Annotated in this window: 58 protein-coding genes, 1 tRNA gene and 6 pseudogenes (2 of these 65 running past the window's edge); 27 read left to right on the top strand and 38 right to left on the bottom strand. The window is 66.9% G+C overall.

Annotation, left to right across the window (positions count from 1 at the left end):
* The 5 genes from GDI_RS20405 to GDI_RS18680 all read right to left on the bottom strand — a co-directional run.
* Positions 1–406 carry the beginning of a co-chaperone GroES gene (locus GDI_RS20405; RefSeq protein WP_231854157.1) on the bottom strand. The gene continues 2,285 nt to the left of window position 1, outside the view, so only the first 406 of its 2,691 coding nucleotides appear in the window; it begins with the start codon at positions 404–406; the stop codon falls past the left edge of the window.
* A complete protein-coding gene (locus GDI_RS17360; protein WP_012554409.1) occupies positions 403–648 on the bottom strand; it encodes a hypothetical protein in 246 nt (81 codons plus the stop codon). Before GDI_RS17360 ends, GDI_RS20405 begins: the two co-directional genes overlap by 4 nt.
* 1 nt (position 649) lies before the next feature.
* Entirely contained in the window at positions 650–2,143 is a 1,494-nt protein-coding gene (locus GDI_RS17355; protein WP_012228361.1) for a hypothetical protein, read from the bottom strand.
* A gap of 25 nt (positions 2,144–2,168) precedes the next feature.
* The gene (locus GDI_RS17350; protein WP_012554408.1) at positions 2,169–2,393 is read right to left on the bottom strand and encodes a hypothetical protein; all 225 of its coding nucleotides are present in this window, start codon (positions 2,391–2,393) and stop codon (positions 2,169–2,171) included.
* Positions 2,394–2,473: 80 nt separating this feature from the next.
* A complete protein-coding gene (locus tag GDI_RS18680; protein WP_012554407.1) occupies positions 2,474–3,028 on the bottom strand; it encodes a terminase small subunit in 555 nt (184 codons plus the stop codon).
* A 375-nt stretch (positions 3,029–3,403) separates the two neighbouring features.
* Between GDI_RS18680 and GDI_RS17340 the strand changes: the two genes are divergently transcribed.
* The gene (locus tag GDI_RS17340) at positions 3,404–4,537 is read left to right on the top strand and encodes a hypothetical protein (RefSeq protein WP_157871080.1); all 1,134 of its coding nucleotides are present in this window, start codon (positions 3,404–3,406) and stop codon (positions 4,535–4,537) included.
* 163 nt (positions 4,538–4,700) lie between these two features.
* Here the strand turns inward: GDI_RS17340 and GDI_RS17335 are convergent, their stop codons facing one another.
* The 6 genes from GDI_RS17335 to GDI_RS17310 all read right to left on the bottom strand — a co-directional run bounded on the left by GDI_RS17335 (position 4,701) and on the right by GDI_RS17310 (position 12,045).
* Entirely contained in the window at positions 4,701–6,761 is a 2,061-nt protein-coding gene (locus GDI_RS17335; protein ID WP_157871079.1) for a putative bifunctional diguanylate cyclase/phosphodiesterase, read from the bottom strand.
* Between the two features lie 39 nt (positions 6,762–6,800).
* Positions 6,801–7,802, bottom strand: coding sequence for an IS481-like element ISGdi9 family transposase (locus tag GDI_RS17330; RefSeq protein WP_012228356.1), 1,002 nt, complete (start codon positions 7,800–7,802; stop codon positions 6,801–6,803).
* Between the two features lie 15 nt (positions 7,803–7,817).
* Positions 7,818–8,675 carry an MHYT domain-containing protein gene (locus GDI_RS17325; protein WP_041249578.1) on the bottom strand — a complete coding sequence of 286 codons (858 nt, stop codon included), beginning with the start codon at positions 8,673–8,675 and terminating at the stop codon, positions 7,818–7,820.
* Positions 8,676–8,967: 292 nt separating this feature from the next.
* On the bottom strand, positions 8,968–11,484 hold the full coding sequence (locus tag GDI_RS17320; protein ID WP_012554404.1) for a topoisomerase: 2,517 nt from the start codon (positions 11,482–11,484) through the stop codon (positions 8,968–8,970).
* 4 nt (positions 11,485–11,488) lie between these two features.
* Complete coding sequence (locus tag GDI_RS17315; protein ID WP_012228352.1) at positions 11,489–11,764, bottom strand: hypothetical protein; 276 nt, start codon at positions 11,762–11,764, stop codon at positions 11,489–11,491.
* The gene (locus GDI_RS17310; RefSeq protein ID WP_012554403.1) at positions 11,761–12,045 is read right to left on the bottom strand and encodes a hypothetical protein; all 285 of its coding nucleotides are present in this window, start codon (positions 12,043–12,045) and stop codon (positions 11,761–11,763) included. The genes GDI_RS17315 and GDI_RS17310 overlap by 4 nt, the downstream gene beginning before the upstream one ends.
* Before the next feature lie 86 nt (positions 12,046–12,131).
* Between GDI_RS17310 and GDI_RS17305 the strand changes: the two genes are divergently transcribed.
* From GDI_RS17305 to GDI_RS17285, 6 genes are all read left to right on the top strand, one after another.
* Positions 12,132–12,860: a S24 family peptidase gene (locus tag GDI_RS17305; RefSeq protein ID WP_231854155.1), complete on the top strand. Its 729-nt coding sequence runs from the start codon at positions 12,132–12,134 to the stop codon at positions 12,858–12,860.
* Positions 12,861–12,951: 91 nt separating this feature from the next.
* Entirely contained in the window at positions 12,952–13,116 is a 165-nt protein-coding gene (locus tag GDI_RS20110; protein ID WP_012228349.1) for a hypothetical protein, read from the top strand.
* Between the two features lie 36 nt (positions 13,117–13,152).
* On the top strand, positions 13,153–13,575 hold the full coding sequence (arfB, locus tag GDI_RS17300) for an alternative ribosome rescue aminoacyl-tRNA hydrolase ArfB (RefSeq protein WP_012228348.1): 423 nt from the start codon (positions 13,153–13,155) through the stop codon (positions 13,573–13,575).
* Between the two features lie 117 nt (positions 13,576–13,692).
* Positions 13,693–15,051, top strand: coding sequence for a DUF1800 domain-containing protein (locus tag GDI_RS17295; RefSeq protein ID WP_012228347.1), 1,359 nt, complete (start codon positions 13,693–13,695; stop codon positions 15,049–15,051).
* A gap of 1 nt (position 15,052) precedes the next feature.
* Positions 15,053–16,282, top strand: a complete 1,230-nt coding sequence (locus GDI_RS17290; RefSeq protein ID WP_012228346.1) for a DUF1501 domain-containing protein — start codon at positions 15,053–15,055, stop codon at positions 16,280–16,282.
* 214 nt (positions 16,283–16,496) lie between these two features.
* Positions 16,497–17,156, top strand: coding sequence for an HAD family hydrolase (locus GDI_RS17285; protein ID WP_041249905.1), 660 nt, complete (start codon positions 16,497–16,499; stop codon positions 17,154–17,156).
* Positions 17,157–17,183: 27 nt separating this feature from the next.
* On the opposite strand, the gene GDI_RS17280 is transcribed toward GDI_RS17285, so the two are convergent.
* The 5 genes from GDI_RS17280 to GDI_RS17260 all read right to left on the bottom strand — a co-directional run bounded on the left by GDI_RS17280 (position 17,184) and on the right by GDI_RS17260 (position 20,101).
* Positions 17,184–17,384 carry a hypothetical protein gene (locus tag GDI_RS17280; RefSeq protein ID WP_012228344.1) on the bottom strand — a complete coding sequence of 67 codons (201 nt, stop codon included), beginning with the start codon at positions 17,382–17,384 and terminating at the stop codon, positions 17,184–17,186.
* A 25-nt stretch (positions 17,385–17,409) separates the two neighbouring features.
* Positions 17,410–17,967: a cytochrome b gene (locus GDI_RS17275; RefSeq protein WP_012228343.1), complete on the bottom strand. Its 558-nt coding sequence runs from the start codon at positions 17,965–17,967 to the stop codon at positions 17,410–17,412.
* Between the two features lie 68 nt (positions 17,968–18,035).
* Positions 18,036–19,340 carry an arsenic transporter gene (locus GDI_RS17270; RefSeq protein WP_012228342.1) on the bottom strand — a complete coding sequence of 435 codons (1,305 nt, stop codon included), beginning with the start codon at positions 19,338–19,340 and terminating at the stop codon, positions 18,036–18,038.
* On the bottom strand, positions 19,340–19,705 hold the full coding sequence (arsC, locus tag GDI_RS17265; protein ID WP_012228341.1) for an arsenate reductase (glutaredoxin): 366 nt from the start codon (positions 19,703–19,705) through the stop codon (positions 19,340–19,342). The genes GDI_RS17270 and arsC overlap by 1 nt, the downstream gene beginning before the upstream one ends.
* Before the next feature lie 3 nt (positions 19,706–19,708).
* The gene (locus GDI_RS17260) at positions 19,709–20,101 is read right to left on the bottom strand and encodes an ArsR/SmtB family transcription factor (protein ID WP_012228340.1); all 393 of its coding nucleotides are present in this window, start codon (positions 20,099–20,101) and stop codon (positions 19,709–19,711) included.
* A gap of 109 nt (positions 20,102–20,210) precedes the next feature.
* On the opposite strand from GDI_RS17260, the gene GDI_RS17255 reads away from it, so the two are divergent.
* Positions 20,211–20,747, top strand: a complete 537-nt coding sequence (locus GDI_RS17255; RefSeq protein WP_012228339.1) for a cupin domain-containing protein — start codon at positions 20,211–20,213, stop codon at positions 20,745–20,747.
* A 12-nt stretch (positions 20,748–20,759) separates the two neighbouring features.
* Here the strand turns inward: GDI_RS17255 and GDI_RS17250 are convergent, their stop codons facing one another.
* Genes GDI_RS17250 through GDI_RS17235 form a run of 4 tightly spaced genes read right to left on the bottom strand, consistent with a single transcriptional unit; the run spans position 20,760 to position 24,858 of the window.
* Positions 20,760–20,930, bottom strand: coding sequence for a hypothetical protein (locus tag GDI_RS17250; RefSeq protein ID WP_231854153.1), 171 nt, complete (start codon positions 20,928–20,930; stop codon positions 20,760–20,762).
* Positions 20,931–20,962: 32 nt separating this feature from the next.
* A complete protein-coding gene (locus tag GDI_RS17245; protein WP_041249903.1) occupies positions 20,963–22,168 on the bottom strand; it encodes a Dyp-type peroxidase in 1,206 nt (401 codons plus the stop codon).
* A 14-nt stretch (positions 22,169–22,182) separates the two neighbouring features.
* Entirely contained in the window at positions 22,183–23,340 is a 1,158-nt protein-coding gene (locus GDI_RS17240; protein ID WP_012554395.1) for an NHL repeat-containing protein, read from the bottom strand.
* 9 nt (positions 23,341–23,349) lie between these two features.
* Positions 23,350–24,858, bottom strand: coding sequence for a carbohydrate porin (locus tag GDI_RS17235; RefSeq protein ID WP_012228335.1), 1,509 nt, complete (start codon positions 24,856–24,858; stop codon positions 23,350–23,352).
* Between the two features lie 180 nt (positions 24,859–25,038).
* Between GDI_RS17235 and GDI_RS17230 the strand changes: the two genes are divergently transcribed.
* The gene (locus GDI_RS17230; protein ID WP_012228334.1) at positions 25,039–25,560 is read left to right on the top strand and encodes a GNAT family N-acetyltransferase; all 522 of its coding nucleotides are present in this window, start codon (positions 25,039–25,041) and stop codon (positions 25,558–25,560) included.
* A gap of 258 nt (positions 25,561–25,818) precedes the next feature.
* Here the strand turns inward: GDI_RS17230 and GDI_RS20105 are convergent, their stop codons facing one another.
* The 3 genes from GDI_RS20105 to GDI_RS17220 all read right to left on the bottom strand — a co-directional run bounded on the left by GDI_RS20105 (position 25,819) and on the right by GDI_RS17220 (position 28,110).
* Entirely contained in the window at positions 25,819–25,956 is a 138-nt protein-coding gene (locus GDI_RS20105) for a hypothetical protein (RefSeq protein ID WP_012228333.1), read from the bottom strand.
* A gap of 114 nt (positions 25,957–26,070) precedes the next feature.
* Complete coding sequence (locus GDI_RS17225; RefSeq protein WP_012228332.1) at positions 26,071–27,465, bottom strand: sensor domain-containing diguanylate cyclase; 1,395 nt, start codon at positions 27,463–27,465, stop codon at positions 26,071–26,073.
* 42 nt (positions 27,466–27,507) lie between these two features.
* Entirely contained in the window at positions 27,508–28,110 is a 603-nt protein-coding gene (locus GDI_RS17220) for a GNAT family N-acetyltransferase (RefSeq protein WP_012228331.1), read from the bottom strand.
* A 568-nt stretch (positions 28,111–28,678) separates the two neighbouring features.
* On the opposite strand from GDI_RS17220, the gene GDI_RS17215 reads away from it, so the two are divergent.
* A complete protein-coding gene (locus tag GDI_RS17215) occupies positions 28,679–29,203 on the top strand; it encodes a hypothetical protein (protein ID WP_012228329.1) in 525 nt (174 codons plus the stop codon).
* A gap of 4 nt (positions 29,204–29,207) precedes the next feature.
* Here GDI_RS17215 and GDI_RS17210 read toward each other — a convergent pair whose 3' ends face one another.
* The 3 genes from GDI_RS17210 to GDI_RS17200 form a co-directional block, all read right to left on the bottom strand.
* Positions 29,208–29,915: a CBS domain-containing protein gene (locus GDI_RS17210; protein ID WP_012554390.1), complete on the bottom strand. Its 708-nt coding sequence runs from the start codon at positions 29,913–29,915 to the stop codon at positions 29,208–29,210.
* Positions 29,916–30,026: 111 nt separating this feature from the next.
* Positions 30,027–31,754 carry a SulP family inorganic anion transporter gene (locus GDI_RS17205; RefSeq protein ID WP_231854152.1) on the bottom strand — a complete coding sequence of 576 codons (1,728 nt, stop codon included), beginning with the start codon at positions 31,752–31,754 and terminating at the stop codon, positions 30,027–30,029.
* A 32-nt stretch (positions 31,755–31,786) separates the two neighbouring features.
* Entirely contained in the window at positions 31,787–33,268 is a 1,482-nt protein-coding gene (locus tag GDI_RS17200) for a DUF2252 domain-containing protein (RefSeq protein ID WP_012228325.1), read from the bottom strand.
* 361 nt (positions 33,269–33,629) lie between these two features.
* Here GDI_RS17200 and GDI_RS17195 point away from each other — a divergent pair, with 361 nt between their 5' ends.
* The 3 genes from GDI_RS17195 (at position 33,630) to GDI_RS17185 (ending at position 38,148) form a co-directional block, all read left to right on the top strand.
* Entirely contained in the window at positions 33,630–35,978 is a 2,349-nt protein-coding gene (locus tag GDI_RS17195) for a TonB-dependent receptor (protein WP_041249577.1), read from the top strand.
* An 80-nt stretch (positions 35,979–36,058) separates the two neighbouring features.
* On the top strand, positions 36,059–37,258 hold the full coding sequence (locus tag GDI_RS17190; RefSeq protein WP_012228323.1) for an amidohydrolase family protein: 1,200 nt from the start codon (positions 36,059–36,061) through the stop codon (positions 37,256–37,258).
* A gap of 14 nt (positions 37,259–37,272) precedes the next feature.
* Positions 37,273–38,148 (top strand): LysR substrate-binding domain-containing protein, encoded by an 876-nt coding sequence (locus tag GDI_RS17185; protein ID WP_012228322.1) that lies wholly within the window; start codon positions 37,273–37,275, stop codon positions 38,146–38,148.
* Between the two features lie 12 nt (positions 38,149–38,160).
* Here the strand turns inward: GDI_RS17185 and GDI_RS19370 are convergent.
* Both GDI_RS19370 and GDI_RS19365 read right to left on the bottom strand, forming a co-directional pair.
* Positions 38,161–39,106 (bottom strand): IS630-like element ISGdi6 family transposase gene (locus tag GDI_RS19370; protein ID WP_157871078.1). Its coding sequence is split into 2 segments (ribosomal slippage): positions 38,161–38,766 and positions 38,768–39,106, totalling 945 coding nucleotides; the frame shifts between segments, so codons are not numbered across the junction.
* Between the two features lie 148 nt (positions 39,107–39,254).
* A pseudogene (locus GDI_RS19365) lies at positions 39,255–39,911 on the bottom strand (IS1182-like element ISGdi13 family transposase); the annotation flags it as partial.
* A gap of 44 nt (positions 39,912–39,955) precedes the next feature.
* On the opposite strand from GDI_RS19365, the pseudogene GDI_RS19890 reads away from it, so the two are divergent.
* The 5 genes and pseudogenes from GDI_RS19890 to GDI_RS17150 all read left to right on the top strand — a co-directional run.
* Positions 39,956–40,129: pseudogene (locus GDI_RS19890) on the top strand (transposase); the annotation flags it as partial.
* Positions 40,130–40,253: 124 nt separating this feature from the next.
* On the top strand, positions 40,254–41,675 hold the full coding sequence (locus GDI_RS17160) for a class-II fumarase/aspartase family protein (RefSeq protein WP_012228320.1): 1,422 nt from the start codon (positions 40,254–40,256) through the stop codon (positions 41,673–41,675).
* A gap of 26 nt (positions 41,676–41,701) precedes the next feature.
* Positions 41,702–41,891, top strand: a pseudogene (locus tag GDI_RS20695) (IS701 family transposase); the annotation flags it as partial.
* A gap of 186 nt (positions 41,892–42,077) precedes the next feature.
* Positions 42,078–42,263, top strand: a pseudogene (locus tag GDI_RS19360) (IS6 family transposase); the annotation flags it as partial.
* 58 nt (positions 42,264–42,321) lie between these two features.
* A pseudogene (locus GDI_RS17150) lies at positions 42,322–43,307 on the top strand (IS481-like element ISGdi9 family transposase); the annotation flags it as partial.
* Here the strand turns inward: GDI_RS17150 and GDI_RS20400 are convergent.
* The 3 genes from GDI_RS20400 to msrB all read right to left on the bottom strand — a co-directional run bounded on the left by GDI_RS20400 (position 43,270) and on the right by msrB (position 44,823).
* Positions 43,270–43,446 (bottom strand): hypothetical protein, encoded by a 177-nt coding sequence (locus GDI_RS20400; RefSeq protein ID WP_231854151.1) that lies wholly within the window; start codon positions 43,444–43,446, stop codon positions 43,270–43,272. The pseudogene GDI_RS17150 and the gene GDI_RS20400 sit on opposite strands and share 38 nt — an antisense overlap.
* Positions 43,447–43,475: 29 nt before the next feature.
* A complete protein-coding gene (gene msrA / locus GDI_RS17145; protein ID WP_012228319.1) occupies positions 43,476–44,180 on the bottom strand; it encodes a peptide-methionine (S)-S-oxide reductase MsrA in 705 nt (234 codons plus the stop codon).
* Between the two features lie 178 nt (positions 44,181–44,358).
* A complete protein-coding gene (gene msrB / locus GDI_RS17140) occupies positions 44,359–44,823 on the bottom strand; it encodes a peptide-methionine (R)-S-oxide reductase MsrB (protein ID WP_012228318.1) in 465 nt (154 codons plus the stop codon).
* 152 nt (positions 44,824–44,975) lie between these two features.
* On the opposite strand from msrB, the gene GDI_RS17135 reads away from it, so the two are divergent.
* The 5 genes from GDI_RS17135 (at position 44,976) to GDI_RS17115 (ending at position 49,481) form a co-directional block, all read left to right on the top strand.
* Positions 44,976–45,599 (top strand): cytochrome b/b6 domain-containing protein, encoded by a 624-nt coding sequence (locus GDI_RS17135; RefSeq protein WP_012228317.1) that lies wholly within the window; start codon positions 44,976–44,978, stop codon positions 45,597–45,599.
* Entirely contained in the window at positions 45,596–46,345 is a 750-nt protein-coding gene (locus tag GDI_RS17130; RefSeq protein WP_012228316.1) for a molybdopterin-dependent oxidoreductase, read from the top strand. The genes GDI_RS17135 and GDI_RS17130 overlap by 4 nt, the downstream gene beginning before the upstream one ends.
* 106 nt (positions 46,346–46,451) lie before the next feature.
* The gene (locus GDI_RS17125; RefSeq protein ID WP_012228315.1) at positions 46,452–46,748 is read left to right on the top strand and encodes a pentapeptide MXKDX repeat protein; all 297 of its coding nucleotides are present in this window, start codon (positions 46,452–46,454) and stop codon (positions 46,746–46,748) included.
* 253 nt (positions 46,749–47,001) lie between these two features.
* Complete coding sequence (locus tag GDI_RS17120; RefSeq protein ID WP_012228314.1) at positions 47,002–47,883, top strand: alpha/beta hydrolase family protein; 882 nt, start codon at positions 47,002–47,004, stop codon at positions 47,881–47,883.
* Complete coding sequence (locus GDI_RS17115; RefSeq protein ID WP_157871077.1) at positions 47,880–49,481, top strand: amidase; 1,602 nt, start codon at positions 47,880–47,882, stop codon at positions 49,479–49,481. Before GDI_RS17120 ends, GDI_RS17115 begins: the two co-directional genes overlap by 4 nt.
* Before the next feature lie 18 nt (positions 49,482–49,499).
* Here the strand turns inward: GDI_RS17115 and GDI_RS17110 are convergent, their stop codons facing one another.
* The 3 genes from GDI_RS17110 to GDI_RS17100 all read right to left on the bottom strand — a co-directional run bounded on the left by GDI_RS17110 (position 49,500) and on the right by GDI_RS17100 (position 51,368).
* The gene (locus GDI_RS17110; RefSeq protein ID WP_012228312.1) at positions 49,500–49,943 is read right to left on the bottom strand and encodes a GFA family protein; all 444 of its coding nucleotides are present in this window, start codon (positions 49,941–49,943) and stop codon (positions 49,500–49,502) included.
* A 24-nt stretch (positions 49,944–49,967) separates the two neighbouring features.
* A complete protein-coding gene (locus tag GDI_RS17105; protein ID WP_012228311.1) occupies positions 49,968–50,411 on the bottom strand; it encodes an Ig-like domain-containing protein in 444 nt (147 codons plus the stop codon).
* 81 nt (positions 50,412–50,492) lie between these two features.
* Entirely contained in the window at positions 50,493–51,368 is an 876-nt protein-coding gene (locus tag GDI_RS17100) for a TrmH family RNA methyltransferase (RefSeq protein ID WP_231854150.1), read from the bottom strand.
* A gap of 126 nt (positions 51,369–51,494) precedes the next feature.
* On the opposite strand from GDI_RS17100, the gene GDI_RS17095 reads away from it, so the two are divergent.
* A tRNA-Tyr gene (locus GDI_RS17095) sits at positions 51,495–51,580 on the top strand.
* A gap of 123 nt (positions 51,581–51,703) precedes the next feature.
* Here the strand turns inward: GDI_RS17095 and GDI_RS17090 are convergent.
* Entirely contained in the window at positions 51,704–52,270 is a 567-nt protein-coding gene (locus tag GDI_RS17090) for a recombinase family protein (protein WP_012228309.1), read from the bottom strand.
* A gap of 189 nt (positions 52,271–52,459) precedes the next feature.
* On the opposite strand from GDI_RS17090, the gene GDI_RS17085 reads away from it, so the two are divergent.
* From GDI_RS17085 to GDI_RS20550, 3 genes and pseudogenes are all read left to right on the top strand, one after another.
* The gene (locus tag GDI_RS17085; RefSeq protein ID WP_012228308.1) at positions 52,460–52,711 is read left to right on the top strand and encodes a type II toxin-antitoxin system RelE family toxin; all 252 of its coding nucleotides are present in this window, start codon (positions 52,460–52,462) and stop codon (positions 52,709–52,711) included.
* Positions 52,708–53,076: a helix-turn-helix domain-containing protein gene (locus GDI_RS17080; protein WP_012228307.1), complete on the top strand. Its 369-nt coding sequence runs from the start codon at positions 52,708–52,710 to the stop codon at positions 53,074–53,076. The genes GDI_RS17085 and GDI_RS17080 overlap by 4 nt, the downstream gene beginning before the upstream one ends.
* A 27-nt stretch (positions 53,077–53,103) precedes the next feature.
* Positions 53,104–53,211 (top strand): annotated as a pseudogene (locus tag GDI_RS20550) (toxin-antitoxin system HicB family antitoxin); the annotation flags it as partial.
* A 19-nt stretch (positions 53,212–53,230) separates the two neighbouring features.
* On the opposite strand, the gene GDI_RS19880 reads toward GDI_RS20550, so the two are convergent.
* The 3 genes from GDI_RS19880 to GDI_RS17065 all read right to left on the bottom strand — a co-directional run.
* Complete coding sequence (locus tag GDI_RS19880; protein WP_050935090.1) at positions 53,231–53,485, bottom strand: hypothetical protein; 255 nt, start codon at positions 53,483–53,485, stop codon at positions 53,231–53,233.
* 67 nt (positions 53,486–53,552) lie between these two features.
* Positions 53,553–53,840, bottom strand: coding sequence for a hypothetical protein (locus GDI_RS17070; protein ID WP_041249575.1), 288 nt, complete (start codon positions 53,838–53,840; stop codon positions 53,553–53,555).
* Positions 53,837–54,667, bottom strand: partial view of a hypothetical protein gene (locus GDI_RS17065; protein WP_012228296.1) — the 3' portion only. 387 nt of this gene lie beyond the right edge of the window; the window shows 831 of its 1,218 coding nt (coding positions 388–1,218); the start codon falls outside the window, past its right edge — the gene reads right to left on this strand; the stop codon is at positions 53,837–53,839. Before GDI_RS17065 ends, GDI_RS17070 begins: the two co-directional genes overlap by 4 nt.

Below are 54,667 nucleotides of genomic sequence, written 5' to 3'. Positions count from 1 at the left end.
CGGCCGCCACCGCCAGAGGGGGCGCCGGCACCCCGGAATCATCGCCCACCACCGTGCCGCGCACCACGTCGCGATCGCGCACGATGCCCGGATAGGCCCGGGCCGCGAACTGCACGGCCGCGATGGTCAGCAGCGGATAGATGACGTTCGACGCCCCCGGCCACGGATAGGTCTTGGGCTCGCTCACCTGCTGCGCCACGTCCAGCCAGCGGCGGTACTGCTCCTTCCACTCGGCCCGGCTGGCATCGTCGGCGCGCCAGTCCCGCGCCACCCGGTCCGCCACCCGCCCGCGCACGGCATCGTCCAGTTCCTCCGCGATGTTCGGACTGTCGATCCAGCGGCGCAGCCGCTCCACCAGCGCCGCGTCGGGGCCGCTATCGGGGCCCTCTGCCTCGGCCGCGCTCATGGCGCCACCCCGCCGGGCGCGAATTCGCCGCACACATGCTCGGGCACCACCGGGGGAAAGGTGGCGAAGGGCTGCGGCGCCAGTTGCCCCACGCGCGGCGCGGCCTGCGGCACCAGCACCACCGTCACCTGCGGCGGATAGCGCCGGCAGACGACGTCATGCCCCTCGACGCCATGATGGCGGCAGAGGCGGCACGTCCGCCGCGTCGCGGCGACATGCGCGGGAATCACCAGTCCTGGCATTTCAATACCCCGTAATGTTCGATCGCGTCCGGTCGTCGTCCGAATGCATCTGGAACCCGTCCATTTCGCCGCCGGCGCCGTCGTCGATCCCCGCCCCGGCCCCACGCAGCTCGGCGCCGAACAGGCGCGTCGCCGCGTATTGCAGCGCATCCATCACATGCGACCACCGGTTCTTTTCCGGCCGGTCGGCATAGCGTTCGCCGCTGACCTGCATGCGCCGGTACTGGTATCCGCCCATCAGCGCCCGGCGCAGCGTGGCGCAGCGCGGATGCAGCACGAATCCCGGCTCCGCCCCGTCCAGCAGCGTGCGCAGCGGCCGGCGCACGCTCTCCAGCCGGATCGCCAGCGTCTGCATCCCCGGCTCGATGGCGATCCCCCTGGCGTGCAGGATCTCGAAACAGGTCCGCTCGTCGGTCTGCGCCCGCTGCATCCCCGCCGGATCGCCGACATCGACGAAGCGGGTCTTCGGAAAATGCTGCGCCGAATGCCGCGCCACCACGTCCGCGAAGCGTTCGATCCCCATGGCGCTGGACACCAGCTCGTCCACCACGATCCACTGGCCGGACGGCAGCATCTGGCTGAACACGCAGGCCGGGGTCAGCCCGAAATCCCACCCGCGATAGACCGGCAGCGCCGGCACCGTGCGGCAGTCGCGGCAATGGAACCCGTCGCTATATTCCCCGAAGACCGGCCGCCCCTCCATGACGAATCCGTAATCGCCGTCGATATAGACCTTGATCCACTCGTCGCTTTTCCCGACCGCCAGCCGCTGGTAATAGGCCGGCGGCAGGTTGTCCAAATTCTCGGCCGCCTCCGCCCGCCCGCCGGGCTGCCTGAAGATCCGCGCGAAGCGGTCCACCGTCATCCCGGGCACGATCGCCGCCATGGCGTCCACCGCCGCCGAGTGGTCCTTTTCCTCGAAGAACCGGTACCAGTCCGATTCCGCATCCGGCGGGTTGGTGTCCATCAGCACGCCCGACCAGGTGGCGCCCCCGTCCCGCCGGGCGGGATAGCGGCCCACGCGCCCCTGCACGGCCTCGACGATCGCCCACGGCACCTCACGCGCCTCGTTCACCCAGGCACCCGTCAGTTCCAGCGACAGCAGGTTGCCCACCTGGTCCGGCCGGTCCAGCGCACGGAACAGCAGTTCGATCTCCGCCGGCTTCTCGTCCCCCTCCGCCACCATCCGGTTGATGACATAGGAATGGTCCGTCGGCTTCCACCGGCCGAACCGCGCGGGCGGAAACCATTGGTGGACGGTGCGGATCGTCGTATCCTCCAATTGGCGGTACGAATTGCGGATCACCGCCCAGCGCGACCGCCGCACCCCGTCGGGGCCCGGCGCCTGCCGCAGCCCCCGCACCACGATGTCCCAGACGCAGCCCGAACTCTTCCCCGACCCGAACGGCCCCATCAGCCCCCGGATGAAGGCGTCGGATTCCATGAACCGCCGGATCGTCGGCACGGACTCGCGGTTGTAATGCAGCGCGGCCATGCCGCCCCCCCCGGGAAAGACCGGCCTAGCGATGCGGCCCGTGATCGGGCTTGGCCGACGCCGGCATGCGCCCGCCGCGCGGCCGCCCCGTGGCGGGCGCCGCACGCTCATCGTCCTTCAGGACCCGCGCGGGCGCAGTGCGGTCGGGATGCGCCGCGCCGCCATTCACCTCGGCCAGCGGCGCCACGCCGAATTCGTCGTCCTCGCCCGGCACGCGCCCGGTTTCCGCCATCACTTTGTGCTGTCGCATGCGTACACACTCCCCCCACGCCCGGACGGGCCCACGCCCGACCGGAACAGTTTCAGAAAACCCGTTTTGTGATCGGCCTGTTAGCGGACCAGAACCGTATACAGCGCCGGCGGATCGACCGGCTGTCCGTCGCGGCCCAGATGCTGGCGCACGTCCTTCAGCAGGCCTAGGTGCCGCGCCAGCAGATCCAGGCTGGGCGTGCGCGGCACCAGGCGCACGACGAAATGTCCCGCCTTGTCCCACGACCAGCCGGCAATGGCGCCGCGCACCGCATCCGGCAGGGTCGCGATGTCCTCCGGCCCCTCCAGCCGATGCCCCGCGATCGCGCCCACGTCATAGAACGCCATGCGCATCAGTTCGGAAATCACCTGATCCTGCGTGACTTTCGTCCGCTCGCGCCGCGCCGCCTTCCCCCGGTCCACCGCCGCCCTCACCTGCGGCATCGCCAGCATCCGCGCCGCGTGCTGCTGCGCGCCGACGGGCCCATAGCCGGTACGCAGCGCCGCCTGCTTCCCGTTCAGGTCGACCAGATATTCCGTAACGAACCGTTCCTGCCTCGGCGTCAGCTTCGGCATGGCCGCGGCATCGTCCCCCGCGTCGCCGGCATGCGCATCGTCCCCCGTATCCGGCACCATCCCCTCCCCCGAACCTCCGTGTCCTGGGGGACCATATCGCGCGGCCCGGCCACGCGGATATCCTTATTCCAGCCGCAAGGGCACGCGGGTGGGGATGGTGTGTTTTTTATTCCTGGCCGCACAAATCGGCAGGAACGAGACCCGGCACGATCAGGTCGTTCGCACGGCGTGCAAGTCAATCCCGCCATTCAATGCGATATCGAAAATATGCATGCCGTAACCGGATCGATCCATTCCGGTCATTCCGATTATTTTAATAAAAAATAAACATATCGGGACCAAGTCTTCGCCCCGGAACGCTGTCACGGCACGCTCCGCACCTGTCTTTTATTCACCCCGTTCAGCGGGTGGATGCGTCTGAATCAGAGTGGAAACATGGATACGAAAAACTGGAATATCGTCCTGACGAACATCATTCGCCGGACCAACCTGTATGCGTGGGGAAACTGGTCCCTGAATCCCGGTGTCCAGCCGGGGGCCGTCGGAACCATCGATCCGGACACCGGGATCTTCAGCCAGGTCACCACGCTGTCGGACCTCAAGATTACCGACCTGCCGGCCTCCGAGAACTGGGCGGTCAACGATTCGTCCGTACGGCGCCAGCAGACGGACGTCGATTTTGCGGGTGGCTACCAGGACCCGACAACCAGCATGAAAGTCAATACCGGGCTGAAGGTCAGTTGGGAATTCGCCAAGGAGGGCAGCATTTCCTCCAACGCCACGCTCGTCTCGCGCCGTTCGGTCGATGATTTCGGGATCGTCCTGCGCGATCGATTTGCCAAGCTACTGGATATCGCGAAATCGATCAATTACGCGACGCCCGACGGAAAGGGAATCCAGCAGGGCTTCGGTGTCGTGACGCACACCCACGAGGCGATCGGCGGCGCGAATATCGCCTCGTTGAACCAGTCCAGCACCTTTTCACTGACGGGATCGGTCGATGGCATCCGGGCCATGACCGGCGGTGGAACGGTCCAGGGCAACCTGAAAGGGTCCTACAAGGAGTTTCAGGAAACCAAGGCTTTCGAAAGCCATTTATGGCCGGCCCAGGACAACACCGCCGCGAAAACACTGATCCCGCTGTCTTTCCAGTTCGCCTCGTTCGACGGCCGGACCATCATGCCGACATGGATCAAGCCCATTCATTCCTTCTCGGTCAATTTCGACAACCAGCATGGCGGTACGTATATTGGTCGATGCAAGGTGAAATATAACAGCGCCTCGGAAGGACCCGGCGAAAAATCCACCACGGTTCCCGGGGGCCAGCAGCACACCATTTCCGGTATTCCGCTTGATGCCACGAATCTCGAGATCAAGGTCGATTTCGCAGCGGGTTCCGATTTCGTCTTCAAGGTGCCATCGCCGATCCTCGAATGGAAGACGGGCACGTGCACCGTTGACATGTCGGGTGTCTGGCCGTGGGGGTCCCATGCCAGGATTCGCCGGATCGAAACGGTCTCGATCGCCCAATACATGGACAGGCTGACAGCGGAAAGCTCTCCCGCGTAGTCCGCTGCCTCCGCCCCGGCGGGCTATGGACGAACAGGGATGGGACCGGATGGCCCCATCCCGCCACCCGGAAGGTCAGACATCCATGCCGATCATGCGCGCCGGCACGCTGTCCTGACGCTAGTCACGTGAAGATACCAGAAAAGCAAAAGACTGGAGAAATTCATGTGATTTTCTCAAATGACAAATCGCTCCAGCCGTCCTCGTCCAGCGGCCGGTACGGCTCGGCGTCGATTTCCATCGGCTTCGGCCGGCCCAGCAGATATCCCTGGGCCTCGATGCAGCCCTCGGCATGCAGGATGTCGAGCTGGACCTGCGTCTCCACGCCCTCGGCCAGGACCGGAATGGTCAGGCTGCGGCCCAGCGCCAGGATCGCGCGCAGGATCGCCTTCGATTCCGGCGACCGCTCGATCTCGGTCATGAAGCTGCGGTCCATCTTGATCTTGTCGAAGGGGAAGGTCCGCAGCGTTTCCAGCGACGAATAGCCCACGCCGAAATCGTCGATCGAAATCGACACCCCCAGCGCCTTGATCCGCTGCAGCGTGCGCAGCGACTGCTGCTTGTCCACGATGATCGCGGTCTCGGTAATCTCCAGTTCCAGCCGCGACGGGGCCAGGCCGGTTTCCTCCAGGATCGCGCGCACCATGTCGGCCAGCCCGTCCTCGCCCAGCTGCACGGCCGACAGGTTGACCGCGATCCGGTAGGGGCGGGACCAGCGGGCGGCCTCGCGGCAGGCCTGGCGCAGCACCCACTCGCCGATCGGCAGGATGGCGCCGCATTCCTCGGCCAGGGGAATGAAATCCATCGGCGCCACCCAGCCGCGTTCCGGGTGGTGCCAGCGCAGCAGCACCTCGAAGCCGGTGATCTCGCCGGTGGCCACGCGTTTCTGCACCTGGAAATGCAGATGGAACTGATGGTGGTCCACCGCCTCCCACAACGCCGCGACCAGGCTGCGGCGGTCGCGCGCCGCCTCGTCCATCTCCGCCTCGTAGAAGCACACATGCTCGCGCAACGCCCCCTTGGCGCGATACATCGCCAGGTCCGCGTCGCCCATCAGCGCCTCGACCGTTTCCGCGTCGCGGGGGTACAGCGATACGCCGATGCTGGCATTGGGCCGCAGTTCGAACCCGTCCACCCCGATGGGCTGCGACAGGCACTCCTCCAGCCGGCCGATGAAGGCGTTCAGTTCGGCCATGTCGTCGAACCGCTTGGCCGCGGCGAATTCGTCGCCGCCCAGCCGGGCGACCAGTTCGTCGTCCTCCAGGACGTCACGGATGCGCGCGGCCAGGGTCACCAGCACCTGGTCGCCCACCGCATGGCCGTGCTGGTCGTTGATCTCCTTGAACTTGTCCAGGTCGATGCCGATCACCGCCACCCGCTGCGTGCCGCTGGCCGCCAGCGTCAGGGCGCGGTCCAGCGCCTCGGTGAACCAGGCGCGGTTGGCCAGCCCGGTCAGCGAATCATGATGCGCCAGATAGGTGATGCGCGCTTCCGCCCTCAGCCGTTCGGTAATGTCCTCGTAGGTCGCCACCCATCCGCCGTCGGCCATGATTCTGTACTGCACCTGCACCGCCATGTCGGGCCGGGGATGCAGGACCGAGGTCCCGCCCCGCCGCCTGCGGACCAGGGCCATCTGGCGCTCGAACGTGCCGTCGACCCGCCGCCGCACGGCCTCGGCCGACAGGCCCCGGCGGGTATAGACCAGCGTCAGCAGCGCCCGGTAGGTCATGCCCGGCTTCGCCGCGCCCTCGGGCAGGCCGAAGATCTCGGCATAGCGCCCGTTGGCCAGGATCAGCCGCGCATCGGCACCGAACAGGCACAGCCCGTGCGACATGTTCTGCAGCGCGATGTCCAGATTGCGCGTCATCTGCGCGATCCGGTCGGCATCGGTCTTGCGCTTGGTGTCGTCGCGCACGCTCACGGCAAAGCCGACCTGGGCCCCGGCCTCGTCCCGGACCGGGTTGATCGTGACCGACGCCCAGAACGGGCTTCCGTCCTTGCGATAGCGCCATCCCTCGCGCGCCACCGTGCCCTCGCGCGCCTCGGCCAGCAGCCGCTGCGGCACGCCGTCGCGCCGCTCGGCCTCGGAATACAGGCGGCCGCCCACCCGCCCCAGCACCTCGCGCGCGGAATATCCCGTCAGCCGCTGCGCGCCGACGTTCCAGGTGGTGACCCGCCCCGCGTCGTCCAGCATGTACACCGCATAATCCCGCGCCTCGTCCACCAGCAGGCGAAAGCCCAGCTCGTTCCGCCAGGCCGCCAGTCAGGCGCGATAGGTGTTTTGTCCCGGGATTTGGTGGTGCGGATTATGTATGAACCGTGATGGTTCTTTTTCCCACTGCTGACAAATGAATTCATATGGAGTGAGGCCGCGCAGGGTCTTGAGCCTGCGGGCGAAATTGTAGGCGGTAACGAAGTCGGCGAGGTGTTGACGCAACTGGTCATGTGTTTCGTAGTAGAAGCGCTTGACGGTGGCGTCCTTGATCGTGCGGTTCATCCTCTCGACCTGGCCATTCGTCCAGGGATGTCGCGGCTTTGTCAGTCGATGCTCGATATCGAGATCAGCACAGGCCAGTTCAAAAGAGTGGCACCGGAACAGGACACCATCCGCCCGCATGGCCTTGATGTCTTCGGGTGTCCATCCATTGCCGGCCGGATCGGTAAAATGCGTGCCGTTATCGGTCAGCACGGTATGGATGCGGTAGGGAACCGCAGCGGCCAGAGCACGCAGGAAGTCACCGGCAACGCGACGTGTCGCTTTCTCGTGCAATTGGACAAAAGCGAATTTCGAGGTCCGGTCGATCGCCACCAGAAGATAAAGGCGCCCCATTTCAGTGCGGACTTCAGCAATGTCGATGTGAAAATAGCCGATCGGATAACTCTTGAACTTCGACCGTTTTGGTTTGTCGCCTTCGGTCTCGGGCAGGCGGCTGATCCCATGGCGCTGAAAACAACGGTGCAGGGAAGATCGCGTCAGATGCGGGATCGTCGCCTGAAGCGCATAAAGGCAATCATCAAGAGGCAGCAGGGTATGGCGACGGAAGGCCACAACGATCGCTTCTTCTTCGGTCGACAGGATGGTTGAGGATGCGACCTTCGGACCGGTGCGTCGATCCGACGTATCGGTCCGCCCCTTCCATTTGGCGACCGTCTTCGGGTTGATCCCGTAGCGTTTCGCCAGAACCCTCAGGCTCTCTTGACTATGTTGTATCGCTCGACGGACTGCCGCTGTCGTCGTGGCGCTTCCGTGGTGAACCTGGCCCATAGCGCATCCTTCCACTCATGTGAAAATAATGCACCACCAAATCCCGGGACCAAACAGATAGGTAATGATCGAGGCCGCCAGCCCGATCGGCAGCAGCGCGCACGCCATCACGCCGATAATCACGACCATCAGCATCGGGGACAGCAGGTGACGCGCCAGGTCCGGCGGGCTCGACGCCGCCACCACGTCCGTATCGGCCATGGCGATGAAATGCAGGCTCATGATCGCCAGCGTCATCAGCCACGCGGGCACCAGGCAGCGGAACGGCGCGCTGCTGCCCCACCGGGCGGTCAGGAACGCCGCGATGGAAAATCCACCGCCGACCAGCAGCGCCAGGGCGGACATCGGCTCGTTCCATGTCAGCCCGTGCATGCGCGCCGCCTGCAGGCCCATCACATGCATGGCCGCCACGCCCAGGATGAACAGGATACCCGCGCCGACGCCCACCAGGATTTCCCGCATGCGAGTCCGCCGCGTCCGGGCCGCCCGATCCGCCCCGGCATCCGCATCGCCATCCGCGTCCCCGCCGGCCAACGCCCCGGCGGCGACGGGCGCCACGCAGCCGGCCAGCAGAACGGCGGCGCCGCTCGCCAGCATGGACACGCCCAGCGACAGCACCACGGGGCGCAGCCGATAGGCCGCCACCACGTCGGACCCAAACGCCAGCATGCCGAGGAAATGCGTCGCCCAGACGCCAAATCCCCCGGCAACGCCCGCCGCCGCCGCCCAGATCACCCGGCCACGTCCCGCCGTGCGCCGCAGCCGGCGCAGCAGCATCATCGCCACATAGCTGCTCGATACACACAGCATCACCGCCGCTGCGACACCGATCACACCATGCTTCAGAATGACCCAGGCCAGGATCCGTGACATAAAAAACAACATCCACACAATAATTCGGCCACGATCGGCGGCATGTCCGTCCGATAGCCGATCTTGCGCCCCACGGACACCCGCCATAACCGGGACGCCGCGTTCCAACCGGTGCAAAGGCGGCACGATCCGGGGCCTCTCCTTCTCCCCCTCATCCTCCTCCTTCCGGCCCGGTGGCTGGGGTGGGACCGGTGGGTCTCATCCCCCCGGTACGGGCCGACTGGCCGCGCCACTTCCCCCGTACCGGCCGCCGCCGCCCCACCGTCCCCACCTTTCCCCACCCCGGATCTCTTCAGGATACGACCCGTTCCACCGCCCACTTCTTCACCCCGCCATGGGCCATCCCGCATTCCGCGATGCGCAGGCCCTCGATCACCCGCCCCCGGCGGGCCAGGAACCAGCGGGCCAACCGACGGGAATTGATCCGGCCGGCCGGGGTGCCGGCAATCCGCACCAGCGCGTCGCGCAGCTCCGGGTGGCGCAGCCCGGTGCGGTAGCCGGCGGCGTCCGTGCTTTCCAGCGCCGACAGCTCCTCGATCTCGCGCACCGTGCGGCCGCAATGCCGGCCGGTGCCGGCGGCCTGGGCCAGCAGGCCCAGGATCTCGCGCAGTTCGCCGCGCTCGGGGTCGTCCTCGCGCGCGGCCTGCATGCTCAGGCACGGATCGGCCCGGCCCAGCCAGACCAGGGCGGCCCGCACCGTGCGGCTCCATCCCTCGAACGACGCCAGCGGCGGCAGGTCCAGCGCCGCCCCGCTGCCCATCCAGGCCCGCAGGATCGTCAGGCAGGCCGCGACATACCCACCCCGGTCGGCCATGATGTCGGCGACCGGATCGCGGGCGAAGCGCCGCAGTTCCGGCTGTTCGATCCCCGCATCCAGGGTCGCGACCAGCGTGCGCCGCGTCATGTCGCCGCGCACGCGCAGCGCGTTGCCGGTGGCGAAGATCACCGCCCGGTTCTCGATCTCGACGCTGGACGACGTCCCCAGCTCGCGCAGCCGCACGATCGGGCGTTCCGTCGCCTGGCACAGCAGGTCGCCGCCCAGTTCCTCGTTCACATTGTCCAGCGACAGGATCGGATACCCCGCCAGCAGCAACCCGGTCAGGCGCTTTTCCATCTCCGCCACGTCCTCGCCCGCGCTGGTCACGGGGCAGACGCGCCCGGTCGCGATCACGCTGGCCAGGTCCACCAGGAAGCTCTTGCCCGACCCGGGCGCGTTGGCGCGGAAGGCGAACAGCGGGCTGACCGGCATCATCCCCCGCACCACGGCGGTCAGGATGCCGGCCAGCGCCACCGACCGGTCGGCCTCGGCCACGAACGGAAATTCCGCCAGCAGCGCCTCCAGCCGCGCCAGAGCCCGCATGGCGGCCTCGCGCGTGGGCTCGGGCAGGCACAGTTCCAGCGTCGGGTCGTCCACATGGTACAGCCGCGTCGCCGGGTCGTATCCCGGCGCCATCAGCACCGACCCGTCGGGGCGCAGCGTGGGGGTGGTGATCACCCCGGCAATGACGGGAAACGGCCATGTACCGGCCCGGCTCAAAATCACCTGCGCCGCCGCCGCCGGCGGGTCGATCGCCTTCCACGCCTGGCTGCGCCGGTCGAAACGGCGCCATTCCACCGCCTGGCACAGCAGGTCGGTCAGGGCATGCACCCCCACCTCGACCAGGCACGCCGCCTGGGTCAGCCGCCCGTCGGCCGCCGCGACCTCGCGCCGGCCGGGCCGGGCCAGGCTGGTGCCGCGCTGGTAGATGGGGGCGTTCGCGGCCATCAGCGCGCGCTCGCCCGCGCTGGCCACCAGGTCGATCTCGCCGCCCCGTACCGCGATGGGCTCCAGCGCCGCGACGCGGCGTTCCATCGGCCGCCCGGCCTCGCCGCCCGCGCGCTTGACGCTGGTGCCGCACAGCACCGGCCCCACCCGCTCGCGCAGCCAGTTCCGCGGCTCGACCACGCACAGGTCGGCGGCGTCCTCGCCCGGCTCCATGTCGCTGACGTCGATGACGCGCACGGTCGCGGCGATGGGCGCCAGAAGGGCGGCGATCTCCGCCGCCGCCTTCTCGCCCGGCGCGTCATGGTCGGGCCAGATGATGACGTGCCGCCCGGCCAGGGGGCCCCAGTCGGCCTTGTCCACATTGCCGGTGCCCGCCGTCCAGGTCACGCAGGCCATGCGCGGGAACAGGCACTGCGCGGCATCCGCCGCCTTCTCGCCCTCGCAGACCAGCACGGTCCGCGCCCGCACCACGCGCTCCAGCCCGTACAGCGACCGGGGCGCCCCCGCGTGGCGCGGATGCCAGCCGGCGCGGGCCTCCCCGCCCTCGCGCAGCATGCCCCAGGTCAGCGGCATGATCCGCTTGCGCTCCTGCGCGGTGGCATCGCGCCGCAGCACATAGCGCACCACCCGCCCCGACACGTCGCGATAGGCATAGACATGGTCCCACCCGCGCAGGTCGGGCATCGGCGCGCCAGCCGGCGGCACCCCGGGCACCCAGTCGGGCAAGGGGTCGGAAACCGGCTCGGCCGCCTCCATCCCGCCGGTCACCCCCAGCATCCGCCCCAGGTCCCGCGCCGCCCGCACCCGGTCGTCGCGCGCATGCAGCGCGGCATACAGGCTGATCGGGTCGCCGCCGCGCGGCCCGCCGGCGAAATCGGCCCACCGCCCGGTGCGCAGGTTGATCGACAGCGACCGCCCCGGCGCGTTGTCCAGCCCGCCGACCACCCATTCGTCGCCGCGCCGCCGCCCCGCCGGCAGCCAGCGCGCCACCAGCACCGGCCACTGCGCCAGCGCCGCGTCATTGATCGCGTCGAAGGGAATCATCGCCTCAACATTCCGCACGACATGTCGGACACAGCCGCAGGAACGGCGAGCGCACGCTGAACCCGGCGCCGCAATTCAGGCACGACCGGTCGATCAGCGGCGGCGGGGCCGGCTTCGGCGCATCCTGCGGCGGCCGGCGGCGACGATAGCTCAGCCGGTCGCGGACGGTCTGCACCCGCATCTCCAGCGCCTGCGCCACCTGCGTCACCCGCATCCCCTCCGCCAGCATGGCGTCCACCCGCGGGTCCAGCCGCTTCCAGTCATATTTCGATGGCCTCATGACCGCCCCCCGATCACCCTGTTGGGCGGACCGGCCCGTCCTTCCGTGGCCCGTCCTTCCGGGGCCCCGCTCTCCCCGGTCCGGGCGGCGCGGATATAGGCCGCCACCCGCGCCCGCGTGGCCCGCCGCACCTCCCGCCCCGCCCGCATTTCATGGACGAAGCGGGGGTCGTTCATCGCCCGCATGCCGAAGGACGTGGCCGACAGGCCGCTCTCCCCCAGGAACGCCTCGATGGCGCGCAGCAGGGGGTCACACCGATAGGAAACAAGATAGGTCCGCATGGATAGGACAATAATAGGAAGATTCCTGCCGATCAAGAGGCAAAAACCTATTGGGAATTCCCTATTCCGCTCGGCATAATAGGGTCATGTCCATTCTGACCCCCTCCCGCTACGCCCTGCTCAGGCTGATCGCCGGGGCCCAGAGCAACCTGAAGGCGGAATCCCTGGCCCTCGGCCGCAATCACGCCTACCTGCAGCAATATATCCACAAGGGTACGCCCCAGAAGCTGCCCGAGGACGTACGCGACGCCCTGGCCCGCCGCTTCGCGGTCAGCCCGAACGTCTTCCGCGACGACATGGACCCGAACTGGGAACCGCTGGACCCCCCACCCTTCCCCCCGCGCCCGAGGAGGCAGAGGCCCCGGCCGTCCGCGCTCGAGCCCGCGCGCCAGGGTCGCCATTCCTTCGCCGGGGAACGCGGCGGCCCCGGCGCCCTGCCCTCGAACATGGCGGTCGAGGACGGGCCCCAGCCGGTCGATCACTGGTTCCTGCCCCGCCGCTTCCTGGGCGCCTTCACCGACAGTCCCGAGGCCCTGGTGGTGCTGCGCGTCGCGGGTGACAGCATGGAACCCGACTACCAGGCCGGCGAGCGCGTGCTGGTCGATACCGCGCACCGCACCCCTTCGCCCCCCGGGGTCTACGTGCTGTGGGACGGGTTCGGTCTGGTGCTGAAACGGCTGGAAATCGTCTACGGGTCCGAAGACCCGGTCAGCGTGCAGATCATGAGCATCAATCCCGGCTATCCGACCTATACCCGCGCGCTGGACGAGGTCCATATCAATGGGCGTGTGGTGGGCAAGTGGGTCTGGAAGTGACCGGCCCGGCCACACGCCGGCCACGATCGTACGCGACGTGACACCGTGCGGGCCCGCGTGGCCCGATAGGAAACCGATAAGGATGCCAACCATGACCACGACGATCCGATCCACCTGCGCGCTGCTGGCGATGCTGGCCCTCGCCGGCTGCTTCTACGACCGCCCGCCCTATCGGGGCTGGCACCGCGGCTATTACGGCGGCCATTACGGATGGTATGACGAGCGCGGCGGCTGGCGCGGCGACTATCACCGCTGAACCGTCGATCCATCCTGAGCACGACCGCACGGAACGATGCCGATCCTGATCCTGCCCACCCTCTCGCTTCCTGAATCGGAACTGGAGGTCAGCTATATCCTGGCCTCCGGTCCGGGCGGGCAGAACGTCAACAAGGTCGCGACGGCGGCGCAACTGCGGTTCGACGCCGCGCGCTCGCCCTCGCTGCCCGACCGCATCCGCGCGCGGCTGCTGGACCTGGCCGGCAGCCGCGCGACGCGCGAGGGCGTGATCGTCATCACCGCCCGCCGCTTCCGCACCCAGCAGCGCAACCGCGAGGACGCGATCGAGCGCCTGGCCGACCTGATCCGCCAAGCCGCCCACCGCCCCGCCTTCCGCGTCGCCACCCGCCCCGGCCGCGCCGCCCGCCAGCGCCGCCTGGACGGCAAGGCCCACCGCGCCGGCATCAAACGGGGCCGCAGCGGCCGCTTCGACGACTGAATGGCTGCCAGGGTCGTGTCGGCACGTCGACACACCGCAATCGTCACGTGACGTCCGGCCGAAAAACCGCTCCCATACCCGCGACATCGACTATCCGCACATCGACGGGGAACGACGATGCAGACACGGGCAATGCAGGCCACGATCCGCTTCGGGCTGGGCCCGCCCACACAGGCCCCCATTTTGTTGGTCCCCGAGGTCTGGTTGCGGGCACAAAACACGGCCGAAAAAAAAACGCGCTTTCCCCCGGACCTGCCCGACAGCGCCGAGGGCCTGCGCCGCCTGCGCGACCAGCGGCGGATGAAACTGCAGGGCGACCCGCTGGTCGGCCCGCTGTTCCAAGCCGACGCCATGGCCCAGATGGCCCAGGCACTGGCCAGCGACCAGCCGTTCCGCGAGCGCCTGGTCTGGTTCTGGGCCAACCATTTCACCGTCAGCCTGCGCCAGGGCGGCACCCGCGCCACCATCGGCCCCTATGTGCGCGAGGCCATCCGCCCCCACGTCACCGGCCGGTTTTCCGACATGCTGCTGGCGGTGATGCGCCACCCGGCCATGCTCATGTATCTGGACAACGCCTCCTCGATCGGCCCCGACAGCCCGGCCGCCCAGGCCGCCCGCCGCCACGGCCAGGCGCGCGGCCTGAACGAGAACCTGGCCCGCGAATGCCTGGAACTGCACACCCTGTCGCCCGCCGCCGGCTACACCCAGCAGGACGTCACCGCCTTCGCCGCCATCCTGACCGGCTGGACGGTGGATTTGCGCGCCGACCCGCCCGGCTTCGCCTTCCGCGCCGCAGCCCACCAGCCGGGTGACAAGCAGGTGATGGGCCGGATCTTCCCCCCGGGCGAGGAAGGCGGCATCCAGGCCCTGCGCTGGCTGGCGGACCACCCCGCAACGCACCGCCACCTGGCCGTGCGGCTGGCGACCCATTTCATCGCCGACACACCCCCGCCCGCCGCCATCCAGGCCATCGCCGCCGCCCTGCGCGACAGCGGCGGCGACCTGGGCGCTGCCGCAGTGGCGGTCGTCGCCCGGCCCGAAGCGTGGCATACCGAATCCTGGCGCACCGGGGCCGGGCACGCCGGCACCAAACTGCGCATGCCGTGGCAATACGCGCTGGCGGCGCTGCGCGCGCTCGACCCACCCCCCACCGACGACCCGCACCGCTCCCCCGCGCGGCTGCTGATGGGCGCGATGGCGCAACTGGGCCAGCCGCTCTGGAACGCCCCGCTGCCCAACGGCTGGTCCGACCGCGCGGCGGACTGGTCGGCCCCGTCCGACATGATCGCCCGCGCCGACTGGGCCTATGGCTTGGCGGGGCGGGACATCGCGGCGGGGGCCGACCCGCTGGATATCGCGCATGCCAGCCTGGGCCCGGTCCTGCGCCCGGCCACGCTGGCGGCGCTGTCGCACGCGGCCTCGCGCCGCGACGCCCTGACGCTGCTGTTCACCGCCCCAGAATTCCAGAGGCTCTGACATGCTGATTCCGCGCCGGACCGCCCTGCTGGGCCTCGCGAGCAGCTGGATGCTGGAATCGTCGTCCCTGGCGCTGGCCCGCCCCGTAATTCCGGCCCGCCGCGACGGGCGGCTGGTCGTCGTCATCCTGCGCGGGGCGCTGGACGGCATGGCGGCCGTCGTCCCGTACGGCGACGCCGCCCTGGCGGCCTGGCGCGCGCGCCTGCTGCCGCCCGAGCCCGGACGGCCGGGCGGCCTGCTGGACCTGGGCGGCTTCTACGGCCTGCATCCGGCCCTGGCGACGCTGCACGCGCTCTATGCCCAGGGCGCGCTGCTGCCGATCCACGCCGTGGCCGGCCATTACCGCAGCCGGTCGCATTTCGAAGCCCAGGACTACATGGAAAGCGGCGCCGACACCCGGCTGACCAGCGGATGGCTGAACCGGGCGGTGGGCGCGATGGCCCCCGCCCCGCACGGCCCCGACGGCGCCGGCCTGTCGGTCGGCCTGTCCGCCCCGCTGCTGCTGCGCGGGCCGGCCCCGATCGGCAGCTACAACCCGCACGGGGGCGCCGGCCCCGACCCCGACCTGCTGGCCCGGATCGCGGCGCTGAACGCCCCCGACCCGCTGCTGGGGCCGGCCCTGCGCGCCGGCCTGCGGGCGGACGCCTATTCGGCCCATGAACTGAAAACTCGTGGAATGGAGATGAATACCGGCCCATCTCCCGCCCCGGCGGCCCCCCGCCGCCCGGATGCGTTCGTTACCCTGTGCCGCACCGCCGGCACCCTGCTGCCCGCCCCGGACGGCCCCCGCGTCGCGGCGCTGGAGCTCGGGGGATGGGACACCCATGCCGCGCAGGTCGGGCGGCTGGCCGGCCCGCTGGCGCGGCTGGACGCCGGGCTGGGCGCGCTGCGCGACGGGCTGGGCACGGCCTGGCCCCGCAGCGTCGTGCTGGTGATGACGGAATTCGGCCGCACGGTGCGCGTCAACGGCACCGGCGGCACCGACCATGGTACCGCCACGGTGGCCCTGCTGGCCGGCGGCGCCGTCGCGGGCGGGCGCGTCGCCGGCACCTGGCCCGGCCTGGCCGCCGGGCAATTGTTCGAAAACCGCGACCTCGCCCCCACCACCGACCTGCGCGCGGTGGCCAAGGGCGTGCTGCGCGACCATCTGGGCCTGCCCTCCTCGACCCTGCCCCGCATCTTCCCCGACAGCGCCGATGTCCCGCCCCTGCCGGGACTGGTCCGGACCTGATCATCTGAAATTAGGGCGATGTTCCCTTCATAGCGACAAATTAGCCACAATTCAAGACTTGAAATGACCACCCCCACAAAATATCTTTTGATCAATAAAATATATTATGAATTCGCCTCCAAATGCCTTTGATTATAGGAGAGTAGCATTGACTCCCGAGACCCTTACAGCCCCGCATTCTACCCGCACCCCCTGCTCGGACGGAAAGATCAGCCTGGTTATATTTGACTGTGACGGCGTACTTATTGATGGCGAGCGCCAGTCGACCAGCCTGATGGCGCAGGAGGCCCGGCGCTACGGCTGGAACCTGTCCGACAGCCAGGCCCACCGCATTTTCACCGGCGGCGAACTGACCAAGATCGGCGAACTGATCGGCCAGAAGACCGGCCGCGAGATCCCTGCCGACTGGGATATGATGATGCAGAACCGCATCGTCGACATGATGAAAACCGAAGCCGAAACCGTGGACGGCGCCGAAGCCATGCTGGAATCCGTCATCCAGCTCGGCCTGCCCATCCGCGTGGGCTCCAACTCGTCGGGCGCCGAAATGGACGCCAAGTTCCAGAACACCGGCCTGGACGAAGTGCTGGAAAAGGAACGTATCCATTCCGGCCGTGACCTGGACATGCCCAAGCCGCGCCCGGACATCTACCTGCACGCCGCGCAGGCCGAAGGCGTGGCGCCCGAGGAATGCATCGTGCTGGAAGATTCCGATGCCGGCGTCGAAGCCGCGCGCCGGGCGGGAATGGCCTGCGTCCTGCTGCGGCCGCTCGACAAGCCGGCGCCGGAATGGCCGGGCCTGTTCCGCATCGCCCACCTGTCGGAATTTCCCCCGTTGCTGGAAACCCTGATGGACCAGCGGCAGGCGGCCTGATCCCCACCCGATGGCGGGGACGGTTACCTAGTACCCGCCGCCGTCATACCCATAGCTGCCCTTGGTATTGACGCCGACATCGCCATAGCCGTCGCCACGGAACTGCCGCGTGCCTCTATCGCCGTAATCGGGTCCGCACGCCGCCAGAAGCAGCAGCCCGGCCAGCGGCAGCACCCGCAGCGCGCGGACCGCAACCGCGCGCGTCCGGTCGGTTCCGTTTTCGTCCATATCCCCGTCTATCCTTTTCCGATCTTCAGCACATGCGGCGCATGACGTCGTCTCGCAAGACCCGCGCGTGATACACGGCCGCCGCCGCGTGGCCGGCCGCCAAGATGATGATCCCCCAGGCCAGCCAGTCGTGCAGCGTGCCGAACAGACGGTGCGACGCCTGCGAAAACGCGCCGAAGGGGGACGCGATCGGCACGCCGAACGCCACCACCGGCCTGCCGGTGGACCAGCGGGCCAGATAGCCCAGCGCGATTTCCGCCCCCACGGCCACGTACAGCACGCCATGCACCGCGTGCGCCGCCCGGTCGGCCGTCCCCCGCGCGGCAAAGCGGATCGCCCGCCCGCCCGTGACCCGCCACGCGATCCGGGTCACGAACAGCGCCGCCAGCAACACCCCCAGCGACAGATGGAACGAAACCAGCGTGCCATGCAGCGACCGGGGCACCCGGTGCATCAGCTCGCCCAGCACGAACTGCGCCAGGATCAGCACCGCGCATCCCCAGTGCAGCCACCGTGTCTCGACACTGTAGCGCACGGGCGCGGCGTTCAGTCCCCCCGGATCGATCGCACCCATGCCGTCCATGCCCGCCCCCTTCGCAAACCCATCCCATGCCGATACGGCGCGGAGGGGGCGGGACGCAAGGCCCGCATTCACAGCACGGGCAGCCACACCGCCAGCGCCAGCAGCGCGGCCAGCAGGACCGGCGGGGTGATCGCCAGGCCGACGCGCATATACTGCCCCCAGCCGATGCGCAGCCCCTTTCCGGCCAGCACATGCAGCCATAACAGGGTCGCCAGGCTGCCGATCGGGGTGAATTTCGGCCCCAGGTCGCAGCCGACGATATTGGCGTAGACCATCAGTTCGCGCGTCTGCGGCGCGATGTCCTGCGCCTGCTGGATCGCCAGCGCACCGACCAGCACGCTGGGCATGTTGTTCAGTCCCGACGACAGCAGCGCGGCCAGGACCCCGGTCCCGAGGGTGGCGACGATCGTGCCCCGGTGCCCCAGCCACACCAGCGCGTCCGCCACATGGGCCGTCAGGCCGGCATTCCGCAGCCCATAGACCACCAGATACATGCCCAGGCTGAACAGCACGATCTGCCACGGCGCCCCCCACAGCACCGCGCGCACCGGAATGACCCGACCGCCCGCCGCCAGGGCCAGCAGCACCAGCGCCGCCAGCCCAGCCACCACGCAGACCGGGATATGAAACGGCGCGGTGACGAAGTAGGCGACCAGCAGCGCCGCCAGCAGCGGAAACGCGGCCCGGAACACCATCGGATCGCGAATGGCGCCCGCCGGTTCCGGCAGGGTCGCGACGGCATAGTGTCGCGGTATGTCCCGGCGAAAATACAGCCACAGCACGCCGAACGTCGCGGCCAGCGACACCATGTCCACCGGCACCATGACGGCGGCATAGCGGTCGAACGGCACGGCGAAGAAGCCGGCGCTGACGATGTTGACCAGATTGGAAATCACCAGCGGCAGGCTGGTCGTGTCCGCGACGAAGCCGGTCGCGATCACGAAGGCCAGCGATGCCGCGTGCGACAGCCGCAGCGACGCCAGGATGGCGATGACGATGGGCGTCAGCAGCAGCGCCGCCCCGTCATTGGCGAAGATCGCGGCCGTCGCCGCCCCCAGCCCCACGACCAGCGGGAACAGCACCCGCCCCCGCCCGCCGCCCCAGCGCGCGATATGAAGCGCCGCCCACTGGAAGAACCCGGCCCGGTCCAGCAGCAGCGAGATGACGATCAGCGCGATGAAGGTGAAGGTCGCATTCCAGACGATATGCCAGACCACCGGAATGTCCCGCGCGTGGATGACGCCCGCCGCCCACGCCACCCCCGCCCCGCCCAGCGCGCTCCACCCGATGCCCAGCCCCCTCGGCTGCCCGGGAAGCCGGGGCTGCCAGATGACGAGGATCAGCGTGACCAGAAAGATCGCAAGCGCCAGCATCACGCGCCCTGGCGCGGCGGCAGGATGTCCAGGACGCGCTCGGCCGGGCGGCACAGCCTGACCCCCAGCGGCGTCACGACGATCGGCCGGTTGATCAGGATCGGATGCGCCATTATGGCGTCGAGCAGCCGGTCGTCGCTCAGCCCCGCGTCATCCAGCCCCAGTTCGTCATGGGGCGTTCCCCGGCGGCGCAGCACGTCGCGCACCGGCACCCCCATGCGCGCGATCAGCCCGGCCAGTTCGTCACGCGATGGCGGCGTCTTCAGATATTCGATGATGGTGGGCGCGATGCCCGCATCGCGGATCAGGCCCAGCACGGTCCGCGACGTGCCGCAGGCCGGGTTATGGTAGATGGTTACGCACATGGATCAGGTCTCCGAAGCCGGACGGCAGGCGGCCAGGTCGGCCAGCAGCGGCGCACACACATCCGGCGCCCCGCCGCAGCAATCCCTGACCAGGAAGAGGACCAGGCCCCGCAGCACCGAAAGGTCGGCCCGGTAGATGATGGACCGGCTGCGCCGTGTCGCGCGGACCAGGCCGGATCGCGCCAGGATCGCCAGATGCGTCGACAGCGTGTTCTGCGGCACCCCCAGCCGATGGGCGATTCCGCCGGCCGGCAGCCCCTCGGGCTCGTGGCGCACCAGCAGCCGGAACGCGGCCAGGCGGCTGGGCTGCGCCAGGGCCGCCAGAACGTCCAGCGCGCCCGCGACCTCCCGATCCGACGGGTCCACCGGGTCCTGGCAGGGTGATCCAATTTCCATATATCGACGTAAGACGATATATGGAAATTGGTCAAGGCGCATGACCGAATTGTGATACGGAGCCCGGGCCGTATCGGGCATCATGCCGCCGCGAAGGAGAAAGCACGGCATGACAGCACGATACAGCATTTCCGCGCGACTGGCCCGGGCGGCCGTTCCCCTGGTTGCCGCCTGCCTGGCGGCGGCCCCGATGGTCGCGCCGCGAACGGCGGCGGCCCAGACGGCGGCCCAGACGGCGGCCCAGACGGCGGCTCGGGCGGCGCCGGCTCCGACGGTGGCCACCGGCCATCGGGACATCCTGCTGCAGGCCGACCGGGCCTGGAACGGCACGCCCTATGACCACTATCCCGCCGGCACGCCGCAACTGACGATCATCCGCCTGACCATAAAACCGCACACCGCCCTGCCGTGGCACACCCACCCGGTGCCGAACGCCGGATACGTGCTGGAAGGGCAATTGACCATCACCGACCGCGAAACCGGCAAGTCCCGGACCTTCCATACCGGCGAATGCTTCGCCGAAACGGTCAACGACGTCCATCACGGCGTGTCCGGCGATACGCGGACCGTGCTGCTGATCACCTATGCCGGCGTGCCCGGCACGCCGACCTCGGTCCCGGTCAAGGGCGAGAAGCCGGAATATTAAGAGCGTCCCTGTTCAATACGCCCCGCCCAGCCCGATCGCCGGCCTGTTGGCGACACCGGGCGCGGGCGGGTCGAACTGATGGAACGCGTCGCGACCTCGCGCCGCCGGCGGAGGCGAGGGGTGCGACGCACAGCCGGCCAGCACTGCGATCAGGACAAGGCAGACAAGGCAGGATCGTCGCATCGCCGCGTACTCCGAGCCGGCCGGCGCCATTGCTACGCGTCCAGCAGCGCCGCGCCGATACAGGTTCCGGGCTTGCGGCCCGGGCAGGCGAACAGGCCGCTTCCGATATGAGTCGTGAACTGGTTCATCATATCGAACTTCGCCATGCGATCGAAGATTTTCGTGAATCCGGTACGCGGGTCCTGCTGGTAGCACAGGAACAGAAGTCCTGCGTCGAGCTCGTTCCCCTGATGCCAGGGCGGCCAGCGCTCGGCGGTGAAGCTCAGCCCGTTATCGTAGGAATAGGCCCGGCGCAGGATCTGCGCGCCGCCATTCTCCGAAGGCGCCGCCAGGCGCGCATGGGCATTCTCGGCAATCACAGGGTTGCCGTCATGGTCCTGGGCCTTCAGGTCCAGCGGGTCCGATTCGCGATGACCGCCGATCGGGGCGCCGCTTTCCTTCATGCGGCCCATCGTTTCCTCCTGGAATCCCACCTTCATGCGGTCCCAGTGTTCCAGCGCGATGCGGATGATGCGGGCCACCTGGTAGCTGCCGCCCTGCATCCATGCGACGTCGTCCGGCGCGGCCCAGACGAAGCGGTCCGTGGCCCGGGGACTGGTCGTATCGGGATTCATCGTCCCGTCCTTGAACCCCATCAGGTTGCGCGGCGTCGTGTGCCTGCCGAAGTCGGGCAGAAAACCCGCCTGGGCCCAGCGGGGCTCGGCCATGCCATAGGCCAGGCGCGCCAGAACCCGCGCCGCATGCAGGGCGGTCTGCGGGTCGTTGGCGCAGCTCTGGATGGACAGGTCGCCCCCGGTCCGCGCGGGCACAAGCTGGTCGCCCGTGAAACGCGGCAGGTCGGCCAGCGCCGCAGGCCGGCGGGATGCCAGGCCGAACCGGTCCCTGCCATCCTGCGTGAACAGGCCGGGGCCGAAGCCGAATGTCAGGGTCAGGCCCTTCGGGGACAGGCCCTCGGCCTCGCCGGAATCGACGAAGTCGGGAATGGCGTGGCCCGCCATCATGGCGTCCGCCGCCTGCGTCCAGCGGCGCATCAGGGCGGCGACGTCCGCACGCTTTTCGGCGGTGATGTCGAACGTCATGAAATAGATGCTCGATTGCTGCGGCGTGGTAATGCCCGGCTGGTGCAGGACGGGCGCCGAAACCGGACGAACCGCCCGGGCCGGGCCGGCCACGGCATTCAGGCCAGCCACGCCAAGCGCGCCCTCCAGGAAAGCGCGGCGGCTGAAATACGGGTTCATGTCGTCCCGCCCCCTCATGGCCTGCTAAGATTCAGCGTATTCATGTCGTCCTCGACATAATAGAAGCTCTTGCCGTCGGGGGTCATTGCCAGGCCGAACAGGTCGCCGTTGCCCGGGGGCTGCTGGGCCTGGTCGCTGTCGATCCACTGGGCGTAGATCTGCTTCTTCGCCACCGGATCGATCTCCACGACCTGGCCGTTGCGCCCGTTGGACACCAGCAGATGGTGGCCCGGCACCCACATCATGGCCAGGGGCCAGTTCAGCAGTCCGCCCTTGGTGATGACGCGGCCTACCGCGTCGTCGGTGCGGGTGACGGGGTCGGTGCGGGTCACGGCGTTGTCGATGGCCGTGACCTCGTCGTCATACCCATCGGTGACATAGAGCGTGCCGTCCGTATCCAGCGCCAGCCCCGTCGGGCCGAACAGGAAATTGTCGCGATCCGCCCGGGCGGAAAAGCCGCTGGCGACGACGGTCTGTTTGTCCAGGACCGGTGCCTGGCCCTGCGGGATGCGCAGATCCAGCCGCAGGACCGTGGCCTTGTGCAGGATCGGCGGATAATGCGTGGCAGGGTCCAGGACGTTCGGCCCGGGCAGGTCGTAGCCCGACATCGAGATGAACAGCGTGGCCGTGTCGCCGCGATCGATGGCGGCGATATCGCCCCAGGGCGCGTTGATCAGCGGGCCCTTCCAGGTCGCGGCCAGATGACCGTTCGCATCCAGCACCGCCAGGCAGCCGTCGCCCTTGGTCAGGGTGGACCCGTCCTTGCTGGGCGCGCTGCCGACGATCACCCAACCCGATTTCAGCACCGTCAGCGCGGTGGTCAGCCCCACGCCGCCGGGGCAGGCGGCCAGATGCGGCGGCAGGCTGGCGAACTGCGTCACGTTGCCCGTGGCGGGGGAGTAGACGACGATGGTCGACCCGGTCCCCTGAAGGTTGCTGATGTTGTTGAAATTGGTGACCAGCACATCATCCTTGTGCAGCACCCCCATGTCCTGCGGCACCACGACGACCGCGTAGGGATTCAGATCGCCATTACCGGGGCTGGTCGAGGCCAGCATCGTGTGGCGATGAAGGGATTCCAGGAACCCCTTCGGCCCGGCATGGGCCGCGGCCGGCGCCAGCGCGGCAAGGAACGCCGCGCCCATGAGAAAGCGTGTGATGAATGGCTGCATGATCAAAACTCAAAGCGCAATGTTGGTGCGAAAGCCGAGCACCAGCTCGTTATGGATATGGTGGTCGGGATGGGAAGGATTCGGGATGCCGCCGCCAGGATTGAAGATGTATTGGAAATCCGGCTGCCACTGCATCCACCCGGTGAACTGGTACTGGTATGTCGCCTCGACATAGGTCTCGCCGCCCTGCGGCGGGGAATAGACGCCCGTATACTGGTGGACCGCACGGTCATAGCGCGCCAGCGCGCTGCTGACATGGGTGTAACCCATGGCGAGCCCGAACGTGTCGTCGGTTCGATAAGGAAACGGGTCCTTCATCGTCACGCCGTAGTTCAGGCTGAAATCGACCGGCACGCGATCGGCCTGCGGCGTGCCCATGGCGCGGCCGAACATGTTGATCGTGCGGTTGGGGTCCACATGGCTGCGCCATAGCATCTGGTCCATCACCGCATAGAAGCTGAAGGCACCGCGATGATTCACAGGCGTACCGTTGCTGGCCGGCGATGCGAGGGGCGTTCCGGTATTGTCGTAATACTGGTCGGCGAACGGTTCGGAATCGTACCACCCGCCCAGGCGATAGACATGCGACAGCGGCTGCTCGTCATCCGGCGAGACCATGGCGCCCAGCGCGGGATAGACATACTGGATTTCCGCGATCGCCATGACGCCGCGATCGAGCGGGAAACTGGTGCCGGACGCGTTCGTCTGCTGCGGATCGCCCGACAGCGCGCGGGTGGGGCTACCGCTATAGACCCCGCCCAGCACATAGAGCGGGGTCGCCAGCCAGTATTTCCCGCGCACGCCCAGCGCCGAAAGCGGATAGGCCGGACCGCCGCCCGGCAGGTCGGCCGACGGCACCATGGGCCATCCGAACATGGTGTTGGCGAAGATCAGCGCGTTGCTGCTGATCATGTATTCCTGGTCGAGGCTCTGCTGGCCGATCTTGATGTCGAGCTGCTGCTGGTCGAGGAATTTCTGGTCGAACCACAATTCCCACAGCCGCGTGGACCGGTCGGCCTCGATGCCGCTGATGGTCTGGAGCGCCTGCAGATTGTCCTGGCTGAGGCTGCGGCCGTGGATCTGTTCCATGCTGACGTTGAACGTGCCGCCGTACCAGCCGAAGGCACGCTGGGTGTTGATCTGCAGCACGGCTTGGGTCAGGCCGTCATAATCGACCCCGCGACGGTTGCCGCCCGTGGCGTTGCCGAAGACCTCCGACGTTTCCTGCACGGCCAGGACGGCGCCGTATTTGCCCAGTTCGGGGCGCAGTCCCCACATGTTACCCAGGAAATTCGCCGAGCGGCGCCAGTTGGACAGAAAGCCGAAGACGCCCGACGACGCATCGTCCTCGGCCTCGGCCGCGTTGCCCAGATTGATCGTCGGCGGGACGGCATGCGCCCGCGTGACCGAAAAGGCGCCCAGCGCCAGGCAGCCCGCCGCGACGATCGCACGCGCCGTCCAGGGAACCCGGGCACGACGTGACGCAGTGGGAAGCAGGGGGGCCGGCCGCTGCGACATGACATTCCTTGTGGGAAACCGTTGATGCGATTTATTATCAATAGCGATTTCAATCCGAATTGCAATTGATTTGCATTAAAATATGTCTGAAGCCATGCGGCCGGCAGCCGATCCGCCTTATCCTGCGGCGTACGACTCGCCGCCGCCCATCGGGCCGGCCCACCGACCAAGGAACCGAGAATGCCCGTGCCCCTCCAGATCCGGCTGATGACCGCGTCCGATTTCGATGCAGTCTGGCCCATCCTGCGCGGCGTGGTGCAGGCGCGCGAAACCTATGCCTGGGACCCGGAGATGGACCGCGCGGAAGGCTGGCGCCTGTGGGCGGCGCTGCCGCGCGCCACCTATGTCGCGGAACGTGACGGGGTCATCCTGGGCAGCTATTACATCAAGCTCAACGCCGGCGGGCCGGGCGACCATGTGTGCAATGCCGGCTATATCGTGGCCCCCGAGGCACGGGGCCAGGGGGTCGCGGGGGCGCTGTGCGCGCATTCGCTGGCCGCGGCGCGCCGGATGGGCTTCGCCGCCATGCAGTTCAACGCGGTGGTGGCCAGCAACCATGTAGCGGTACGGCTATGGCGGAAACACGGCTTCATCATCGTGGGCACCGTGCCGGGCGCCTATCGCCACGCCACGCTGGGGCGGGTGGATTGCCACATCATGTACCGCCCGCTGGACGACCTGCCGGAACAAACCGGGAAATGAGACGGCGGCGGTGCTGCCGCAAGCCGCGCCGGAAACTATCCACAGAGTTACCCAGACAGGTACCCCCGGAATCTGTGGATAAGGCCGGGCGACCCTTCGGCCCGATCCGGCCGGGAAATGGCGGTTTTCCGCCAGTTGCCATAAAAGAAACGGACGGAGAGGAATCGCACTTGATTTTGTAACAGCTTTGTGTCGCCCACCCGGGCCGAATCATTCACAGCCCGGGCGCTTCAACGCCTGCCACCCCTGCACACCTGATCAACCCAGGATCAGCAGCACGACCAGCCAGGCGGCGGAGAACAGAATCAGCAGCACGATGCCGATCTGATCCAGCAGCGGCGTCGCTCCGCCACGAGCCCATTTTCCCGGACGGCGCGGGCGGACAACCTGTCTCATGAACGGCCTCCCCTTATCTGGGAATTTTCCTTTTTTCGGAAATATTCAAGCCAGAACGGGAATGTAATCGGATTCCGTCGCCGTTAAAGACCGCCGATACGAAAAAAACGTACCCTATCCCCGTTCGACTTCCAGGGTCGCGAAAGCCACGCGGTCGCGGCCGTTTTCCTTGGCCGAATACAGGGCCATGTCGGCCCGCGACAGCGCATCGTCGCCGCCGGCGTCGGCCAGGCGCATCTTCGAAATCCCGATACTGACCGTCAGCGCGATGCTGTGGCTTTCGAAGGGGACCGGCGTGCCCGCAATCGCCTGGCGCAGACGCTCGGCGATGCGGCCGGCCTCGTCCAGGCCGGTATCGGGCAGGCAGGCGGCGAATTCCTCGCCCCCCATGCGGCCGGTAAAATCGGTGGCGCGCAGCGTGGCCATCAGCACCGTGGCGACATGGCGCAGCACCGCGTCACCCGCCGCATGGCCGTACCGGTCGTTGATGGTCTTGAACCGGTCGATGTCGATCATCAGCACCGCGCCCCCCCGGCTGACGCCACCGCGCAGCATCTGCCAGGCCCTTTCCATTCCTTCGGTGAAGGCGCGGCGGTTCGGCAGGCCGGTCAGGTGATCGACCCGCGCCAGGGCGTGCAGTTCCTGTTCCATGCGCCTGCGCGCGGTCACGTCCACCACCAGCCCGTACCACAGCGTGCCCCCGTCGGGCAGGCCGGTCGGATGGGCGTCGATCTGCCGCCAGCGCAGGCCCTGCTCCGGCAGCAGCACGCGAAAGACGCAATGCCAGGGCGTCAGCGTCGCGGCAGCCGCGGCCAGCGTCGCGCGATAGGTCTCCAGGTCGTCGGGATGCACACGCTCATGGACCGGGATGGTGCTGACCGCCACCTGTTCCGCCGTCAGTTCATAGATCTCGTCGATCCTGGCGCTGGCATAGGGCATGTGGGCCGTGCCGTCGGGCGCGCGCAGGCACTGGAACACCAGGCCCGGAACCTGGTTGGTCAGGTTGGTGATCAGCTCGATGCTCTGCTGCAGCCGCTCGGCCAGGGCACGCATCGAGCTGATGTCGGTCGTCGTGCCCACCATCCGCAGCGCCCTGCCCCGGGCATCGCGGCTGACGACGCGGCCACGGCTGAGCACCCATTTATAGCCGCCGTCCCGGCAGCGCAGCCGGTATTCGGCCTCGTAGAAATCGGTGCGGCCCTCGAAATGGGCGTCCATCGTCGCCTGGACATAGGCCAGGTCATCGGGATGCACGCGGTCGTAGCTCTCCTCGACCCGTGTGCTGACCTCGTCGGGGCGATAGCCCAGGATTTCGACCCAGCCGTCGGAATAGCGGATTTCGCCGGTCACGACGTCGCGGTCCCAGATGCCGGTGCCGCTGCCCGCAACGGCCAGCGCCATGATCTCGTTGAAATCCCGCGTGTGCCCCCGCACCTGTCCCCGTCCCGTCCCCGATCGAAGGGCCGATCTCGTGGCCCGCTTCATCCCCATGAAGTCCCAGACGAGCATATGACACGCGTCCTGCCCGGTCGAGGGGACGCCTTACCCGGGTTACGCCCGCGCGGCGAGGGAAAACCGCAGGTGCGCGCGAACGGCGGGCCATTCCGGCGCGGTGATGCTGTACACGCAACTGTCGCGCACCGTGCCGTCCTTGGCCCGGACATGCCAGCGCAGGATGCCGTCCAGCCGCGCGCCCAGCCGTTCGATGGCCTGGCGGCTCTGCCGGTTCAGGACATGGGTGCGGAATTCCACGGCCAGACAGCCCAGCGTGTCGAAGGCATGGGCCAGCAGCAGCAGCTTGGCCTCGGTATTCAGGCCGGTCCGCTGGACGCTGCGCGCGTACCAGGTGGAACCGATTTCGACACGCGGACCTTCGGCGTCGATGTTCATGAAGGTCGTCATGCCCACGATCCGCCCGTCCGCGCGACGGATCACCGTGAAGGGCAGCATCGATCCCTGGTCGCGCAGGCGCAGCCGCCGGTCGATTTCCGCCCGCATGCCCTCGGGGTCCGGCACGCTGGTGTACCACAGCGTCCACAGCGCGCCGTCCGACACCGCCTCGACCAGCCCGTCATGGTGGTCCCGCGACAGGGGAACAAGCTGGACCAGGTCGCCGGCCAGCGTCACCGGGGCGAGAGGGAGGCGGTCTGTCATGAAGTGTGTTTCCTGCTATGGCGCCACGCGGACGCGGTCGCGCCATCATATAGCGTTGCGGCGCAATGCAACCATTGCGCGCGTTAACGGTTTAGGCTGCGCCGCCCCCGGCAGTGACGTCGAGTGACCACGAACATGAATGCGACCGAGACAGGCATCACCCCAGGACCCGCCCGATATCCCGGCGCGATGCCGCGACCGACAGACGCCGCAGGGAGGATGGCCGGCCGCATGCCCCTGGTTCCGGCACGCGCCTGACTGCCCGCGCCATGCTGCCCCGCCCCCGCCGTTCCTCGGCCATCCCATCTTTCGGACAGGACAGGGCTGCCGTTCGCCATGACGTGAACGCGGGGCGGCCGGTTCGGAATGCCGCCGCGACCTTCCACAGGCGTACGAGGCACGATGCCTTCTGCTGCATGGAAAAACAGATCGAATAAACGTTTCAGCTTCTCCCGATGCCCTTCCGCGCAATCCCGTCCACGCTGCTTCGCAGAATTATTGTCATTTCGAAACAAAAAGTAACAGCGCGTGCCCGCGCGATCCTGTTCGATCAAGGAGATCCAGAATTATGATGACCCTGGCAAGCATCCCGTTATCGCGCATGCGCGTAACGCCCGACCTGCTGGCCAATCCGGTCGGGACCCTGCTGGTGACGTCGGAAAACGGGTCCGACGCGCAGCGGATCGTCGTGCGGACACGCAGCGTGACGGACAGCCGGAGGGCCCGCCCCGGCCTGATGATGCTGCAGGGCGACCTGGTGGGCTATTTCATCCCCGACGAGCAATGCGGGGCCTTCGTGCGCAACGCGCTGGACGTCACCGACCTGCTGGCCCCGATCCTTCGTGATATCATCCCCGGTTTTCGCTACAATGAAGATGCGTGCATCCGCGGCGACGTCTGGCATCTGCGTGACGAGACCGGCACCCTCTTCGCCGGGGTCGCGGTGGGTTCGGCGCTGGTGGATACCGCCGTGTCGGGTTACGCCCGCATCGTGGACGGCCGCATCGGCGACATCGTCTCCGCCACCCGCCTGGCGTATCTGGGCCGCCTGGGCTTCAACGCCGCCCCCGCGGGCCCGACGCTGAAATCCTGACGGGTCAGATCCTCATCGGCATCGCGCCATCGGTCATCGGTTCGACAACCTCCAGGTGATCGATGACCGAGGTCACGCCACGGGTGTTTTCCGCCGCCACGCGGGCGGCCACGCGCAGGCGTTCGTCCAGGATGGTGCCCGTCAGTTCCACCACCCCGTCCTGAACGGCGACATGGATGAAATCCTCGCCCGCCCATTTGGACTGGCGACGATATTCCTCGGTAATCTCGTTCTGGATCTGCACGTCGGACACGGTTTCGGTGGGGCCGGAGGCAGCGCGCATCAGCGCCCGCAGCAGGTCGGCCCGCGACAGGATGCCGACCATCCGGCCATCCTGTATCACCGGCAGGCGCTTCACCCGGTGGGCCAGCATCATGTCCACGGCCTCGCGCAGCGTGGCGTCGGGCGCGATCGTCACCGGGCTGTCCGACATCAGGTCGATGACGCGATGGCTGTGGGTCCGCACGTAATCCGACGCCGCCCGCCCGGGCGAGCGCAGCCAGTCCCCCAGCCAGGACCGGCCCGGTTCGGTATCCAGCTCGCTACGGCGCAGCAGGTCGCCCTCGGTCAGCACGCCCACAACGTGGCCGCCCACGCCCAGCACCGGCACGCCGCTGATCCCGTGCTCCAGCATCAGCCCCACCGCCTTTTCCAGCGGATCGGTCGGGGCGACGCCCACGACCGACGCCGTCATGATGTCCCGTACACGCATGACACGCGCCCTTTTCCATGATGGTGCAGGGCACGTGTTCATCGCGCGCCGGGGGCGCAAGGACGTCGTGCAAAGGTGATTCCCCCGGCAACGCACTGTCACGGACACAGGTCAGGCCCCGGCTGCCTTCACGATCGCCCGTCCGGCCGCCAGCGCCGGATGCAGGGCGGCGAAGTTGGCGTTCGGGTCTTCGGCCGACAGGATGCGGTGCCGTTGCATGTCGGCCCGCAGATAGGAACTGACCCGGCCGAACAGCACGACGATGCCCCGCCTGCGCAAGTCCGCCAGCAGGTCGCGCAGCGCACCGGCGGCGGAGAAATCGATGTCCGTGATCGCGCTGGCATCGACGATCAAGCAGCGCACCGGCGCCGGCGCATGATCGATCAGCAGGTGCACGTCGTCGGTGAAGCGGCTGCAATTGGCGTAGAACAGGTCGGCGCCGAAGCGATAGACGACCAGCCCCGGTTCCGTCTGCCTGCCGGGGGCGACGGGTTCGGTCTCCAGCGCGCCGGTCACCGGGTCCTGCCGCAGCACCATGGTGTGCGGGCGATAGCTGTGCCGGACATGGCGGAACAGCGACAGCGCGATGGCCAGGAAGATGCCCTGTTCCACCCCGATCCCCACCACGGCGGCGGCTGTGACCATGGCCAGGCCGAATTCGCCCGGGCTTTCGCGCCGGATGGCCCACATGGCCCGCCAGTCGATCATCCCCACCGCCACGGTGAAGACGATGGACGCCAGCACGCAGCGCGGCAGGTCGCGCAGCGGCCCGGTCAGCACCAGCACCACCACCAGCGTGACCAGCGCGAATGCCACCTGCGCCCGCTGGCTGCGCGCGCCCGCCCGCACCGCCATGGCCGTCTGGGTGGGGCTGCCGTTCACGACGAAGGCGCCCGTCAGCGCGGCGGCGGCATTGGCGGCGCACAGGCCCAGGATATCGGCGTTTTCGTCCACCTCCTCATGAGCGCGCAGGGCGAAAGCCCGCGATGTCGCGGCGCTCTGCGCGATGATGACGAACACGCACGAGGTCGCGACGGGCAGCAGGGCCACCATCTCGTTCCACGATACGTCCGGCAGCCCCAGCGACGGCAGGCCGCCCGCGATCGGACCGATGACGGCCACCCCCCGCCCCGCTAGGTCCAGCACCCGGCTGGCCAGGATGCCGCCCACCACCGCGACCATGGCCAGCGGCGCGTGCGGCACCAGCCGCCGCCCCCCCATGATGACCGCCACGACCAGCAGCGACAGCCCGACCGTCAGCGGATGGGCGTGCGGCAGCCCGTCCGCGACCTGCAGCAACTGCCGCACCGGGTTATGGGCGGTCGCGGCCACGCCCAGCATGTCGCGCGACATCGCGATGCCGACCTGCACCCCGACCCCGGCCAGGAACCCCACCAGCACGGTGCGCGAAAAGAAATCCGCCAGGAATCCCAGCCGGAACAGTCGCCCCACGAACAGGAAACCGGCCACCAGCCACGTGACCGTGCCGACCAGCGCCACGTATTTCGGGCTGCCCGCCGCCGCCATGCCGGCCAGGCCGCTGGAAAAGATGGCGGCGGTGGCGGAATCGGCCGCCACCACCAGATGCCGCGACGACCCCAGCAGGGCGAACGCCACCAGCGGCAGCAGCACGGTATACAGGCCGGTCACGGCCGGCATCGCGGCAATGCCGGCATAGCCCAGCACCTGCGGAATGTTCATCGAGGCCAGGGTCACGCCGGCCACCACGTCGCGCGCCCCGCCCGGCGCGCAGACGCCGGATACCAGGGCGCGGGGGGCCGTGCGCGCCCGCCGCACCGACGCCGCCATGCCGGCCCGGATCATGCCTGTCCGGATCATGCCTGGCCGAATCATGCCTGGCCGCGCCATGGTCAGGCCCCGCTGCCGGTGCCGGCGCCCCCCGCGCCGCGACCGCCGCCGCCATTCCCGCCGGGTGCGGTGCCGGACCAGCAGGGCAACCGCCCGGCCGCGATCGCCGCCTTGAACAAGGTCCAGTCGCGGCGCGTCTGTTCGGCATACAGCACCGAAAAGCCGCCGATCGCGTCGGCGAAGGATCGTCCGCGCCCCAGATAGGCCGCCAGGGCCACCCACATCGCCGGTGCGGGCGTGGGCGCGGGCCAGCGTGCGCCCGCACAGCAGGGCGTAATCCGGCAGTCCCTCCTGCGCGATCTCGTCCCGATGGCGGCCAGCCGCGTATCCTTCACGCGGCGGACATAGAACTGCCGCCCGGCACCCGACAGGGCATGGGCCGTATCCTCGGCCTCGTCCTGCCCGGCGGTGTGGGTCCAGCCCAGGAAGGCATCCGGCGCCGCCTGCATGATGCGCTGGCCGGTGACCACGCGCTGGCCCTGGTTGCGGAACGCCGAGGCCCCGGCGAAGGGCGCCAGGACGGAATCCTGCGCTTCCTTGATCTGCAGCAGCAGGCTGTCGCCGTCGGCGGTGGCGAACAGGCCGATGGCGCAGAACGTGCCGACGCTGCCCACCCCCACGACCTTGAAGATCACGTCGCGCAGGCGGTAGCGCGTCAGCAGGATGCCGCGCTCCGGCGGCTGGGTCGCGACGTAGCGGGCGAAGGCGCTGCGCACCGCATCGTCGTTTTCCGGCAGGCGCATCACCAGGGGCGGCTTTTCCTGCAGGGTGGGCGCGCCGCTATCGTCCGCCACCAGGCCGAAATGGCGGCGGGCGGCGTCCAGCCGCGCGGCCAGCAGGGCCTGGACCCGCTGGCGCACGCGCTTGCTGGCGAACCCGTCGATCGCCGCCCCCAGGTCGATCCGGTGGGTCCAGATTTCCAGCGGCGTCAGCGGGGCCAGCCGCGCCATTTCCCCCGCGTAGGCCTGGGCGGCCGCCACGGCCAGCCCGCGCGCCGCGTCGTCGGACAGGCCGGTTTCGTGCCCCGCCAGCACCAGCGACGCCCCCAGCCGCTTGATGTCCCATTCGAAGGGCGCCGGCAGGGTTTCGTCGAAATCGTTGATGTCGAAGACCGGCACCCCTTCGGGCGAGGCATAGCTGCCGAAATTCGCCAGATGGCAGTCGCCGCAGCTCTGCACCCGGGGCCCGGCCCAGGCGGTCTGCGCCAGATCCGCCGCCATGACCACCGCCGCCCCGCGCAGGAAGGCAAAGGGCGAGGCCGCCATGCGCGCATAGCGCACCGGCAGCAGGCTGGCGATGCGGCTGGCCCCCTGGCGCTCCAGAACGGCAACCGGATCCGCCCGCCCCGCCGGCGGCGACCAGTCGGCATGCCCCCCGCGCGGCAACGTCTTGCGCAAGGCCAACCCGCGCGCGCGCCGCGCCTCGCGGGTGTCGAGAATACCGGCGGGATGCACGGTCGGAAAATCGGCGGGATAGGCGTTCATTCCCCGATCTTGGCAAGTCCCGCGCTCCGCGTCACGCCCCAAAGGCGCTACCTTCCGCCGGCACGCACCGGATCAATGCAGAAGCCAGCCTGCCGGCATCCATCCCCGCGCGAACGCAAAACCGTATGCGCGCCGTCGCCCGTCCGGCCCCGCCATCGCACATTCCCCATCAGGAACATTCTCACCCCGGAATTAGTTTGACATCGCGATAAGTGGGTGACATATGATTTCGTATTGAAATTATTCAACGCTGGATCGGGCTCCTGAAACGCCCGTCCATATCCTTCCCGCTGCGCCATGGCGCCTGGAAACGGGCCGCTGCGCGATGCCCAATATGATACGAGACAGGAATGAAAAAAGCATGAAGCCGATTTCCTTCAGGGTTTCCCTTCTTCTTTGCGCAGTCTCGATCATCCCGATTTCCGCCGTCGCCGCGACGCAGCCCAAGACCCATCCGGCAGCCCATCCGGCGGCAGCCCCGTCCGAATCCATATCGGTCGTCCGTACCCTGCGGCAGGCATCGGGCTCCGGCCAGATGGTCCGTACCCATGCCGAAGCCTCGGTCAGTACCGTGGATCGTGCCTACATCACCAAACAGGTGGCCAGCGCCGGCGCGCTGAACCTGGTGCAGAACATGCCCGGTGCCAACGTCGCAACGTCCGACGCCTTCGGCATGAGCAATCAGGTCACCATGACCCTGCGCGGCCTGAACCAGCAGGAAATCGGCTTCATGGTCGATGGAACGCCGCAAAACGATCCCAATAACGGCACCATCTACCCGTCGCAGCTCATCGATTCCGAAAACCTGCAAAGCGCGTCGATCACCCAGGGCTCGTCACCCATCGACACCCCCAGCTATGTCGATCTCGGCGGTCAGGTCAGCTTCAAGACCATCGACCCGTCGCATCAGTTCGGCGGCTACGCATCCTCCATGTTCGGCACGTGGGATGCCAAGAAAGAATTCATCCGTATCAATACCGGCGATATCGGCCATACCGGCATCCGGGGCTGGATGTCCTTTTCCGATTTCTACGACCAGCACTTCACCGGCCCGGGCACCGACCGCCGCCTGCACATCGACGCGAAATTCCTGAAGGAATGGGGGCAGGGAAACCGCGTCGCGGCCGTCTTCACCTGGGCGCACCAGACGATTTCCAATTACTACGAACCCACGCTCGCACAGTGGAACGCCACCGGACGGTCCAACTATTACAGCCCCACCTACATCCAGGGCGGATCCCCCGCCGCCAACTCGGCCTACTGGCGGATGTACCAGAACCCGTGGGAAGATTTCAATATCGGCCTTCCCTCGACCTTCCGCCTGGCCAGAAACCTCACGGCGGATGTCGAGCCCTATTTCTTTCACGGCTCCGGTGGCGCTCTCAGCGGCACAACCCTGCCCACGGGCGGCTATTACTGGGGCAACCAGTTCGAATCCCCGGGCTCCACCCTTCCCGGCGCCAGCGGCGGCCAGGCTCCGGCCGTCCAGCGATACCTCAACTCCCCTTACCGGACCGGCTTCGTCGAAAAGCTCAACTGGACGCAGGGAAAAAACACCCTGACGCTGGGAAACTGGTACGAATATGACGATTTCTCCAACTGGATCGACTACACGCCCGTCACGGCCAGCGGCGCGCCCCAGGGCCCGCGCGGCACCGATCCCACGGTCATGATGGCCAACGGCCGCCCGCTGCGCTCGGGCGACTACAACCTCATGACGCAGGTCAACGGCATCTTCCTCAACGACAGGCTCAGCCTGCTGCATGATCATCTGCAGATCACCGGCGGCATAAAGGCCGTCATGGTCGACCGCGTCGGCACCAACCACATTCCGGGCACCGAATACCGCATCCACGACAACAGTTTCCAGCCGCTGCCGCGCCTGATGGTCCGTTACGACTTCAACCACGAACATCAGCTGTTCTTCAACGTCACCACCGGTTTCCGCGCGCCGTTGGGCACCAGTTTCTTCGGCAGCACCAGTCCCGCCACCGGGCAGGTCACATCGCTGGGCGCCGGGCAGCAGAAGGACGAATACTCCATCGCCGAGGAAATCGGCTACCGCTACCAGGGCCGCCAGGTCCTCGGCAGCGTCACCTTCTTCAACTATAACTTCACCAACCGGCAGATCGCCACGCAGACCTATGTCGGCAACCTGCCCGTCTCCACCACGATCAACGAGGGCGGGCAGACCTCGCGCGGCGTCGATATCGAACTCGGCACGGTTCCCTTCATGCATTTCAGCCCCTACGCCTCGTTCGAATATCTGCACACCACGATCGACAACGATTTCAGGGTCGGAAACGACTACCTGCCAACCAAGGGCAAGACAGCCGTGCAAAGCCCGCGCTTCCAGGCATCCTTCGGTCTGTCCTATGACGATTCCCTGTTTTTCGGAAATTTTGGCCTCAAATATCTCTCATCCCAATACTCCACTTTCATGAACGATGAAAAAATGGCCGCCCAGACCCATGGCGACATGACGATCGGCGTCTACCTACCGTCCTACCGTTACATCAAGCATCCGAAATTCCAGCTCAATTTCGTCAATCTATGGGATACGCACTACCTGGCCGGCCTGGGTTCCGTCCTGCCCAACGCGCGGTCCACACGCGGCGTCAACGGCACCATCATCGACGCCGCCGGTGCGCCGACCTATATCATCGGCGCGGGCTTCACCGTCGCCGCCCAGCTTTCGACCGAATTCTAGGAGGACACTCGCAAGAACGCCCTCCTGGCCCGGGCAATCGGGTCAAAACAAAGAAGAATGAAAACAGGCTATCGCACCTCATGGACCTGATTATCCGGAACGTCCGCCTTACCCCCCACGCCGCGCCGCTCGATATCGGCGTCACCGCGGGGCGCATCACCGCCCTGCACCCCGACATCCCCCGCACCGCCGCCGTCGAGCATGACGGCGGCGGCTGCCTGGCATTCCCCGGCTTCGTCGAAAGCCACATCCATCTCGACAAGGCCGCCACCCTGCATCGCTGCGGGACCGAGGACGCCAGCCTTGCCGCCGCCATCCGCAAGATCACCGAACTCAAGGCCACCTTCACGGTGCAGGACGTGCACGATCGCGGCGCCCGCGTGCTACGCGATGCCATCACCCACGGCACCACGGTCATGCAGAGCTTCGTCGAGGTCGATCACGCCGCCGGTCTGCGCAGCCTGGAAGGCCTGCTGGCCCTGGCGGAGGAAGCCCGCCACGCCATCGACCTGCGCCTGTGCGCCTTCGCCCAGGACGGCCTGACCCAGCATGCGGACGGCGAAGCCCTGCTGGAGGAAGCCCTGCGCCTGGGCGCCCGCAGCATCGGCGGCTGCCCCTATACCGACCCGGACCCGCAGGAACAGATCCGCCGTATCCTCGCCCTGGCCGCCCGGCACGACTGCGACGCCGATTTCCACATCGATTTCGACCTCGACCCCACTGCCAGCGCCCTGCCCTTCCTGATCCGCCACGTCCTGGAAACCGGCTATCGGGGCCGCGTCGTCATCGGCCACGCCACCAAGCTGTCCATCCTGCCGACCGACGAGCAGACCGCCATTCTGGACGGCCTGCTGGCGGCCGACATCATGCTGACGGCCCTGCCCGCCACCGACCTGTTTCTCATGCGCGGCAGCATGGCCCCGCTGATGCGCTATGCCCGCATGGGCGGGCGCTGCGCGCTGGCCACCAACAACATCGTCAACCCCTTCACCCCGTTCGGCGACGCCAACCTGCTGCGCATGGGCAACCTGTTCGCCAACATCACGGGCGCCACGACCGATGCCGACCTGGCCCTGATCTGGGACATGCTGACCACGTCCCCCGCCTCGTCACTGGGCGTACCCGCGGCGATCACCGAAGGCGCCCCCGCCGATATCGTCCTGATCGACGCCCCGGACCCGGCAACGGCGGTGCGCGAACTGCGCCCCGTCCTCGGCGGGTGGAAAGCCGGGGTCTGGACCTTCGTCCGTCATCGTCCTGAAATGAAGGCCTCATTCTGAAACAGGAATCCATCATGGAAGACGCCCGAGACCTCGACCCCCAGCAACTCCGCTCCTTTCTGGCGGTGGCGGAAACGCTGCATTTCACCTCCGCCGCCCGGCGTCTCGGCATTGTCCAGTCCACCGTCAGCCAGCATGTCAGCCGCCTGGAACAGGCAGTCAACCGCACCCTGCTGGTCCGCAGCACCAAGCAGGTCACCCTGACGCAGGACGGCCACATGATGATCGCGCTGGCCCGTGACATCCTCTCGGCGCAGGACCGGGCGCTGACCTGGTTCGACCGCTCGGTCATCCGCGGCTATATCCGCCTCGGCATCTCAGAAGACCTGACGATGACCCGGCTGCCGGAAATCCTGGGCATCTTCCGCGAGAAATATCCCAAGGTCGATGTCCATCTGCGCGTCGGCCTCAGCGGCTCGCTGCAGAACGATCTCGATACCGGCTCGGTCGACCTACTCTGCACCAAGCGCCGAATCGGTGACGCACGCGGCACCACCATCTGGCGCGAACCGCTGACCTGGTTCGGCAACTGGGAACCCGGCACCGCCCTGCCCCTCGTCGTGTTCCCCGAACCGGCCATCACCCGCCAGCTCGCGCTGGAATGCCTCAACGCGGCGGAAATCCCCTGGTACGTCGCCTTCACCTCCGAAAACCTGACCGCCCTGCTGGCCGCCGTCCGCGCCGGCTACGGCGTCACCGCGCAATCCTCGTTCCTGCGCCAGTACGACCGGTCGCTGCCCGTCACCGAAAACCTGCCCGAAACGGCCGATGTCGATTTCATCGTCATCGGCAAGACCGAAGCGCTGGAAGGCCCCGTCAAGGCGCTGGCCGACACCATCGCCGCCCATTCCCGGCAGATCACCCCCCGCGCCACCCGCCGCAAGAACTAGAGCGTGATGATTTTAGGTTGGTCCATATCCTGAGTTTATGAAATAATTGGCGCATTCGCTGGGAGCGTAGCTGCGCAGGAGTTCGCCGATGGTTGAACTGACTGCGTCGCGGCTTCGAGCCGCGGCCTTGCGGAGCAGGTGCTTGAGCTTGGCAAAGACCTGTTCAATGGGATTCAGGTCTGGGGAGTATTTTGGCAGGAGGATCAGGCGCGCGCCGACCTGTCGGATGGCTGCGCGTGCTGCCTTGTTTTTGTGGCTGCCGAGGTTGTCAGCGATCACGATGTCACCAGGCCTGAGCGTCGGCACGAGTTCATTCTCGACGTAGATGCGGAAGCTTTCGCCGTTGATCGGACCATCGAGCAGCCACGGCGCATCGATCCGATCGACCCGCAGGGCGGCAATAAAGGTCATGGTGTTCCAATGACCCCAAGGCACTTTGGCCCGGAGCCCGTTCGCACGCGGCGCCCAGCCGCGTAGCGGCGCCATATTGGTTTTGGTCCAGGTTTCATCGATGAACACCAGGCGGGCGGGATCTATGAGGTGTTGGTATTTTTGCCATCGCGCCCGGTGTCGGGCGACATCAGGACGGTCCTGTTCGGCTGCGACGAGTGTTTTTTTTGAAGCTGAGCCCCTCGTCGTGGACGAAGACCCACACAGAGCGATAATCGACCCTGAGCCCGCGCCCGGCAAGTTCTGCGACCAAGCCCCGCAGGGTAAAGCCCCCCGCCTTGCAACGCTCGATCAGCCATTCCCGATGCGCACCCGTCAGCCGTTTCGGCTTGTGGCCGCCCATCTGGCCAGGGGAAACGCTGCCGGTCCGCCGAAAGCTCTGCATCCACCGGATCGCGGTGCTGGGTGCTACACCGTAGCGCTTCGCGGCCTCGTGGCAGGAGAGGCCGTCTGTCTCCACGGCTGCCACAACCCGGTCGCGAAGATCCATCGAATAAGGACGCGCCATCCATGCTGGCCTCCAATCCAGACAGCATGTTGAATCAGATTTTCGGCAATCTGGGTACCCATATTCCGATTCAGACCGAAATCATCACGCTCTAGCAGGCTGTCGGATTGGGCGCTGCCGTAGTGATGAGTGATGGCGACGACGGCGTTTATGCGGCCGTCAGTCGCGTGATCCTACGGCAATTATATGCGAGGGCGACGAGCGTCCATTCTGTTGCGACGTTGGGGAGGCCACGGAGATGGAAACGGGTGAAGCCCATGGCGCTCTTGATGATACCGAAGACCGGTTCGACGGTCTGCTTGCGTAAGGCGTAAAGGGCTTTTGCCGGGTTCTGTTGCAGCCTGGCCTTCATTTCCAGGCGCCAGGGCTCGGTGATCCGGCGCGGCTCCCTGGGTGGCGGTTCTGGCCGGAAGTCATAAGGGCGCCGATTCACAGGGCGTCCGATGGCGACCAGCGGGTCCACGCCGCTGGCCTGCAACGTTTCGACGGCTTTGCCGCTGGCGAAACCCGTGTCGGCGAGGACGGTTCGTGGCAGGCCGATCCTCTCCTCCATACCCAGGATGGTGGCGGCGAAGCTGGGCGCGTCCGCCGTCGTCGCAACGACGCCATTTTCCAAGATCAACTGGCTGCCCTCGGCACAAACCACGGCCTGGGCATTGTAGGCTTGCCGGTATTCATGCGCGTCGGAGCGGCGCATCAGCTTGCTGTCCGGATCGGTCAGGTTGATCTGCCGGTCTGGTGGCGGTTCATCGTCCGGTTCTTTCGGCGGCCGACCGCGCCGTCCCCGCTTCGCATCAAATGTAGAAGTCTCGACTAAATCTGACGGATGGTGTCTGCTGAAGCTCAACCAGGGCTGACGTCATCGGCATTTTCCCCAACGATGCCGCCATTATCCGCCTCGTCGGCGCGCTGATGCTCGAACAGAACGACGAGTGGGCGGTCTGCCGACGTTACATGACGCTGGAAGGACTGGCCGCCATCAGCCATAATCCCACAATCAGCCTGCCCGCCGTGGCCGCCTGATAACCTCGAACCCTTCGAGGAACGGTGCTCCTACACCACACCTCGGGACACAGCCTTCTGCACTCCCGCAAGCAATGGGTAACGCGGGCGAAAGCTCCGATACCGACCACTGAAAGGCCGAATCTTGGCAACCAGCGTCATCGACAGCCCCGTTTTCCGGGACCTCTTCACCGAACCGCGTGTTCGCAAGATCTGGTCGGACTCCGGACGGACCGAGCAGTACCTCGCCGTTGAAGCAGCACTCTCGGAGGTTCAAGGGCGGCTCGGCATTATCCCCGCAGACGCTGCGAAGAAAATTGCGTCCGTTTGCTTGCTCGAGAAGATCGACATGGTACGGCTCGCGGATGAAACGGCAGAGATCGGCTATCCGGTCCTCCCGCTCGTCCACCAGATCCAGTCGCTCGCCGGCGATGCGGGCGACTGGTGCCATTGGGGTGCCACTACGCAAGACATCACCGATACCGCTACCGTCCTGCAGATAAAGGCGTCGCTCGACGTGGTGGCCGATCTGCTCGAACGCTGCATCGCCGCAGCCTCCGGCCTCGCCCGTGCACATCGCGATTTGCCGATGGTGGGGCGCTCGAACCTACAGCAGGCGGTGCCAATCACCTTCGGCTTTAAGATGGCAAGACTGGCCGCTTGCCTGTTACGTCATCGCGAGCGGTTGGCGGAGCTACGTCCGCGTATTGAGGTTCTGGAGTTCGGCGGCGCCTGCGGGACGCTCGCCTCTCTCGGCGATCGCGGTCTCGATGTCCAGAAAGTCCTCGCCGACACGCTGGGCCTCGCCCGACCGCCCATCACCTGGCACACGGATCGCGACTCGATTGCTGAAACGGCATGTTTCCTTGGCCTTGTTACCGGGACGCTGTCAAAGTTCGCTACCGATCTCAAGACCATGATGATGACGGAAGTGAACGAGGCAGCCGAGCCGTTCGTTCTTAATCGCGGCTCCTCCTCGACCATGCCGCAGAAGCGCAATCCGATCTCGTGCTGCTACATCACTGCCTGTGCGGCGAGTGTGCGCCAGTCGACCGCAGCCCTTCTCGGCAGCATGGATGCTGACCATGAGCGCGCGACGGGGCCGTGGGAGATCGAGTGGATCGAACTGCCGCGTATATTTTCGCTCGCTAGCGGGGCACTGTCGCAAGCCGCTTTCGTAATCGAGGGGCTTGAGGTGAACGGGGATCGAATGGCCGCGAACCTCGGTATCACCAAAGGGCTCATCATGTCGGAAGCTGTCATGATGGCTCTGGCACCGAAGATCGGTCGGGGCCAGGCTCACGACATGCTCTACAAAGTCTGCCGCGCGGCGCTCGAACAAAACAGGTCGCTAGCCGAGATGCTAAAGGCGGACGACGCCGTCACGGAGCAGCTTTCGCATCGGCAGATCGACCACCTGACCGATCCGGCGCGCTATCTCGGCTGTGCCGGAGAGATGATTGACGCGGTGCTCGCTCATTCGACAACATCGGATCATGACCCTATTACTACTCTCGCAGAAAATTTGGACGAAGGATTCCCTTCGAGAGCGATCGCTGATTCATAGGATACCGGCTATGGCGGGAGCTGGCGATGGATGGCGATTGGCGGGTTGATCTTGATGCATGGCTGGCGCCCTCTCTGGCGGGGCGGGGCGGGGCGGGGCCGCAAGGCTCAGCGCAGCATGTGCCCGGCTTATATTGCGGGTCTGATCGGACTGGACGATCGCAAGAGTATCCAGCCGATGGCGGCGCGCACGAGCGAGATCCCCTACGACCGGTTACAACAGAGCCGTTCTCCGAGCCTTCCATCTTCCGATCTATGAGTCATTGACGTATACTTGTTGTGAATGTCAAAGCTGCAGACCGTTGTCGAACTGCCTGAATTCATAAAGCGGGCAAAAGGGCTCTGTTGCAAAGTTGGCGTGCCTGTTGGAAACCGCGGTCAGTTTTGAGGCGGGGCGTTGTGGATGAACGATTTCAAGGGTCGGCATTTTGGTGGAGCTGTGATCCTGTGGGCGGTTCGGTGGTATTGCCGCTACGGGATCAGCTATCGCGACCTTGAAACCATGCTGGCCGAGCGCGGTGTGAGCGTGGATCATTCCACGATCTACCGATGGGTGCAGCGCTATGCGCCCGAAATGGAAAAGCGCCTATGTGTTTGGTCCCGGGATTTGGTGGTGCATTATTTTCACATGAGTGGAAGGATGCGCTATGGGCCAGGTTCACCACGGAAGCGCCACGACGACAGCGGCAGTCCGTCGAGCGATACAACATAGTCAAGAGAGCCTGAGGGTTCTGGCGAAACGCTACGGGATCAACCCGAAGACGGTCGCCAAATGGAAGGGGCGGACCGATACGTCGGATCGACGCACCGGTCCGAAGGTCGCATCCTCAACCATCCTGTCGACCGAAGAAGAAGCGATCGTTGTGGCCTTCCGTCGCCATACCCTGCTGCCTCTTGATGATTGCCTTTATGCGCTTCAGGCGACGATCCCGCATCTGACGCGATCTTCCCTGCACCGTTGTTTTCAGCGCCATGGGATCAGCCGCCTGCCCGAGACCGAAGGCGACAAACCAAAACGGTCGAAGTTCAAGAGTTATCCGATCGGCTATTTTCACATCGACATTGCTGAAGTCCGCACTGAAATGGGGCGCCTTTATCTTCTGGTGGCGATCGACCGGACCTCGAAATTCGCTTTTGTCCAATTGCACGAGAAAGCGACACGTCGCGTTGCCGGTGACTTCCTGCGTGCTCTGGCCGCTGCGGTTCCCTACCGCATCCATACCGTGCTGACCGATAACGGCACGCATTTTACCGATCCGGCCGGCAATGGATGACACCCGAAGACATCAAGGCCATGCGGGCGGATGGTGTCCTGTTCCGGTGCCACTCTTTTGAACTGGCCTGTGCTGATCTCGATATCGAGCATCGACTGACAAAGCCGCGACATCCCTGGACGAATGGCCAGGTCGAGAGGATGAACCGCACGATCAAGGACGCCACCGTCAAGCGCTTCTACTACGAAACACATGACCAGTTGCGTCAACACCTCGCCGACTTCGTTACCGCCTACAATTTCGCCCGCAGGCTCAAGACCCTGCGCGGCCTCACTCCATATGAATTCATTTGTCAGCAGTGGGAAAAAGAACCATCACGGTTCATACATAATCCGCACCACCAAATCCCGGGACCAAACAATCGATCATGGGGGGCGGCAGCCGGCGAAGGAAGAAACGCCTCAGCCACGCAGCGGCCTCGGCGAGGACAAGCCGATAGGCATTGGCGTCGCCCTGCTGGGCGGCCGCCATCCAGTGACTCCATTCGGCTTCCGTCACTCTTGCTCCTGTTGCTGCCGCCCCCGCCCTTACGGTCCGCCGGGCGCGGCAAGCGTCAGGATCGGGTCATCGCGATACTGTGCGCCGTATACCATCTTCAGCGCCTCGATCCGAGGGGCGTCATACGTTGCGATGTAGGAATCTTCCGGATGGCGGGCCGCGAAATTCTGGTGATACTCCTCGGCCGGATAGAAGCCATGATCCGGAACGATCTGCGTTGCGATCGGGCGCGCGAAGACATGCGCGGCATTCAGCTGCCGGATATAGGCGCGCGCCGCCGTCGCCTGCTCCGGCGTGCGGGTGAACAGGGCGGAGCGATACTGGCTGCCGACATCCGGAAATTGCCTGTTCACCTGCGTAGGGTCCAGTGCGACCGAGAAGAAGATCTGCATCAGCGTGCCGTAACCGACCTGCGTCGGGTCGTATTCGACCGCGACCGATTCCGCGTGCCCCGTATCGCCGCCGCTGACGGTCTCGTATTCGGCGGTGTCCTTCGTTCCGCCGTCATATCCCGCGCGCGTCGCGGTCACGCCGCGTATGTGCTGGAAGACACTCTGGACGCCCCAGAAACATCCTCCGGCGAAGACGGCGGTGGCACGATGGGTCGTCGCGGGCGCTTCGGCGGCTGCCGGCGGCGGCAGACGCGTGGCGAGCGGCGCGTCCGCGGCATGGCACGCCGTGCCGAGCGCCCCCATGGCAATGAGCGAGATGCCGAGTAGTCCTGACCGTGTCATGGTTTTGGTCCTCTCAGAGCCTGACCGAAAATGTGAGCTGGTGAGCGAGAGCGGCCCGATAGGCCGCGCCCGGCGTGTGTTCCCGAGCACCGGAGCGGAGCGGCCTTGATGGCCGTGAGCACCGGAGCGCAGGAAACGCGCGTCGGATCGCCGCCAGCGCGCATTTTCGGTCAGGCTCTCAGGCCGGGTGGAAGGACAGGGCGACGCCGTTCATGCAGTAGCGCAGGCCCGTAGGCGGCGGGCCGTCGTCGAAAACATGGCCGAGATGGCCGCCGCAGGTGGCGCACAGCACCTCGGTCCGATCCATGCCGAGCGAATGGTCGGCGCGTTCCTGCACGGCATGCGGCAGGGCGCGGTAGAAACTCGGCCAGCCGGTGCCGCTTTCGAATTTGGTGCCGGCGTCGAACGCGGCGGTATCGCACCCGGCGCAGGCGAAGCGGCCAGGTCGATGCTCGCCCAGAAGGGGGCTGGACCACGGCATTTCCGTGCCGGCCCGGCGCAGGACGTCGTATTGCGCGGGCGTCAGCAGGCGGCGCCATTCCGCATCCGAATGCGAGACGGCATAGGGCGGCGCGGCGCGGCCGGGGCGCGCGGCCAGCAGGAACGCGGCCGAGGCAAGGCAGAACTGGCGGCGGGAGGTCATGGAACCGCTCCTTCACGATGACAGGATGTCCGGTTCTTCGGCGTGCCGGGGCCATTGGTTACGAGCGGCGGCGGACTATCTTTTTGCGCAAGCCTGTAACCGTTTGCTGGTGCGGGACGAACGGACCGACATCAGTTCCAGGAGGCCCGCAGATGCCCCGACCTCGCCGCACGCCCGCGCTGGTCATCAGGATCACCCACTGGATCGGCGCGCTGTCGATGCTCGCCATGATCGGCAGCGGGTGGCAGATCTACAATGCCTCGCCCATCCTGCCGTTCACCTTTCCGCCCTGGATGACCCTGGGGGGATGGCTTGCCGGCGGGATCGCCTGGCATTTCGCGGCGATGTGGACGCTGATGGGCGCAGGTGTCATCTACGTGGCGTATGGCGTCGTCTCGGGCCATTTCCGGCGCGACCTGCGACCGCAGGGCGTGCGCGCTATCGGCCGCGACATGGGTCTTGCGCTGCGCTTCCGGCTGTCTCACATGCCCGGTCGGTACAACGCGGTACAGCGGCTGCTCTATACGGGCGTGCTGATCGTGGCCGCCCTGACGGTGGCCTCGGGCCTTTCGATCTGGAAGCCCGTGCAGCTTGGATGGCTGACCTGGCTGTTCGGCGGCTACGACATCGCGCGCCGGGTTCACTTCACGATGATGGCGTTGATCGTCGGGTTCCTGATCGTCCACGTGGTGCTTGCCCTGATCGTGCCGTCGACCCTGTTCGGCATGGTGTTCGGCCGCAGACCAGTGCCGCATGATTCGGAGGCAGCCCGATGAAGCGGCCGGACCTGGATCGCGCGGCCATCGCGCCGGAATTGCGCCGCCTGGAGCGTCGACTGATGCTGAAGGGCATGGTGTCGCTCGGGGGGCTTGCCATGTTGTCGGGCTGCGTGCTGGATGACGAACCTGCGGTCGAACGTGCGCTCGCGCGGGTGATGAACTTTACCGATCGCGCGCAGGCGCTGTTGTTCAGCCGGCATCGCCTGGCGCGCGAGTTCGATGCCTCGCGGATCACGCGTCCTTTCCCGTTCAATGCCTATTACGGGCAGGATGAGGTGCGTACGGTCGATCCGGCGCAATGGCGCCTGGAGGTGTCGGGTCTGGTCACGGACACGCGTCCCTGGTCGCTCGCGCGGTTCCGCGCCTTGCCGCAGAAGCGTCAGATCACGCGTCATATCTGCGTGGAGGGATGGAGCGCGATCGGCTGCTGGTCCGGCGTGCCGCTTTCGGTGTTCCTGCAGCATGTCGGGGCCGATCTGCGGGCGAAATACGTCGATTTTCATTGTTTCGACGATTATTCGACCAGCATCGACATGGCGACGGCCCTGCATCCACAGACCATCATGGTACTGGATTTCGACGATGCCGCGCTGCCGGCGGCCTATGGCGCCCCCATGAAGGTCCGGATCCCGACCAAGCTGGGCTACAAGAATCCGAAATATCTGGCGGCGATCACTGTCACGAACCGCTTTCCCGGCGGCTACTGGGAGGATCAGGGGTATGACTGGTTCGGCGGATCGTAAAATAATTCGCTCTCTGTAACCTTCGGACCCGTACGGGCGAAGAACAAAACAGTGGGACGGAAATGTCCGTCTCCATGCAGATTTTTTCAATCAGGGAGCAAGCTTCATGTCCATTCGTCATCTCATGGTCGCCGCCGCAATATGGTCCAATATCGCCGTCGTCGGTACGGCAGTCGCGCAGGACAGCATGTCGCGCGATGCGATGGCGCATGACGGCATGGCCAGGAATGCCATGTCGCATGACAAAATGGCACCGAATGCCATGTCCCAAGACGCCATGCGGAAACATGCGGACACGACCCGCCACGGCATGGAGAAGAATGCGATGTCCGGAGAGTCGATGAGCCATGACGGCATGATGATGGCGCCGTCGCATGAAAACGGCATGTCCAGGCCCAACTGACAGGCTGGCGCGTTTTCCCGGTTGGCGGGCGGGCGCGGGAGAACCTCGTTTCCTGCACGCTACCGATTCTTTCGAAGTATTTACTCCATCTCGACCGCAGTATAGGGTGAATACCCGGCGGGAAAGGGCTGTCAGGAGAAAAGCTTCCGCACCGCGCGATGAAAAAAAATCGTTCGGCGTCAGTTTTTTTTCTCGATCATCGCCTGCCTCGGGTCGGAGGCAGGCTGCTTATGCCTGGGGATGGAGTGTACTGATGCGACGGATGCTGTTTTCGCTTCTGCTCGTGGCGCCCGTCATGGCGCTGGCGGCGCCGCCGCCCGCTGCGGTGACCACCGATCCGCCCGTCGATCACGCGCATCCGGCGGCGATGACCGCCTTCGTCATCCCGTCGGGGGACGGCGCGCTGAATGCGGTGATGTACAGCGCGGCCGGTGCGCGGTCGCATCCGACCTTGCTGCTGCTCCATGGCTTTCCCGGCAACGAGCAGAATCTGGACCTGGCGCAGGCGGCGCGGCGTGCGGGGTGGAATGTTCTGACGTTCCATTATCGGGGGTCCTGGGACAGTCCCGGCCGCTTTTCCTTTGACCATTGCGTGCAGGATGCCGCCAGCGCGCTGGCGTATCTGCGCCGGCCGCAGGTGATCGCGCAATTCGCCATCGACCCGTCGCGGATAGCCGTCGCCGGGCACAGTCTGGGCGGGATCGTCGCCGCGCGGACCGCTGCGGACGATCCGCGTGTTATCGGCGCCTTCCTGATCGATCCGGCCGATTTTGCCGCGATCGGCCGCGGCTTTTCCGACCCCAAAAAGCGCGAGGCGTTCCTGGTCGGTGAAGTGCGCGGGGACCTGCCGCCGCTGACGGGCACCAGCGCGGACCAGATCATGGCCGAGGTGGCGCATGCCGGTCCGTCGCTGGATCTGGTCGCGACTATGCCGGCGCTGTCCGGGCGGCCCCTGGCGCTGATCGGCACGACGCGCGGGATCGGCTTCATGTCCGCCGCCGCCGCCCGGGCCGCGCGGCAGGATGGTGCGACACATCTGGAAGCCCGGACGCTGGATACCGACCACAGCTTTTCCGATGCGCGGATTGCCCTGGCCGGCCTGCTGGTGACATGGTTGGGGCAGTTCCAGAAATGACATCCAGGGGCGCTGTGTCGGGTACCGAAGTCTTCTCGCGTTTTCGTCTTCCGAAAAAAACGGGACCTGTCGCGGCGCTGGCCGCAACGCTGGCGGTCTGCGCGCCCGGCCTGTCGCGGGCCGCGCCCGACAGCGCCGCCGGTCTGGTGGCGGACATGCATGCCGGGCGGCTGGCGCCCGATGACCTGGTGCGCCGCTACAGCGCGCGTATCGCGCAGGTCGATGCGGGGCCCGGCGGGCTGCATGCGATCCTGGCGTTGAACCCCGATGCGGCGCAGCAGGCCGCCGCGCTGGCGCGGATGCGGCGGGTGCCGGGGCCGCTTTACGGCCTGCCGATCGTGGTGAAGGACAATATCGAAACGCGGGACGACCTGCCGACCACGGCGGGGTCGCTGGCGCTGGCGGGCAATGTCTCGCATCGCGATGCGCCGGTGATTGCGCTGCTGCGCGCGGCGGGGGCGATCGTGCTGGGCAAGGCCAATCTGTCGGAATGGGCCAATTTCCGCTCGGCCCACGCCAGCAGCGGATGGAGTGCGGTGGGGGGCCTGACGCACAATCCCCATGACCGGGCGCGGACCGCATGCGGGTCCAGCGCGGGCAGCGCCGTCGCGGTGGCGGCCGGGCTGGCCCCTGCCGCGATCGGCACGGAAACCGACGGGTCCATCACATGCCCGGCCTCGGTCAACGGGATCGTGGGGCTGAAGCCCACCGTCGGGCTGGTGTCGCGCAGCGGGATCGTGCCGATTTCCGCCAGCCAGGACACGGCGGGGCCGCTGACGCGCACGGTGCGCGACGCCGCCCTGCTGCTGGGCGTCATCGCGGGATCGGACCCGGACGATCCGGCGACGGCGGCGGCCGACCGGCATCATGCGGACTATCTGGCCGGCCTGCGGCCCGACGCGCTGCGGGGCCGGCGCATCGGGGTGATACGCTTCGCCCAGGGCGGCAATCCGGACGTGCGGGTGCTGTTCGAGGCGGCGCTGGCGCGGCTGCGCGACGGGGGCGCGATCCTGGTCGATATTCCCGCCTTCGATTCCTCCGCGATCGACGGGCCGGAACTGACCGTCCTGCTGTCCGAATTTCGCGCCGGGCTGAACGCCTATCTGGCCCATACCCCGGCGGCGGTGACGGTGCGTGACCTGCCGGCGCTGATCGCGTTCAACCGCGCGCATGCCGATCGGGAAATGCCCTGGTTCGGGCAGGATCTGTTCGAACGGGCGCAGGACGCGCCGGCATTGTCCGACCCCGCCTATACGACCGCGCGCGACACGGCGCGGCGGCTGGCGGGGGCGCAGGGGATCGATGCGATGCTGGCGCATGATCATCTGGACGCGCTGGTCGCGCCCACGATCGGGCCGGCCTGGATGACCGACCCGGTGCTGGGCGACCGCCCCGGGGATGGGACGGGGGCCGGGTCGCTGGCGGCGGTCGCGGGCTATCCGCACCTCAGCGTGCCGATGGGGCAGGTGCGGGGGCTGCCGGTCGGACTGTCCTTCATCGGTCCCGCGTGGTCCGAGGCCACGCTGCTGGCCCTGGGCTACGGGTTCGAACAGGCTTCGGCCCCGGTGCAGGCCACGGCACAGGCCGGCGACCGGTGATCCGGGCGGCCCGTCCGGTCACGATTCGGCGGGTAGGTCCTCGACATCGATGCACCAGCCGGCCTTGGATGCGGTGAAGATCTGCCGGCGCGGCGTCAGGCCCGGGTCGCAATCCAGCGTGCCGGCCGGAACGATCATCAGCCGTCCGTTGCGGGTCGCATGCGGGACCGGCGTGCCGCAGACGCGGCAGGTCGCGGTGGCGAAGCTGGCGGCCGTCGGCAGGTCCCAGCGCGCGACGCCGTCCGGCTGCCCCGTGGTCGCGTGCCCGCCCGTGGTCGAATGCCCGGAGGTCCAGGTCAGGTCGGCGGGCCGGGCGATCAGGTTGGCGGCGAAGGACGACCCCGTCGTCTTGCGGCAGCGGCCGCAATGGCACAGCACGAAATCCAGCGGCGCCCCGTCGATGCGATAGGTCACGGCGCCGCACAGGCAACTGCCGTTCAGCGTGGGTGGGTTTTCCGTCATGAGGCCCGTTCCCCTTGTCGCTCCCTACTGGATCGTGACGTGGAAGGTGGTGGTCCAGGCGCGGCCGCGCGGGAAGATGACCTGGATCGTGGCCTCGTCCGGGCCGATGGCGCCGGGGGCGGGGGTATAGACGGCCTGGACGCCCGGTCGGGGTTCGGTGTTGCAGGCCCGGCGCTGGTTGCCGGCCGGATAGTCGGAATAGAACGACCCCTGCGCAATGCTGACGGTGCCGTGGGCGGGCGGCGACAGCAGCCGCACGGTGGGATAGCCGGCGAGCGAACAATCCGGATTCAGCGAGAACCAGTTGCCCAGCAGGCCGGGGTGCCCGGCCGCGACCGTGAAGTCGCGGACATAGTGGGCATTGTTGGCCAGACCATGAGAGCGGGCGCCGTCCTGTTCGCTACCTGTATCCGCGCAGCCGGCGAGCAGGACGCACCCTGCGAGGAGAATGGGCAGGGCAGGCTTCATTCCGGATCTCCATCTCTGCTGCATCGGCAGACCGTGCCACGGACCGGCGGCGAGGTCAGCGGGGTAAGCGCGATTTTAAGATTATGCCTTTCCGCGCCGTATCAGTTCGTACAGGGCGACGGCGGCGGCGTTGGAGACGTTCAGGCTTTCCATGTCGCCGGGCATCGCCAGTCCGGCGATTTCGTCGCAATGCTCGCGGGTCAGGCGGCGCAACCCGTCGCCCTCGGCCCCCAGGACCAGCGCCACACGCCGCTGGCCGAAACTGGTGCCGTCCAGTATTCCGCCGCCGGCATCCAGCCCCACGACCCAGAAATCCAGGCTCTTCAGCGCGTCCAGCGTGCGGGCCAGGTTCACCACCGCACCCAGCGGCACGATTTCCAGCGCCCCCGACGCGGCCTTGGCCAGGGCACCGGTCTCGTCCGGCGCGTTGCGTTCCATCACCACCACGGCGGCGGCGCCGAAGGCGGCGGCGGAGCGCAGGATGGCGCCGACATTGCGCGGATCGGTCACCTGGTCCAGCAGCAGAAGGGGGCCGGGCCGCCCGGTCACGTCCTCGATCGCCAGCGACGGCAGCGCATCGGCCAGGACCGCGATTCCCTGGTGAACGGCGTCGCGCCCGCACAGCGATTCCAGCCGGGCGCGATCGGTGCGGTGGGGCTGCATCGGCAGGGGAGCATTCAGGCGCTCGCGCAGCGCGGCCTCGCCGTCCTCGGTCGCCAGGATCTGGCGGATGCGGCGTTCCGGGTTGCCCAGCGCCGCCAGCGCGGGATGCAGCCCGTACAGCCAGTAGGTGCCACGCGGGGGGCCGCCGCGTGCCGCGCCGCCGCCGCGCCGCCCCTGGCGGCCCGGGGCCGCGCCCGGGGATGTACCCGAGGCCGGGGGCGAAGCCCGGGTCGTGGGGGCCTTCTTGTTTCCGCCCGACCGGGCGAACGCGGGGTGGATCGTGCGTCGGGACAACGCGGGGGGCGGGTGCGCATGGCCCCGATATAGGCCGAACCACCGCCCCCGTCACGCCGTTGCGACACGATATGGAGACAGGGCATTGACATGCCCCGCGGATAGCCTTAACCACCCTTCCCACACGGAGGGGTGCCCGAGTGGCTAAAGGGGGCGGACTGTAAATCCGCTGGCGTGCGCCTACGTTGGTTCGAATCCAACCCCCTCCACCATCTCAATTAAAAACACGCTGTAAAATCAGAATATTAGGCTAGAGGTCGGAAATTTACCCCTCTTGCTACCCCTCTTAGAAACGGGGCTTGCCAGGGACGGCCACGGACGCCTGCGGACAATCGTCAGGCTGCGACCTTTCCCAGGCACCGATAGACGGACGTCCGCCCGATCCCCAGCCGCTTGGCGATCTCGGTGGGGCTGACCCCCTCCGCTGCCAGCTTCTGGACCTCTTCGGCCTGTGCCCGCGCGGTGGGTTTCCGCCCCAGATAGCGCCCTTCCGCCTTGGCCTTGGCGATCCCTTCCCGTTGCCGCTCCAGCATCAGGTCACGCTCGAACTCGGCGACCGCCGCGAGCATCGACAGCATCAGCTTGCTGGTCGGGCTGCTGGTATCCAGCGTCTGGCCGCCCATCGACAGAATGACCAGTTCGCACCCCTTGGCCTTGATGCGCTCCACGAACGCCAGCAGGTCGGCCGTTGATCGCGCCAGGCGGTCCGGCTTGCACACCACCAGCGCGTCACCCCGGCGCAGATAGTCGATGGCCGCTTCCAGTTCCGGCCTGACGGTGAGGGTGCCCGACACCTGCTCCGAGAACAGCCAGTCGCAACCGAATGCTTCAAGGTCCCTCCGCTGGGCGGCCAGCCCTGCCTCCTGATCCGTCGTGCTGGTTCGCGCGTATCCGATCCGCATGGGTTGTTCCTTCGGCGATCTGTTCCAAAACATCAAACGGTATTTTATTGGAACACAAATCTGTTCCGCTTCGAATGTTCCGCTGGGGCAAGCCCTATTGGAACAGAGGCAAACGCATACGAACGGGGACGGATTGGTGCGGACAACAAAGATATTGATCTAAAATTCGCTATCAGCGATAATTCCCGTATGGAGCTGATCTATGAACCGGCCGCGCTCCGCGACCTCAAGGGACTGCCCAAGGCCGATGCCAAGCGGATCATGGAGGCGCTTCGTCTGGTCGTCGATCGCTACCCCCAACGCCAGTCCTTCGTGACCGAGATGCAGGGGGCGCCGGGTTACTGGCGGCTGCGGAAAGGCGACTGGCGCGCCATCTATCGCCAGACCGGAACAACCATCGAGGTCATCCGGATAGGCAAGAGAGGGGAGATTTACGAATGAACCACATCGCACCCATCTCCGAGACGCCGGAGACGATCACCCTTAACCGGGCGGATTGGGAGGCCATCCTTGATCGCCTGGATGACAGGAGCGACCTGAACGCCATTCGCCGCTCCGAACAGACCAACGCACGCGCACATGCCTACACGGACGCGGAGACGCAGCGCATGGTGCTGGAGGATGTGCCAGCCCTGACCATCTGGCGCGAACGCGCGGGCCTGATGCAAAAAGCCCTGGCGGCCGCATCTGGCGTGTCGCAGAGCTACGTCAATGAAATCGAGGCAGGGAAAAAGCCGGGGAGCGCGGCGACGCTTGCCAAGCTGGCAGCCACGTTGGGCGTGAGCGTGGACCGGTTATTGGACTGATCGAACAGCATCACCGGATCGCCCCTCATGATGAACACGATGCCCATCGGCGGCCAGCGGGCCGTGATCCAGTTCGATCCCGAGATCGGCATGTTCCGCGGGGAGTGCGTCGGCAGCGGCGGCGGTGCGTGGTTTGCGCCGACCGCCCCTCTCGTCAGCTTATCACCACCTGATAAACCGGCGCTGGACCGCCCTCAATCTCAGTGACCTGCTTTGCCTTGCCATAGGCGCGGTCGAGGATCTCCTTACCGGCTGCCACCTGCACCGCGTGCGATTCTCCGTTCAGGGCCAGCCACGCCAGACGCTCCAGAACCTCGGGGCCGTATTGCCCCGCCATCGCACGCACATTGGCCGTCACCTTGTTCGGCACTCCCCTCGTTCGTCCGCCGGTCTTGCGCCCTTCAGCCATGCTCTATTTCCGTCTACTTTCCTCTAAAATCCGCCATTTTCGGTCTACTTTCGGTCTATTTCGACCATCACAGCCCCCGCAACATTTTCGCCCGATCAGCTTCCGCGCGTTCAACTTCCCGCGGCCCCGGGCGCCGCGGATAGCTGCCTCGCGCCCCCGATCGCGGAGGGGTCTGCCGCTTCTCCTGAACCTTGAGGCTCAAGAACTCGCCGGACCGGCCATCCCTAACCCATGCGGAAATTTCCAGAGACTGCCCATTCACCACCAGCGTGCCCGTATAGTCCGGCGCCTTGTCGGACTGGCGCCGGCTGTTGAGGAACAGGGCCCCGCTGTTGTCCCGCTGCTGCTCTGTCATCGTTTGTCCTGGTCCTGACTGATCCCTATCCCCGACACGCCCGCCAGCCGCTCCAACGCCTGCTTCATGATCGGTGCCTTCGGGTTCTTCGCCGCCTCGCGCAGCCAGTAGCGGGCGAGTTCGGGGTTCAGGGCGATGTCCGTCGCGGCATCCTGCACCCGGCGATAGCCCGCCGCATGGGCGACCTTCGCGGCCATGGCGCCGAACGGAACGGCGACCGACGCAACCGCGCCCATAGGCCCCCCGAGGTTCGCCAGGGCCGCTCCGTGCTCCGCCATCCGTTCGCCCAGGATGCCCAGCGCCAGCGTTGACCACGGGCCGCTGCGCATGGACTGCAGGGCGTGCAGGTCCGCCGCCGTGCCGGGGCTGCCGGGGATCTTGACCGCGCTCCACCCGCGGGCTTGCAGGTCCATAGCCTCCGACACCTTCTCCAGGCTCTTGATCTGGAACGGCGTCAGGATCTGCTCCAGCGCCCGCCGGCTCTTCGGCTGCTGAAGAATGGCCTGGAAGCCGTTCTTCTTCATCTCGGGCCGGCCGGATGTGCCCGATTCCGTCGTGGATTGCGCCTTGGCCAGCATCCAGTCCGCCAGGTTGCGCCGGATGCCATCCATGGCAGCGTCATTGCCGCCGGCCTGGCGCTTCAGGTCCGCCATCTCACGGGCCGGGTTGTCCGATCCCATGATCCTGCTGATCCCCACCTGCGGGTCCACGTTCTCGCTGGCCTTGTTGAGGTAATGCCGGGCCGCGCTGTCCTGAAACGCCTTCAGGCGCGCTTTCTGCTGATCCGCCACCGCACCGACGACCCTCTGCGCATCGGCAAAGGTCTC

The organism is Gluconacetobacter diazotrophicus PA1 5 (genome assembly GCF_000067045.1).
Taxonomy (GTDB): Bacteria; Pseudomonadota; Alphaproteobacteria; order Acetobacterales; family Acetobacteraceae; genus Gluconacetobacter; species Gluconacetobacter diazotrophicus.
This window is presented reverse-complemented; position numbering and strand designations above follow the sequence as displayed.

Coding starts and splice junctions, on each gene's coding strand:
- GDI_RS17105 (WP_012228311.1), bottom strand. CDS start 50,411: ATGAAGCCTGCCCTGCCCATTCTCCTCGCAGGGTGCGTCCTGCTCGCC.
- GDI_RS17250 (WP_231854153.1), bottom strand. CDS start 20,930: ATGCGACGATCCTGCCTTGTCTGCCTTGTCCTGATCGCAGTGCTGGCC.
- GDI_RS17260 (WP_012228340.1), bottom strand. CDS start 20,101: ATGGAAATTGGATCACCCTGCCAGGACCCGGTGGACCCGTCGGATCGG.
- GDI_RS17090 (WP_012228309.1), bottom strand. CDS start 52,270: ATGCGGATCGGATACGCGCGAACCAGCACGACGGATCAGGAGGCAGGG.
- msrB (WP_012228318.1), bottom strand. CDS start 44,823: ATGACCTCCCGCCGCCAGTTCTGCCTTGCCTCGGCCGCGTTCCTGCTG.
- GDI_RS17110 (WP_012228312.1), bottom strand. CDS start 49,943: ATGACGGAAAACCCACCCACGCTGAACGGCAGTTGCCTGTGCGGCGCC.
- GDI_RS17070 (WP_041249575.1), bottom strand. CDS start 53,840: ATGACAGAGCAGCAGCGGGACAACAGCGGGGCCCTGTTCCTCAACAGC.
- GDI_RS17290 (WP_012228346.1), top strand. CDS start 15,053: ATGCTGATTCCGCGCCGGACCGCCCTGCTGGGCCTCGCGAGCAGCTGG.
- GDI_RS17305 (WP_231854155.1), top strand. CDS start 12,132: ATGTCCATTCTGACCCCCTCCCGCTACGCCCTGCTCAGGCTGATCGCC.
- GDI_RS17330 (WP_012228356.1), bottom strand. CDS start 7,802: ATGGGCCAGGTTCACCACGGAAGCGCCACGACGACAGCGGCAGTCCGT.
- GDI_RS17275 (WP_012228343.1), bottom strand. CDS start 17,967: ATGGACGGCATGGGTGCGATCGATCCGGGGGGACTGAACGCCGCGCCC.
- GDI_RS17210 (WP_012554390.1), bottom strand. CDS start 29,915: ATGCGTGTACGGGACATCATGACGGCGTCGGTCGTGGGCGTCGCCCCG.
- GDI_RS17200 (WP_012228325.1), bottom strand. CDS start 33,268: ATGAACGCCTATCCCGCCGATTTTCCGACCGTGCATCCCGCCGGTATT.
- GDI_RS17230 (WP_012228334.1), top strand. CDS start 25,039: ATGCCCGTGCCCCTCCAGATCCGGCTGATGACCGCGTCCGATTTCGAT.
- GDI_RS20105 (WP_012228333.1), bottom strand. CDS start 25,956: ATGAGACAGGTTGTCCGCCCGCGCCGTCCGGGAAAATGGGCTCGTGGC.
- GDI_RS17120 (WP_012228314.1), top strand. CDS start 47,002: ATGCGACGGATGCTGTTTTCGCTTCTGCTCGTGGCGCCCGTCATGGCG.
- GDI_RS18680 (WP_012554407.1), bottom strand. CDS start 3,028: ATGGTGCCGGATACGGGGGACGATGCGCATGCCGGCGACGCGGGGGAC.
- GDI_RS17315 (WP_012228352.1), bottom strand. CDS start 11,764: ATGAGGCCATCGAAATATGACTGGAAGCGGCTGGACCCGCGGGTGGAC.
- GDI_RS17350 (WP_012554408.1), bottom strand. CDS start 2,393: ATGCGACAGCACAAAGTGATGGCGGAAACCGGGCGCGTGCCGGGCGAG.
- GDI_RS17085 (WP_012228308.1), top strand. CDS start 52,460: ATGGAGCTGATCTATGAACCGGCCGCGCTCCGCGACCTCAAGGGACTG.
- GDI_RS17240 (WP_012554395.1), bottom strand. CDS start 23,340: ATGCAGCCATTCATCACACGCTTTCTCATGGGCGCGGCGTTCCTTGCC.
- GDI_RS17215 (WP_012228329.1), top strand. CDS start 28,679: ATGATGACCCTGGCAAGCATCCCGTTATCGCGCATGCGCGTAACGCCC.
- GDI_RS19880 (WP_050935090.1), bottom strand. CDS start 53,485: ATGGCTGAAGGGCGCAAGACCGGCGGACGAACGAGGGGAGTGCCGAAC.
- GDI_RS17115 (WP_157871077.1), top strand. CDS start 47,880: ATGACATCCAGGGGCGCTGTGTCGGGTACCGAAGTCTTCTCGCGTTTT.
- arsC (WP_012228341.1), bottom strand. CDS start 19,705: ATGTGCGTAACCATCTACCATAACCCGGCCTGCGGCACGTCGCGGACC.
- GDI_RS17245 (WP_041249903.1), bottom strand. CDS start 22,168: ATGAACCCGTATTTCAGCCGCCGCGCTTTCCTGGAGGGCGCGCTTGGC.
- GDI_RS17325 (WP_041249578.1), bottom strand. CDS start 8,675: ATGTCACGGATCCTGGCCTGGGTCATTCTGAAGCATGGTGTGATCGGT.
- GDI_RS17355 (WP_012228361.1), bottom strand. CDS start 2,143: ATGGCCGCGCTGCATTACAACCGCGAGTCCGTGCCGACGATCCGGCGG.
- GDI_RS17295 (WP_012228347.1), top strand. CDS start 13,693: ATGCAGACACGGGCAATGCAGGCCACGATCCGCTTCGGGCTGGGCCCG.
- arfB (WP_012228348.1), top strand. CDS start 13,153: ATGCCGATCCTGATCCTGCCCACCCTCTCGCTTCCTGAATCGGAACTG.
- msrA (WP_012228319.1), bottom strand. CDS start 44,180: ATGACACGGTCAGGACTACTCGGCATCTCGCTCATTGCCATGGGGGCG.
- GDI_RS17310 (WP_012554403.1), bottom strand. CDS start 12,045: ATGCGGACCTATCTTGTTTCCTATCGGTGTGACCCCCTGCTGCGCGCC.
- GDI_RS17080 (WP_012228307.1), top strand. CDS start 52,708: ATGAACCACATCGCACCCATCTCCGAGACGCCGGAGACGATCACCCTT.
- GDI_RS17235 (WP_012228335.1), bottom strand. CDS start 24,858: ATGTCGCAGCGGCCGGCCCCCCTGCTTCCCACTGCGTCACGTCGTGCC.
- GDI_RS17135 (WP_012228317.1), top strand. CDS start 44,976: ATGCCCCGACCTCGCCGCACGCCCGCGCTGGTCATCAGGATCACCCAC.
- GDI_RS17340 (WP_157871080.1), top strand. CDS start 3,404: ATGGATACGAAAAACTGGAATATCGTCCTGACGAACATCATTCGCCGG.
- GDI_RS17205 (WP_231854152.1), bottom strand. CDS start 31,754: ATGATCCGGACAGGCATGATCCGGGCCGGCATGGCGGCGTCGGTGCGG.
- GDI_RS17130 (WP_012228316.1), top strand. CDS start 45,596: ATGAAGCGGCCGGACCTGGATCGCGCGGCCATCGCGCCGGAATTGCGC.
- GDI_RS17190 (WP_012228323.1), top strand. CDS start 36,059: ATGGACCTGATTATCCGGAACGTCCGCCTTACCCCCCACGCCGCGCCG.
- GDI_RS17125 (WP_012228315.1), top strand. CDS start 46,452: ATGTCCATTCGTCATCTCATGGTCGCCGCCGCAATATGGTCCAATATC.
- GDI_RS17225 (WP_012228332.1), bottom strand. CDS start 27,465: ATGCTCGTCTGGGACTTCATGGGGATGAAGCGGGCCACGAGATCGGCC.
- GDI_RS17195 (WP_041249577.1), top strand. CDS start 33,630: ATGAAGCCGATTTCCTTCAGGGTTTCCCTTCTTCTTTGCGCAGTCTCG.
- GDI_RS17220 (WP_012228331.1), bottom strand. CDS start 28,110: ATGACAGACCGCCTCCCTCTCGCCCCGGTGACGCTGGCCGGCGACCTG.
- GDI_RS20110 (WP_012228349.1), top strand. CDS start 12,952: ATGACCACGACGATCCGATCCACCTGCGCGCTGCTGGCGATGCTGGCC.
- GDI_RS17255 (WP_012228339.1), top strand. CDS start 20,211: ATGACAGCACGATACAGCATTTCCGCGCGACTGGCCCGGGCGGCCGTT.
- GDI_RS17280 (WP_012228344.1), bottom strand. CDS start 17,384: ATGGACGAAAACGGAACCGACCGGACGCGCGCGGTTGCGGTCCGCGCG.
- GDI_RS17360 (WP_012554409.1), bottom strand. CDS start 648: ATGCCAGGACTGGTGATTCCCGCGCATGTCGCCGCGACGCGGCGGACG.
- GDI_RS17320 (WP_012554404.1), bottom strand. CDS start 11,484: ATGATTCCCTTCGACGCGATCAATGACGCGGCGCTGGCGCAGTGGCCG.
- GDI_RS17270 (WP_012228342.1), bottom strand. CDS start 19,340: ATGCTGGCGCTTGCGATCTTTCTGGTCACGCTGATCCTCGTCATCTGG.
- GDI_RS17185 (WP_012228322.1), top strand. CDS start 37,273: ATGGAAGACGCCCGAGACCTCGACCCCCAGCAACTCCGCTCCTTTCTG.